44 protein-coding genes and 4 tRNA genes (2 of these 48 only partly in view) are annotated in these 57,671 nt (G+C 64.0%); 27 read left to right on the forward strand and 21 right to left on the reverse strand.

The genetic code is table 11. The annotated features are described in order from the left end of the window. Window positions 1–25: the 5' end (the start) of a glycoside hydrolase family 13 protein gene (locus tag ACL02S_RS11435; RefSeq protein ID WP_412802479.1), read on the reverse strand. Its footprint begins 1,577 nt before the window's first position; the window shows 25 of its 1,602 coding nt (coding positions 1–25); its start codon is at window positions 23–25; the stop codon falls past the left edge of the window. Window positions 26–168: 143 nt separating this feature from the next. After that, window positions 169–573 carry a globin gene (locus tag ACL02S_RS11440; protein WP_412802339.1) on the reverse strand — a complete coding sequence of 135 codons (405 nt, stop codon included), beginning with the start codon at window positions 571–573 and terminating at the stop codon, window positions 169–171. Between the two features lie 245 nt (window positions 574–818). Here ACL02S_RS11440 and ACL02S_RS11445 point away from each other — a divergent pair, with 245 nt between their 5' ends. Next, a complete protein-coding gene (locus ACL02S_RS11445) occupies window positions 819–1,523 on the forward strand; it encodes an HNH endonuclease (protein ID WP_412802480.1) in 705 nt (234 codons plus the stop codon). Window positions 1,524–1,527: 4 nt separating this feature from the next. Here ACL02S_RS11445 and ACL02S_RS11450 read toward each other — a convergent pair whose 3' ends face one another. After that, window positions 1,528–2,094: a helix-turn-helix domain-containing protein gene (locus ACL02S_RS11450; protein WP_412802340.1), complete on the reverse strand. Its 567-nt coding sequence runs from the start codon at window positions 2,092–2,094 to the stop codon at window positions 1,528–1,530. Between the two features lie 80 nt (window positions 2,095–2,174). Between ACL02S_RS11450 and ACL02S_RS11455 the strand changes: the two genes are divergently transcribed. Then, window positions 2,175–2,870, forward strand: coding sequence for an AzlC family ABC transporter permease (locus ACL02S_RS11455; protein WP_412802341.1), 696 nt, complete (start codon window positions 2,175–2,177; stop codon window positions 2,868–2,870). Then, window positions 2,870–3,175 carry an AzlD domain-containing protein gene (locus ACL02S_RS11460; RefSeq protein ID WP_412802342.1) on the forward strand — a complete coding sequence of 102 codons (306 nt, stop codon included), beginning with the start codon at window positions 2,870–2,872 and terminating at the stop codon, window positions 3,173–3,175. Before ACL02S_RS11455 ends, ACL02S_RS11460 begins: the two co-directional genes overlap by 1 nt. 54 nt (window positions 3,176–3,229) lie before the next feature. Here ACL02S_RS11460 and ACL02S_RS11465 read toward each other — a convergent pair whose 3' ends face one another. The 8 genes from ACL02S_RS11465 to ACL02S_RS11500 form a co-directional block, all read right to left on the reverse strand. Continuing rightward, window positions 3,230–3,898, reverse strand: coding sequence for a DUF8185 domain-containing protein (locus ACL02S_RS11465; protein ID WP_412802343.1), 669 nt, complete (start codon window positions 3,896–3,898; stop codon window positions 3,230–3,232). A 60-nt stretch (window positions 3,899–3,958) separates the two neighbouring features. Next, window positions 3,959–4,423 carry an acyl-CoA thioesterase gene (locus ACL02S_RS11470; RefSeq protein ID WP_412802344.1) on the reverse strand — a complete coding sequence of 155 codons (465 nt, stop codon included), beginning with the start codon at window positions 4,421–4,423 and terminating at the stop codon, window positions 3,959–3,961. Continuing rightward, window positions 4,420–9,348 carry an NAD-glutamate dehydrogenase gene (locus ACL02S_RS11475; protein WP_412802345.1) on the reverse strand — a complete coding sequence of 1,643 codons (4,929 nt, stop codon included), beginning with the start codon at window positions 9,346–9,348 and terminating at the stop codon, window positions 4,420–4,422. The genes ACL02S_RS11470 and ACL02S_RS11475 overlap by 4 nt, the downstream gene beginning before the upstream one ends. Window positions 9,349–9,721: 373 nt before the next feature. Then, the gene (locus ACL02S_RS11480; protein ID WP_412802346.1) at window positions 9,722–9,853 is read right to left on the reverse strand and encodes a hypothetical protein; all 132 of its coding nucleotides are present in this window, start codon (window positions 9,851–9,853) and stop codon (window positions 9,722–9,724) included. Window positions 9,854–9,888: 35 nt separating this feature from the next. Then, complete coding sequence (gene ettA, locus ACL02S_RS11485; protein ID WP_412802347.1) at window positions 9,889–11,565, reverse strand: energy-dependent translational throttle protein EttA; 1,677 nt, start codon at window positions 11,563–11,565, stop codon at window positions 9,889–9,891. A gap of 81 nt (window positions 11,566–11,646) precedes the next feature. Continuing rightward, on the reverse strand, window positions 11,647–12,144 hold the full coding sequence (locus ACL02S_RS11490; RefSeq protein ID WP_412802348.1) for a single-stranded DNA-binding protein: 498 nt from the start codon (window positions 12,142–12,144) through the stop codon (window positions 11,647–11,649). Between the two features lie 161 nt (window positions 12,145–12,305). Beyond that, window positions 12,306–13,265, reverse strand: coding sequence for a threonine/serine dehydratase (locus ACL02S_RS11495; protein WP_412802349.1), 960 nt, complete (start codon window positions 13,263–13,265; stop codon window positions 12,306–12,308). Continuing rightward, window positions 13,262–15,289, reverse strand: coding sequence for a bifunctional copper resistance protein CopD/cytochrome c oxidase assembly protein (locus ACL02S_RS11500; RefSeq protein ID WP_412802350.1), 2,028 nt, complete (start codon window positions 15,287–15,289; stop codon window positions 13,262–13,264). Before ACL02S_RS11500 ends, ACL02S_RS11495 begins: the two co-directional genes overlap by 4 nt. A 137-nt stretch (window positions 15,290–15,426) precedes the next feature. Between ACL02S_RS11500 and ACL02S_RS11505 the strand changes: the two genes are divergently transcribed. After that, window positions 15,427–15,503, forward strand: a tRNA-Arg gene (locus ACL02S_RS11505). A gap of 219 nt (window positions 15,504–15,722) precedes the next feature. Further along, on the forward strand, window positions 15,723–16,541 hold the full coding sequence (locus ACL02S_RS11510) for a class II glutamine amidotransferase (RefSeq protein WP_412802351.1): 819 nt from the start codon (window positions 15,723–15,725) through the stop codon (window positions 16,539–16,541). A 46-nt stretch (window positions 16,542–16,587) separates the two neighbouring features. Here ACL02S_RS11510 and ectB read toward each other — a convergent pair whose 3' ends face one another. The 3 genes from ectB to ACL02S_RS11525 all read right to left on the reverse strand — a co-directional run bounded on the left by ectB (window position 16,588) and on the right by ACL02S_RS11525 (window position 19,726). Beyond that, the gene (gene ectB, locus ACL02S_RS11515) at window positions 16,588–17,844 is read right to left on the reverse strand and encodes a diaminobutyrate--2-oxoglutarate transaminase (protein ID WP_412802352.1); all 1,257 of its coding nucleotides are present in this window, start codon (window positions 17,842–17,844) and stop codon (window positions 16,588–16,590) included. A gap of 641 nt (window positions 17,845–18,485) precedes the next feature. Further along, the gene (locus tag ACL02S_RS11520; protein WP_412802353.1) at window positions 18,486–19,163 is read right to left on the reverse strand and encodes a DUF4389 domain-containing protein; all 678 of its coding nucleotides are present in this window, start codon (window positions 19,161–19,163) and stop codon (window positions 18,486–18,488) included. A gap of 242 nt (window positions 19,164–19,405) precedes the next feature. Next, the gene (locus ACL02S_RS11525; protein WP_412802354.1) at window positions 19,406–19,726 is read right to left on the reverse strand and encodes a hypothetical protein; all 321 of its coding nucleotides are present in this window, start codon (window positions 19,724–19,726) and stop codon (window positions 19,406–19,408) included. Window positions 19,727–20,114: 388 nt separating this feature from the next. Here ACL02S_RS11525 and ACL02S_RS11530 point away from each other — a divergent pair, with 388 nt between their 5' ends. Continuing rightward, the gene (locus ACL02S_RS11530; protein WP_412802355.1) at window positions 20,115–20,648 is read left to right on the forward strand and encodes a DUF4254 domain-containing protein; all 534 of its coding nucleotides are present in this window, start codon (window positions 20,115–20,117) and stop codon (window positions 20,646–20,648) included. A 405-nt stretch (window positions 20,649–21,053) separates the two neighbouring features. On the opposite strand, the gene ACL02S_RS11535 is transcribed toward ACL02S_RS11530, so the two are convergent. Continuing rightward, window positions 21,054–22,394, reverse strand: a complete 1,341-nt coding sequence (locus tag ACL02S_RS11535; protein ID WP_412802356.1) for an MFS transporter — start codon at window positions 22,392–22,394, stop codon at window positions 21,054–21,056. Between the two features lie 150 nt (window positions 22,395–22,544). On the opposite strand from ACL02S_RS11535, the gene ACL02S_RS11540 reads away from it, so the two are divergent. The 6 genes from ACL02S_RS11540 (at window position 22,545) to ACL02S_RS11565 (ending at window position 27,467) form a co-directional block, all read left to right on the forward strand. Continuing rightward, window positions 22,545–23,117, forward strand: coding sequence for a PadR family transcriptional regulator (locus ACL02S_RS11540; protein WP_412802357.1), 573 nt, complete (start codon window positions 22,545–22,547; stop codon window positions 23,115–23,117). 21 nt (window positions 23,118–23,138) lie between these two features. Further along, the gene (locus ACL02S_RS11545; protein ID WP_412802358.1) at window positions 23,139–25,169 is read left to right on the forward strand and encodes an FAD-dependent oxidoreductase; all 2,031 of its coding nucleotides are present in this window, start codon (window positions 23,139–23,141) and stop codon (window positions 25,167–25,169) included. Between the two features lie 93 nt (window positions 25,170–25,262). After that, entirely contained in the window at window positions 25,263–26,066 is an 804-nt protein-coding gene (gene cmrA / locus ACL02S_RS11550) for a mycolate reductase (protein ID WP_412802359.1), read from the forward strand. Window positions 26,067–26,165: 99 nt separating this feature from the next. Continuing rightward, window positions 26,166–26,810, forward strand: coding sequence for an oligoribonuclease (orn, locus tag ACL02S_RS11555; RefSeq protein WP_412802360.1), 645 nt, complete (start codon window positions 26,166–26,168; stop codon window positions 26,808–26,810). Window positions 26,811–26,865: 55 nt separating this feature from the next. After that, a tRNA-His gene (locus ACL02S_RS11560) sits at window positions 26,866–26,941 on the forward strand. 283 nt (window positions 26,942–27,224) lie between these two features. Beyond that, window positions 27,225–27,467, forward strand: coding sequence for a hypothetical protein (locus ACL02S_RS11565; RefSeq protein WP_412802361.1), 243 nt, complete (start codon window positions 27,225–27,227; stop codon window positions 27,465–27,467). Between the two features lie 73 nt (window positions 27,468–27,540). On the opposite strand, the gene ACL02S_RS11570 is transcribed toward ACL02S_RS11565, so the two are convergent. Beyond that, window positions 27,541–28,773, reverse strand: a complete 1,233-nt coding sequence (locus tag ACL02S_RS11570; RefSeq protein ID WP_412802362.1) for a L,D-transpeptidase — start codon at window positions 28,771–28,773, stop codon at window positions 27,541–27,543. Window positions 28,774–29,077: 304 nt separating this feature from the next. Here ACL02S_RS11570 and ACL02S_RS11575 point away from each other — a divergent pair. The 6 genes from ACL02S_RS11575 to ACL02S_RS11600 all read left to right on the forward strand — a co-directional run bounded on the left by ACL02S_RS11575 (window position 29,078) and on the right by ACL02S_RS11600 (window position 33,574). Next, a tRNA-Lys gene (locus ACL02S_RS11575) sits at window positions 29,078–29,153 on the forward strand. A 342-nt stretch (window positions 29,154–29,495) separates the two neighbouring features. Continuing rightward, the gene (locus tag ACL02S_RS11580; protein WP_412802363.1) at window positions 29,496–30,056 is read left to right on the forward strand and encodes a DUF3558 domain-containing protein; all 561 of its coding nucleotides are present in this window, start codon (window positions 29,496–29,498) and stop codon (window positions 30,054–30,056) included. Between the two features lie 24 nt (window positions 30,057–30,080). Next, complete coding sequence (locus tag ACL02S_RS11585) at window positions 30,081–30,476, forward strand: hypothetical protein (RefSeq protein ID WP_412802364.1); 396 nt, start codon at window positions 30,081–30,083, stop codon at window positions 30,474–30,476. Window positions 30,477–31,166: 690 nt separating this feature from the next. Next, a complete protein-coding gene (locus tag ACL02S_RS11590) occupies window positions 31,167–31,457 on the forward strand; it encodes a hypothetical protein (RefSeq protein ID WP_412802365.1) in 291 nt (96 codons plus the stop codon). Between the two features lie 1,014 nt (window positions 31,458–32,471). Further along, window positions 32,472–33,146: a transglycosylase SLT domain-containing protein gene (locus ACL02S_RS11595; RefSeq protein WP_412802366.1), complete on the forward strand. Its 675-nt coding sequence runs from the start codon at window positions 32,472–32,474 to the stop codon at window positions 33,144–33,146. Between the two features lie 113 nt (window positions 33,147–33,259). Next, window positions 33,260–33,574 (forward strand): hypothetical protein, encoded by a 315-nt coding sequence (locus tag ACL02S_RS11600; RefSeq protein WP_412802367.1) that lies wholly within the window; start codon window positions 33,260–33,262, stop codon window positions 33,572–33,574. Between the two features lie 25 nt (window positions 33,575–33,599). Here ACL02S_RS11600 and ACL02S_RS11605 read toward each other — a convergent pair whose 3' ends face one another. After that, on the reverse strand, window positions 33,600–34,046 hold the full coding sequence (locus ACL02S_RS11605; RefSeq protein ID WP_412802368.1) for a MarR family winged helix-turn-helix transcriptional regulator: 447 nt from the start codon (window positions 34,044–34,046) through the stop codon (window positions 33,600–33,602). Between the two features lie 173 nt (window positions 34,047–34,219). Between ACL02S_RS11605 and ACL02S_RS11610 the strand changes: the two genes are divergently transcribed. Continuing rightward, the gene (locus ACL02S_RS11610) at window positions 34,220–34,522 is read left to right on the forward strand and encodes an excalibur calcium-binding domain-containing protein (protein WP_412802369.1); all 303 of its coding nucleotides are present in this window, start codon (window positions 34,220–34,222) and stop codon (window positions 34,520–34,522) included. Between the two features lie 62 nt (window positions 34,523–34,584). Here ACL02S_RS11610 and ACL02S_RS11615 read toward each other — a convergent pair whose 3' ends face one another. Next, window positions 34,585–34,806: a DUF3618 domain-containing protein gene (locus ACL02S_RS11615; RefSeq protein ID WP_412802370.1), complete on the reverse strand. Its 222-nt coding sequence runs from the start codon at window positions 34,804–34,806 to the stop codon at window positions 34,585–34,587. Window positions 34,807–34,970: 164 nt separating this feature from the next. Here ACL02S_RS11615 and bcp point away from each other — a divergent pair, with 164 nt between their 5' ends. Further along, entirely contained in the window at window positions 34,971–35,444 is a 474-nt protein-coding gene (bcp, locus tag ACL02S_RS11620) for a thioredoxin-dependent thiol peroxidase (protein ID WP_412802371.1), read from the forward strand. A 69-nt stretch (window positions 35,445–35,513) separates the two neighbouring features. Here the strand turns inward: bcp and ACL02S_RS11625 are convergent, their stop codons facing one another. Further along, window positions 35,514–36,776 (reverse strand): hypothetical protein, encoded by a 1,263-nt coding sequence (locus ACL02S_RS11625; RefSeq protein ID WP_412802372.1) that lies wholly within the window; start codon window positions 36,774–36,776, stop codon window positions 35,514–35,516. A 288-nt stretch (window positions 36,777–37,064) separates the two neighbouring features. On the opposite strand from ACL02S_RS11625, the gene ACL02S_RS11630 reads away from it, so the two are divergent. Then, on the forward strand, window positions 37,065–37,685 hold the full coding sequence (locus ACL02S_RS11630) for a TetR/AcrR family transcriptional regulator (protein ID WP_412802481.1): 621 nt from the start codon (window positions 37,065–37,067) through the stop codon (window positions 37,683–37,685). A gap of 37 nt (window positions 37,686–37,722) precedes the next feature. On the opposite strand, the gene acpS is transcribed toward ACL02S_RS11630, so the two are convergent. Next, window positions 37,723–38,160: a holo-ACP synthase AcpS gene (gene acpS, locus ACL02S_RS11635; protein ID WP_412802373.1), complete on the reverse strand. Its 438-nt coding sequence runs from the start codon at window positions 38,158–38,160 to the stop codon at window positions 37,723–37,725. Between the two features lie 76 nt (window positions 38,161–38,236). Then, window positions 38,237–47,557, reverse strand: coding sequence for a fatty acid synthase subunit beta domain-containing protein (locus ACL02S_RS11640; RefSeq protein WP_412802374.1), 9,321 nt, complete (start codon window positions 47,555–47,557; stop codon window positions 38,237–38,239). Between the two features lie 386 nt (window positions 47,558–47,943). Between ACL02S_RS11640 and ACL02S_RS11645 the strand changes: the two genes are divergently transcribed. From ACL02S_RS11645 to pglX, 6 genes are all read left to right on the forward strand, one after another. Beyond that, a tRNA-Leu gene (locus tag ACL02S_RS11645) sits at window positions 47,944–48,025 on the forward strand. Between the two features lie 231 nt (window positions 48,026–48,256). Then, the gene (locus tag ACL02S_RS11650) at window positions 48,257–48,940 is read left to right on the forward strand and encodes a hypothetical protein (RefSeq protein WP_412802375.1); all 684 of its coding nucleotides are present in this window, start codon (window positions 48,257–48,259) and stop codon (window positions 48,938–48,940) included. A gap of 418 nt (window positions 48,941–49,358) precedes the next feature. Further along, window positions 49,359–50,333, forward strand: a complete 975-nt coding sequence (locus ACL02S_RS11655; protein ID WP_412802376.1) for an AAA family ATPase — start codon at window positions 49,359–49,361, stop codon at window positions 50,331–50,333. A 376-nt stretch (window positions 50,334–50,709) separates the two neighbouring features. Then, entirely contained in the window at window positions 50,710–52,863 is a 2,154-nt protein-coding gene (locus tag ACL02S_RS11660) for a S8 family peptidase (protein WP_412802377.1), read from the forward strand. Window positions 52,864–53,016: 153 nt separating this feature from the next. Further along, on the forward strand, window positions 53,017–57,237 hold the full coding sequence (gene pglW, locus ACL02S_RS11665; protein ID WP_412802378.1) for a BREX system serine/threonine kinase PglW: 4,221 nt from the start codon (window positions 53,017–53,019) through the stop codon (window positions 57,235–57,237). Then, window positions 57,238–57,671 carry the 5' end (the start) of a BREX-2 system adenine-specific DNA-methyltransferase PglX gene (gene pglX, locus ACL02S_RS11670; protein WP_412802379.1) on the forward strand. Its footprint extends 3,142 nt past the window's final position, so the window shows 434 of its 3,576 coding nt (coding positions 1–434); it begins with the start codon at window positions 57,238–57,240; its stop codon lies beyond the right edge, outside the window.

Genomic DNA, 57,671 nt, shown 5'->3' on the forward strand with positions numbered 1-57,671 from the left:
GAGCCACCTCCGGTGCGTCAGTCACATCAGCCACATCCACCTCCGTCGTGGTGCCGAAAATCAACGAGGTGGGCCGCTGGGCACACGACTTCTCCCAGCGAGTCCGCCATCAACGCACTTCGCCCGGCATCCGCACCGAGCAGGCGAACCCCACCTGTGAACACACTGTCAGAAAGGAGCGTTCATCAACGAGTTCGCCGCCATCTCCAGGTAATCGAGCAACGCCTTGCGGCGCTCGTCGTCGAGGACCTCCGGCGCTATCTCGGCGACCGCGATGCGCATGCACCGCAACCACGCATCGCGCTCGACGGGGCCGATGGTGAACGGCATATGCCGCATACGCAGGCGCGGATGGCCCCGTTCGGCGGAGTAGGTACGCGGACCACCCCAGTACTGCTCGAGGAACATCCGCAAGCGGCGCTCGGCTGGGCCGAGATCTTCCTCTGGATAGAGCGGACGCAACACCTCGTCGGCCGCCACCTCGCGATAGAACGTCGCGACGATCCGATGGAACGTCTCCGCCCCACCGACCGCCTCGTAGAACGACGTAGCTGTCTGCTCACCCGAAGTCATAGACCTTCTCGGCCCCTCTCGATTCGCCGAATGCGCCACTGTCCATTGTGCCCGCGCCATCGCCCCGCTATCCCTCGGCTGCCGCTCAGCGTCCGAAATATCGCAGCTGGATGGTTTTTCAGCCACAGTTAACCGGACATTGTTGAAAATCACCGTGCAATGCTCGACATTCCATGGTCAACTGGGTGACAGTCTCTGCTCCGCAGATACCACATGATCCTGCCAATCATGAAATCGAGGTCGAGATGAAGCAGCGACACACCGCCCGATCACACGAGGCGCGTGCGCATCGACAACTCCAGCCCGCCGATGTCCACAATCGTGGGTCGGGGGCTACTCCGCTGCATCTCTTGTCCGAACATCATCCTGGCGGGCATCGTGGTCGTCACGAACACGGTCCCTGCCCCACGGCACCACCCACCGCGGGCACGCATTTGCTCAAGACCAGGGTGCTGCTGCTGAACGCCACCTATGAGCCGCTCACCGCGCTCTCAGCGCGCCGCGCGATCGTCCTGCTCGTCTGCGATAAGGCCGATACCGTTCATCAGAACACCGAGGGACCCGTCGTGCACTCCGCCGAGACCTCGGTCGCCATTCCTTCGGTGATCCGCCTGCGCAACTACGTCCATGTGCCGTACCGAGCCAGGGTGCCGATGACCCGCGCCGCCCTCATGCACCGGGACCGCTATCGCTGCGGATACTGCGGCGGTAAGGCCGAGACCATCGATCACGTCATCCCGCGCAGCCGGGGCGGGGAGCATTCCTGGGAAAACTGCGTCGCCAGCTGCGCACCGTGCAACCATCGCAAGGCCGATAAGCTACTCAGCGAGCTGGGTTGGACGCTGCGTTCCCCGCTGGTATCGCCGAAGGGCCCGCACTGGCGCCTGTTGTCGGCCACCACGGAACTCGACCCGACATGGTTGCAATACCTCGGCGAAGGCGCGGCCTGATCGTTCAGGTGTACTCGATCACCAGCATGGCCCAGGTCGGTGTGGTCAAGGCCTCGAACACGTGTGGCCGATCGCCCGGGTAAGCGATGTAATCACCGGGGTGCAGCTCGACGGGTGCGCCGACCGGACCTACCAGCGCTCGCCCCTCAGCGAGCAGCACATGTTCGACAACCCCGCTGATGTGCGGGTCCGATCTGCGCGCATGCCCAGGTTCGGCGGTGATCCGGAACAAATCGCGGCGAGAATTTCCCGGACCAGCGGCCAGCAGCGTGGCCCGGTACTCCGATTGCTCGGCAGCCACCACCGGGCCCTCGCCCGCCCGGATCACGTGCACATTCGGGCGCGGTGGGTCCAACAGCCGGGAGAACGGCAGCTCCAGCGCTACGCACAGCGCCCACAGCGTTTCCAAGCTCGGATTGCCTGACCCTGATTCCAGTTGCGACAACGTGGACTTCGCGATACCCGCGCGATTGGCAACTTCGCTCAAAGACAGTCCGGCGCGCGTACGCTCTCTGCGCAGCGCGGCGGCGATCACTTCCTGGGGTGTTGTCGTCGCGTCCCGCTCCGTCATTGCCACTCCTGTCGCATCGAAGGCCGCCCAACAGGAAACCATATTGACGAATCACCCCAACTCTGTTCACTATAAGAAACATGAGTTCGATATGGCGAACACTCGATCGGAGTGTGCTGTCGGGCATCGTGGCCGTCTGCCTCGCCGTGTCGGTGATCGGGATCTCCTACGGTGCGACCGCGGTGGGTGCGGGTTTCCCTTTCTGGCTGCCGATCCTCCTCGGATGTGTAGTGCTCGCCGGAAGCTCGGAGTTCTTGTTTCTCGGCATTGTCGCCGCGGGCGGCAGCCCGATCGCGGCGGTGCTGGCGGGTCTGCTGGTCAATGCCAGACATCTGCCGTACGGGCTTTCGGTACCAGAAGTGGTCGGGAGCGGCTGGTGGCGACCGCTCGGGGTGCATCTGATGAACGATGAGTCGGTCGCGCTGGCCATCGCCCAGCCCGACGCACGGCGTATGCGGGCAGCCTATTGGGTTACCGGGCTGGGGGTGCTGCTCGCTTGGCCGAGCGGCGCGGCGATCGGAGCATTGCTCGGGGCGGTGGTCACCGACACCGCGGCGCTCGGACTGGACGCGGTGTTTCCCGCGGTGCTGCTCGCGCTGGTGCTGCCTGCCCTGCGTGATCGAAAAACTCGCACTGCCGCAGGCGCAGGCACCGCCATCGCAGTGGCCTGCGCACCATTCCTCCCCATTGGAATGCCAGTTCTGCTCGCTCTCTCCGGGGTTCTCTTGGTAGCACGCGAGCACCCCGGTCCTTCCCGCCCGAAAGGAGCACAATAATGCTGGCCGGAGCGTTGGCGCTCGCCGCGGGAACCTATGCCTTCCGGTGGGCTGGACCCGCGCTGCGCAACCGGATTCGCCCTCCGGACCGCATAACGCGATTACTGGATATCAGCGCTACCGTGCTGCTCACCGCACTGGTCGCGGTGACAACCCTGCCGTTGGGCACCGAAAGTCTCGGATTCGCGGTACCCGCAGGTGTTCTCGTCGGCGGAGTACTCGCCTGGAAGCAATTCCCCATTCTGGTGGTGATTCTCGCTGCCGCCGCGACCACAGCGCTGGTCCGGGTGGTCGGTTTCTCCTGATCAGGGTGAACCCGTTCGCGGCAACGAACCCGGCGCCTCCTCGGCGCGACGGGCTCACTGTGGTAGCAGCGGGATCGCACCGGTGCGGCGACGAGCGACCGAACCATAGCGGGCATCCAACCGCACCCATGTTCGCGTGGCGCGGACCCGAACGATTTCGGTGGGTGCGATATGACGCGGATCTGTCTTCTGCCCGGAATGCGGGATGAAATCCATGGCCGTGAGCGCGAAGACCACCCGTAGCGGTACCGGTACCTGGATGTCCGTGCCGGTCACGGTCAGCACGGGTTGATCGAGCAGTGCGGCAGGCGGGCCGTGACTGCTGCCGTGTTCCTTCGCCAGCCGCACACCTCGCTCGGCGAGCTCGACCAAAGTACGCGCAGGCACATTGTCGACATGCGCGAAGCCGTCCACAGGAGGTAAGGCTCCCCGCCAAGCGGAATCCATCGAATACCCGAGGTCGATCGGGCTGCCACCGGTCAACCCGGCCGACACCAGATCGGCGCCGACGGTCACATCATCGATACTGAGCTCGCCGGCTACGGTGCGTACCGCCAGCGCTTCGAAACCGGTCGCCACCCAGCCGGAAACCAAATGCTCCCCCCGGCGACGCAGACGCACCACCGCTGCTGGATCCAGTCGAACGGCCCTGGCCAGAAAAGTCGCGAGATTCTCCCGCTCGGCCGGATCCGGCACGCGCAGCACTCTTTGCTCGCCAGACACTACTGCTCTCCTAGCACAGTCGACTCCGCCGGCAACACTCCCCCGATCCCCGAAGACCGCTCACTCCATCCACTCGGATAAGTATGCCCGCTCGTCGTCGGTGAGCCGCCGCGCCCGCTGGCCCATCATGTCGAACGCAGCCATCCGCGTGGACGCGGTCACCGCGGGCGGTGAGCCGAGCTCGGCACCCGCCCCATGCACCTCGAAACCGATGGTGAAGTCGATCGCACGCAGCTGCTCGACCCACATGGCTATATCCAGTGGCGTGTCCTCATGCCGTAATTGGCTGGTGTAGTGAACGCGGAGTTCGGTGAGCGCGCAGCCCATACGCAGCACCGCGGTCGGACGATTGTCCTCGAACAACCACAGGTTCCGCGCCTCCTCCAGCAATGCCACCATCCGGGCGTGATTGACATGCTGGAACGCGTCTATATCCGACCACCTGATACTCACCTTGGTGTGGAAACGCTTGGGCAGCGCGGAACTACCCCGCCTCTTCCCCTGATCATCCGCCGAGCGCGTCATCGTGGTACCTCCGATTGAGCCCCCACTCCGCTGACCATGCTTCGCACTTGCCGAGCCGCCACAGACAGCGTAGCGAGATCGTGGGTCCCGGACTCGAACAATTCCGATAACGCCGCCCTGGCGCGGCCGAGACGGGACTGATTCTTCGACTCCCAGTATGCGATCTTCTCATCCGCCGTCTCCTCGGGATCACCGCCGGAGAGCACATCGAGAGTCAACGAACGCAGCGACCCGTACATGTCATCGCGCAGCGCCAGCCGCGCCAGCGAGTGCCAGCGGTCGCCTCGTTCGAGGTGGCTGACTACCTGCAACAGCCAATCGATCTTGAGGTGATCATTGAGTGCGTAATACAACAAGCCGACCTCGTCCCCGTCCCGGTCGGTGATATCGGCGATATCCACGACGTCGAGCAGCGGAAACAACGTGAGCAAGCCGAAGACCTCGGTGGCCAGATCGGTCGGCGCGCCTCGCGCGATAAGTTCTGCGGACTGGTCGGTGAGGGTGGACACATGGTGCCCACGCAGCCACCCCGGCACCTTAGGGGCGAGTTCGCGCACACCGTCGCGGTATCGGTTGATCTCCGCGCCGACTGCGATCGGCTGCGGCCGATTGCTCAACAACCATCGGGACGCCCGGTCCAGCGTCCGTTTGGTCTCCAGCTCGAGCAAGTCCCGCACCGAGGTAGGCGCGTCGGATGCCCGGATTCGTCTCCATATCCCCGGCAGGTCGAAAATCGCACTGGCCGCCGCGAAAGCGCGCACGGCATCGGTGGTGGTGGCGCCGATCTCTTCGCGCAATCGGTGCGCGTAGGTAATGCCCGCGTGGTCCACCATCTCGTTGATGATCATGGTGGTGACGATCTCCCTGCGCAGCCGGTGCCGCTTGATCGCAGCACCGAAGCGGTTACGCAGCGGTTCCGGGAAGTAGTCGGGTAGCCGAGCGGCGAAATACTGACTGTCGGGCAGATCGGAGTCGAGCAGATCGGCCTTGAGCGACAGTTTCACATGCGCCATCAGATTGGCCAGTTCCGGCGAGGCCAGTCCTGACCCCTCCTCCAGCCTGCGCGCCATGTCCTGGTCGGAGGGCAATGCCTCCAGCTCACGGTCCAGACCGCGACGCTGCTCCAGATCGTCGATGAGCCGCATCTGCACATTGAGCATGTACGGTGCCTCGGTACGTGAGATACCCATGAGAAGGTTCTGCGCCACATTGTCCTGCAGAACCATCCGCGCGACCTCATCGGTCATCGAGGCCAGCAACGGATTACGCTCGGCAACCGCGAGCTCACCACTGGAAACCACCGCATCCAGCAAAATCTTGATATTCACCTCATGGTCGGAACAATCCACCCCCGCCGAATTATCCAACGCATCGGTATTCATCCGACCACCACGACGACAGAACTCGATCCGCCCCAACGGCGTCACCCCCAGATTCCCCCCTTCACCGATCACCCCGACCCGCAACTGATCGGCATCCACCCGCACCACATCATTGGACTTGTCCCCCACCTCCGCATTGCTCTCGGTACTCGCCTTGACATACGTACCGATACCACCGTTCCACAACAAATCCACCGGGGCGAGCAGAATCGCACGCACCAATTCCGGCGGCGACAAAGAATCGACCTCGTTTGCCAGCCCCAGCGCCACCCTGACCTGCGGGCTGATCGGCACCGCCTTCACAGTGCGGTCGTAGACACCACCTCCCGCACTCAACAACGAACGATCATAATCAGCCCACGACGAACGCGATAAACCGAACAACCGCTGCCGCTCCCGAAACGACCGCCCCGCATCAGGATCCGGATCCAAAAAAATATGCCGATGATCGAACGCCGCCACCAACCGAATATGCTCCGACAACAACATCCCATTACCGAAAACATCACCACTCATATCCCCGACACCCACCACCGTAAAATCCTGTGTCTGCGTATCCACATCCCGCTCCCGAAAATGACGCCGCACACTCTCCCACGCCCCCCGCGCCGTAATCCCCATCACCTTATGGTCATACCCCGCCGAACCACCCGACGCGAACGCATCCCCCAACCAGAACCCATACCCCGCCGCCACCTCATTAGCCACATCCGAAAACGTCGCCGTCCCCTTATCCGCCGCCACCACCAAATACGGATCATCACCATCCCGCCGTACCACCCGGTCAGGTGGCAACACCACCCCGCTCACCCGATCCACATTATCCGTCACATCCAACAACCCCGACACAAACGTCCGATAACACGCCACCCCCTCCACCCCCAATGCCTGCCGATCCACCACCACATCCCCCGTCATCACCGGCGGCCGCTTCACCACAAAACCACCCTTCGCCCCCACCGGCACAATCACCGCGTTCTTCACCGCCTGCGCCTTCACCAATCCCAAAATCTCCGTCCGAAAATCCTCCAACCGATCCGACCACCGCAACCCACCACGCGCCACCGCACCAAAACGTAAATGCACACCCTCCACCCGCGGCGAATACACAAAAATCTCGAACAACGGACGTGGCCGCGGTAATTCCACCACCCCCCGCGGATCCAACTTCACCGAAACATGCCCACGCCCCACCCCCGCACCATCCACCACATAATAATTAGTACGCAACGTCGCCTCGACCAAGCCCAGAATCGCACGCAGAATACGATCCACATCCAAACTGACGACCTCATCTATTCGCTCGCGCAGCTCGAGCTCCACCTCGGCTGCGCGCTCAGGGCGGCAAGCGTCGGGATCGAAACGCGCCGCGAACAGGTCGAGGAACAATCGTGCGATATCCGGATAGGTGAGCAGTACCCGGCAGATATTGGCCTGGCTGTACGGGAAACCGGCCTGCTGCAGATATTTCGCATAAGTCCGCAGAATCACGACCGCTCGCCACGGCAGCATAGCGCGCAACACCAGTTCGTTGAGCCCGTCTGCTTCGGCACGGCCGTACCACATCGCCTCGAACGCTTCCATGAATCGCTCACGCAGACCACCTGGCCGGGTCTCCGGCATCGCGGCATGTGGGGAAGGCTCGAGCAGCTCCGCATCCAGATCCTGGTCCAATGAATTACGGAGCAGTTCAGGACGAACCAGCAGACCGAAGTCGTAGATCCACCGCTCGGCACCGCCTGCTGTTATTCCCGGGTCGATCCGGTAAGGGCGCTCATCCACCACCTCGACACCAAGGCTCTGCAGGACCGGGAGAACCTGACTCAGCGAGATACCGCCGCCGCCGATGTAAAGGGTGAATCGCCACGACCCCGGCTCCGAATCCACCTTGCGGTAGAGGTACTGGTCTATACCGCCATCGCATAGCCGCTGCAACCGCACGATGTCCGCGAGTGCGCGAGCGGCGGAGAAATCCTGCTTGTAGCCTTCCGGAAAGGCATGCGAGTACCGGTGGACCACGGCTGGGTCGAGCACAGCCGATACGTTGGCCTCGTCGTTCAGGTAGTCATCCCAGGTGCGGCTCGCCGCGGCGAGCAGATTCTGCAAGCGCAGCCGGTTGGGCTCGGAAGTCACCGCCGACGGTATGCTACGCACAGTGCCAGCCTCCACCTCCGGCATATGCACCGTGAAATACACCCGGGCCAAGTCGCTTTCGCCCACTCGCGCGGAGTAGTCGATGGCGACACCCCCCAATTCACGAACCAGGATATCCTGCATCTCCAGCCGCACCCGGGTGGTGTATCGGTCCCTGGGCAGATAGACCAGACACGCGATATAGCGACCGTAAGTGTCCGACCGCAAGAACAGGCGCACTTGGCGGCGCAAGCTCACATTGAGCACAGCGGCAGCGGTACGGCGCAGCGTCTCGGCATCGGAGGAGAACAGCTCGGTGCGCGGAAAGGACTGGATGACCTCCAGCATCGCCTGGCCGGAGAACGAACCCAGATCGAACCCGCCCTCCTCGATCGCCGTCCGCACCCGACGTTCGATCACCGGGATATCCAGTACGTTCTCGTGTACCGCCGTGACAGTGAAGGCGCCGACGAACAGATGCTCGCCGATGATCGTTCCGGTCTCGTCGAAGTCGGTGATCTCGACGAAGTAGGGATACACCGAGCGATGCACAGTGGCGGGAACCAGGCCCTGGGTCAGGGTGAGCAGTGGCCGGTCGCCGCCATGGACCGGGACCTGGAAATCGGTACCGACATCGGAGCGCAGCACACCGAGGCAGGTATCGGGCAGTACCGTGGGCTGCTGCTCGCCTCGCTCCGCACTCAACCGGTACCGGGCGTAACCGAGAAGGGTGAAGTTTCCGCGTGCCAGCCAGCGCAACAGGTTGGCGGTGTCGATCAGATCTATCGCGGAGAACCGTGCTACCCCGGATTGCGCGGCCGCTTCCAGGTCGCCCGCCACCGCGCGCTGCACCGCCCGGATGGCCTCGGTGTCATCGGCCACTTGACGTACGTCGGCCACCACATCCGGCATAGCCACCTCGACCTGGGCCAACAGCGCAGGGCTGGTCGAGGGATGTAGCTGCACATGCATCCAGGACTCACGCAACCCGGCCGCACCGGTGCCATCCACCTCGTGCGCGGCGACATGCGTCAGCCGCCCCTGCGTGTCCCGTTCGACCTCGAAGATCGGGTGGATGATCTCGCTGACACTGACACCGAGCCTGCTGAGTAACGCACTGGCCGATTCGACCAGCAGTGGCATATCGTCGGTGACGATCTGTACCGCGGCACCGATCCCGGCCCCGTCGTCCGGATGGTATACCCGCACCAGCGCGCGGCCGGGGAGGCGGGTGACCGCCAATTCCATGTGTAAGCGGAAGATCTGAGTGATGCCGGTGATCGCACAGTCCACATCGCCCGCGTCGACGTGGCGGAAATATGCTTCCTCGAGCATCGCGAGTTCGCCGCGCAGGGACTGCGGCACACTCGCGGCCCACGCCGCACTGGACAATTCGGACGAGACGGTCATTTTCGCCAACTCCCTAGGATATCGGTTCCGCAACAAAGCGACGCTGGTTCGACAGTAACCCCGTGCCGAAGACACGTGGGCCAATTCCCTTCCGATACCAGAGTTTTCACCATGCCCCTGGCGTTCACCGCCCGAGTTCGGAGAGCGAACAGATGGTTTCGACGCAGTACCGGATCGGACCTACGGAATGTCAGGTGAGCGTTGAGAGCCGTATCCACCGCGACAGCGATACCGCACCGGGACCTCTGGGCAGCTCGGTCACTGCGCATACGGTCATAGCGCTACTGCACCGACGACCACAGTCATGGACAGCTCGATCTGCGCCTGCGCACTCACAACTCCACCCTAGCGAGCTACGGGCTGGTAGGTGTCACTACCGTTCCGGATTGTCGACAACAGTTCGCGGCGCGGCGACCCGACCGGTGCCGATGAGAATTCCCGATATCACCCGTGCGGCGGACAGCGCCACCGCGCGGCGGGCGCTCCGGCGGGTGGGTGCGGGCACCGGTAGGTACCCCGCCCGCCCGCCGGAGCGGGAAATCAGTCGCGGGTCAGCTTGCGGTGCGTGACCCGGTGCGGGCGGGCCGCCTCCGGACCGAGACGCTCGACCTTATTGGCCTCGTACGCCTCGAAATTGCCTTCGAACCAGAACCATTTGGCCTCATTGTCGGAGTCACCCTCCCACGCGAGGATGTGGGTGCAGGTGCGATCGAGGAACCAGCGATCGTGCGAGATGACAACAGCGCAGCCGGGGAACTTCTCCAGAGCATTCTCCAGCGAGCCGAGGGTCTCCACGTCGAGATCGTTGGTCGGCTCGTCGAGCAGGATCAGGTTACCGCCCTGTTTGAGAGTCATTGCCAGGTTCAGGCGGTTGCGCTCACCGCCGGAGAGCACGCCCGCGGGTTTCTGCTGATCCGGCCCCTTGAAACCGAACGCGCTCACATAGGCACGTGAGGGCATTTCCTGCTGGCCGACCTCGATGTAATCCAAACCATCGGAGACCACCTGCCATACGGTCTTCTTCGGGTCGATACCCGCGCGGTTCTGGTCGACATAGCTCAAGCTGACCGTCTCACCGATCTTCACCTCACCGCTATCGGGCTGCTCGAGTCCGACGATGGTCTTGAACAGCGTGGTCTTGCCGACCCCGTTGGGCCCGATAACGCCGACAATGCCATTGCGCGGCAAGGTGAACGACAGGTCCTTGATCAGCTGGCGGTCGCCGAAGCCTTTGTCCAGGTGCTCGACTTCCACCACCACATTGCCCAGACGCGGGCCCGCGGGAATCTGGATTTCCTCGAAATCCAGCTTCCGCATCTTCTCGGCCTCGGCCGCCATCTCCTCGTACCGGCCGAGCCTGGCCTTGTTCTTGGCCTGCCTGGCCTTGGCACCGGAACGCACCCAGGCCAGTTCTTCCTTGAGCCGCTTCTGCAGCTTCTGGTCCTTCTTGCCCTGCACCTCGAGGCGCTCGGCCTTCTTCTCCAGGTACGTGGAGTAGTTGCCCTCGTAGGGGTAGGCGCGACCACGATCCAGCTCGAGAATCCACTGCGCGACGTTGTCCAGGAAGTACCGGTCGTGTGTGACCGCGAGCACCGCACCCTGGTACTGCGCCAGATGCTGTTCGAGCCAGTTCACGCTCTCCGCATCAAGATGGTTGGTCGGCTCGTCGAGCAGGAGCAGGTCGGGCTTGCTCAGCAGCAGCTTGCACAGCGCGACCCGACGGCGCTCACCCCCGGAGAGCTTGGTGACCGGCTCGTCCGGCGGTGGGCACCGCAGCGCGTCCATCGCCTGCTCGAGCTGGGAATCGAGATCCCAGGCATCGGCATGGTCCAAGTCCTCCTGCAGCTTGCCCATCTCCTCCATGAGCTCATCGGAGTAATCGGTCGCCATCAGCTCGGCGATCTCGTTGAAGCGGTCGAGCTTTACTTTGATCTCCCCGAGACCCTCTTCGACATTGCCTCGGACGGTCTTTTCCTCATTGAGCGGGGGCTCCTGCTGCAGGATGCCGACCGTGGCATCGGCGGCCAGGAACGCGTCACCGTTGTTCGGCTGGTCCAATCCGGCCATGATTCTCAGCACGCTGGATTTACCCGCGCCGTTCGGGCCGACGACACCGATCTTGGCGCCGGGAAGGAAGTTCAAGGTGACATCGTCGAGCACGACTTTGTCACCGTGCGCCTTGCGAACCTTCTTCATCTGATAAATGAACTCAGCCATAAGTGTGCAGCCTATCGGTGTGGGAAAAGGAGAGACGAAGCAGCGCTACCACTGCCGCCTGGAAGAAAACCGGTCGTACGCTCAGGTGCCGACCGGCTCCGGTGCGCTACCACTGCCCGATATCGAACCGGTGGCCATGCCCGCCGCGCCGGTCGGGTCCTCGCCAGGTACTCCACCTGCGGCGCTCGCCCCCACCGCGGTATTCCGTGGCGCCGCGGCAGACCAGCGCCGCACCTGCGCGGCGCAGCGAGACAAGTCAGGACCGACCGTGATAGCGCGCATCTCCAGATCCCGGCGCTCCACGCCATCCTTGCTCCGGTACTCGTGCGAGCGCAACCGGCCATAGGCGATGACCGGGTCGCCACGGTGCAATGACGCATCGACACCCGCCACCAACCTGCGCCAGCAACTGATCGTGAGATACAGGGTGCCGTTGTCCACCCACTGTCCCGACGTGTGATCCAGTCTTCGGGAATTACTCGCCAACCGGAACGTGACCACCTGCTCGCCATTGGCCAGGTCCCGCTTGACCGGATGTGTAGCAATCGTTCCTATTACGGTCGCGTTCGCCTCGTACATGATGACGCCCCTTCACGATCGGATTCAGGCCTGCCCGCAATTCGTTCCCCGCAGGAAGGACCTCTCCAGAGTGCGCTGAATCGGGCCGGATCCAGGGGCACGATCCAGCAATGTGCACAACTTTCCATTATGTGAATACCAAACTTTTCGATTCCTTCGGATCAGGACAGCGATACCTCGGTATTGGCACCACACAGCACGACGACGGGACGCTCCTCCGGCGCCGGGACATACACACCACTATGGATCGCCGCCAGTGCCACGGCACCGGCAGGCTCGACCAGGATGCGGAACTCACGCCACAGATACTCCCGCGCCGCACCGATCGCGTCGTCACTCACCAGTAACGACCGCACATCGTAGCGACGAGCGAGACCGAAAGCGATATCGCTGATTCTGCTCGGACCCAGCGAATACATGGCGTGGGTCTGACCGGCGACATCCACCGGGCGGTCTGCCTCCAGTGCCGCCAGGAGCAGGGCGGCGCCTTCTGGCTCGATACCGATCACCTGCTGACGGCGCCCGACCGCGGCCGCGATCCCGGCGATCAAACCGCCGCCCCCTACCGCGGCCAGCACGGGTGGTCGACCACGCACCTGCTCTTCGAGTTCCAGGCCGATCACGCCGGCTCCGGTGATCACAGCGGGGAGATCATGGGCATTCAGCAACATCGCGCCACGCGCGGCGGCGTGATCGCTCGCATGCCTCAGCGCTTCCGCGTAGGTGGTTCCGTGCCAGAGCACTTCGGCGCCGTGCGCCCACATCGCGGCGACCTTGGTGTGCGGCGCTGTCTCTGGCACCACTACGGTGCATGTTTTACCGAGGCGCGCGGCGGCGAGCGCGGTGGCGATACCCGTGTTCCCGCCGGAGGCGATCACGACCTCGTCGACTCCGTTCCCCCACTCCAGCAGCGCGTTCAAGCTGCCACGCACGGTGAACGTCCCACCGTGCTGGAGATATTCGAGCTTCATCGTCACCGGCACCGGACCGGACGGACTGGAAACGGAGGTATGGAAGACCGGTGTCTTGCGGATCTGCCCGGCTGTCCGCCTGCGCGCACCGCGCACGTCCGAGCGCTCCACCGGCGTATGCCGGGGGACCGTAGTGACGCGTTCACTCACTTACGCAGTTCTCCATCCCGCTTGGCCAGTTCGGCGAACATCGCGTTGTGCGCGGCGAGGGCGGCGTCGTGGTCACGATCGGCGGCTCGATCGGTGCGCTTCGCCAGCCGCTCGTCGCTGCGCGACCACTGGACCAGCAACGCCACCATCACCACGACCAGGGGAATCTCACCACTTGCCCAGGCCAGACTGCTGCCGTTGCGTTGATCGCCGAGCAGATCGCTGTTCCAATCCAAGCCGAGGCCGCGATAGAACCAGCCGCCGAGCACTGTGGTCATGCTCATCAGCGTGATACCGAAGAACGCGTGGAACGGTAGCGAGCCGAAAACCATGGCCAGCTTGGTCAGCGGCTCCACCTGCCGCGGTTTGGGGTCGATGCCGATCACCACCCAGTAGAACAGGTATCCGCTGAGCAGGAAATGCATATTCATGAACAGATGGGCCGCATGCGAATCGGCGTAGGTGTCGAAAATACCGCCCAGGTACAACGCGTAGAAACCGGCGACAAAGATCACCGAGGCCACGATGGGGTTGGTCAGGAAGCGCGATACCGGGTTGTGCACCGCGGCAAGCAGCCACTCCCTCGGCCCTGGTACGTCACGGCCTGCGGGCGGCAGCGCGCGCAATGCCAATGTCACCGCCCCTCCCAGTGCGAGCAGGATCGGCACCAGCATCGACAGCGCCATATGCGCTCCCATGTGCACGCTAAACATCGCGGGCGAGTACCGGCCGACCCCGGACGATGTCGTGAACAGCAGCACCGCGCAGCCGGACAACCAAGCGATCGTCCGTCCCACCGGCCACGCGTCTCCCCGCGCCCGCAACCTGCGCACCCCGAGCAGATACAGCACCGCGAGCACGATCGCCACCGTGCCGAAAAGCAGATCGAACCGCCAGTCGAACAACAACCGCGCGAATGTCGGAGGCCCCGCCAGGTTGTAGCCGAGTTCCACCTCGGTGACCGTCGGGATCGATAACGGCGGTGGCGGTGGCGTGCGCCCGAGCCCGACCGCGAGCCCAGCGGTCGCGGCGAAGAGCATCACCTCGACACCCGCGAACCGAACCAGCGCCGACCGATTCTTCGGATCCGCCATAAGCGCGGGCAATGCGGCACGGCGCTGGAAATAGCCGCACACACCCAGCACCATGAGCGCGGCGACTTTAGCCAGCACTACCCTGCCGTAGGTACTGGTGAACAGCTCGCCTGGCGGCACACGGACCCAGGAATTGATCACACCGCTGACCGCGATCACAACGAACGCGATCACCGCGATCCGGGAGAAACGGCGAACCGCCACATCGGTGTACGCACCACCACGTATCGCGTGTGCCAGCACGGCGAACAGACCACCGACCCAGACCGCGAAAGCGACCAAGTGCAGGATCAGGCTGTTGGTCGCGACATCATGCGACCCGCCGGAGGAGGAATGGCCGGTCAATGCCAGCGGCATCATCGTGAGAATCGAGGCCCACAACAGCACCGGTGTCCAGCCCCAGCGCAATGCCAGCCTGCATCCCACCGCGACGATCAGGGCGAAGAGCACGGTGATACGCCAAGCGCCTGCCTGCTCGATCTGATCTATCGCCCGCCACAGACCGGGACGCAATGTGTCTCCCACCGGCTGACCAGTGGTATCCGATACGGTCAACGGCACGAGCAACGCCGCGCAACACGCCCAGACCAGCGCGAAATTCGACGCACGGCGCAGTGCGCGGTATCCACCGATATCGAGCAGACCATTCCGTTGCGGCGGCACCAGAAACGAAGCGAACAGCAGCGAACCGACAGTCAGCGCCGCCGACAGATCGGCCAGCGCCCGCACCGCGGGCAGGCCGTAGGTGGTCGGCATGCCTGGGTCCGGAATACCGAGGAGAGTCAATGCCTCCGCCGCTGAGAACCCGACCACCAGCGCCGCGACTACGGCCGCGATCGCGCCTGCCACCACGGTGATCGCCGCGAACGACGCCCTGGGCCGAGCGGCCTCTGCTTCGGGGGCGACGGACGGGACCTGGGCTAACGACATACGACTGAGCGTAGTTCGGGAAGTATTCCGTAGCCCGGTCGGGTTTAGGCCGATAGTCTGAGTGCCCGGTATCCGGACAGCCGTTATACTTTCCCAGCTGGACAGCATGGCCGATATCGGTCATGGTGGAACCCGCTGCCTCCGTAGCTCAGTTGGATAGAGCAAGGGCCTTCTAATCCCTAGGTCGCAGGTTCGATTCCTGCCGGGGGCGCCACACACTGGTGACCAGTTCCGAACTGGTCACCAGTGGGGTTACCCCTCGAGGACAAAGCTCACACCCGATCACACGCCACATTCGATACAAGCTTCCTATCGCCGGTCCAGTACAGCAGCAGCCCCGGTCTGCTCCTTCGAGGCGAAGTACAGCGCAACAGTCATCGAGTTCGGACCGAACCGGTGATCGTTCTGCTTCAATCGATGTATGTGCAGGTGGATGGCCTACTCCGGGGAACCCATCCTGGCCGGTGATCTTTTGTTCCGGCCACGACATTCGCTGATCGACCAGAGCTTGCACTCGACCCTGGGCGAGACGACCACGAACGGTGACGGCTTCGGGATCGGCTGGTACGGCGAAGGCCCTCGGCCCGCGCTGTTCAAAAACATCGAACCCGCGTGGAACGACCGAAACCTACGGGAAATCGCGAGCCAGGTACGAACACCGCTGTTCTTCGCGCATGTACGCGCCTCGACCGGGACCGAGGTGCAGCGCAGCAATTGCCACCCGTTCCGGCACGACCGGTGGTTGTGGATGCACAACGGCGGGCTTCGTAGTTTCCGGACCGTCAAGCGAGATCTGATGACAGCGATCGACCCGGTCCTGTTCGCCGATATCGAGGGTTCGACGGACTCGGAATTACTGTTCTTCCTGGCGCTGACGTTCGGCCTCGACGACGACCCGCTCGGCGCGGTCGCCCGCGCGGTCGGCCTGGTCGAAGCGATCAGCCGCGCACATGACATTCCCGCCCCGGTACAGATGACTGTCGCCACGACTGACGGCGAGTGCATGTGGTTCTTCCGTTATTCCAGTCAGCGGCAGACCCGATCGCTGTTCTATTCCACCGACAGTTCGGCGCTGTGCGCACTACATCCGGATATCGAGGATGCCGATCACCTGAACGAAGAAATCCGATTCGTGGTCTCCGAGCCACTCGGCGATCTTCCGGGGGACTGGACCGAAGTGCCCGAATCATCAGGTGGTGTCGTCTGCCCCGGTAGAAGCGAAATCCTCCCCTTCGAGCCGGTCTTACCTTGAGCTGGTCAGGGGAGTTCCACGGCCGGAGAGGCGCTGTGTGCGTACTTCAGCCGCACACCGCCTCGATCGCGCCGGCGAGCAGCTCGACACCACGATCGATCTCCGCGTCGGTGGCGATCAGTGGTGGCATCAGCTTGACCACCTCGTCGACCGAACCAGAGGTCTCGACGAGCAAACCACGGTCGAACGCGGCGCGGCCGACCTTCTCCGCATGCGATCTATCGGCGAAGGCGACGCCATGCATCAGACCGCGCCCGCGGGTGGTGATGCCGGGGAACGCCGCGGCCAGTTCGCTCAGCGCTCGGCCGAGCCGCTCCCCCTTCGCCAGTGTGGCGCGCTCCAGCGCGGGATCGGACCAATAGTGCTCCAGCGCGACACGCGCGGTGACGAAAGCTGGATTATTACCTCGGAAAGTCCCGTTGTGCTCGCCAGGCGACCACTGATCCAGCTCGGGCTTGAACAGCACCAACGCCATCGGCAGACCGTAGCCACCGATTGATTTGGACAGTGTGACGATATCCGGGACGATGCCGGCGATCTCGAAGGAGAAAAACGGTCCGGTCCGGCCACAGCCCATCTGCACGTCGTCGACTATCAACAGGATGCCGCGCGCGGAGCACAGCTCGGCCAGCCCGCGCAGCCATTCCGCACGTGCGACGTTGACGCCCCCTTCACCCTGCACCGTCTCCACAATCACCGCGGCTGGCCGGTCTACTCCGGAGGACGGATCGTCGAGCACGCGGCGCATCCAGAGCAGGTCGTCGGCAACACCGAGATATCCGTCGTAGGGCATCGGCATGGCGTGCCCGAGCGGTACTCCCGCGCCTGCCCGTTTAGCCGTGTTCCCGGTAACCGAGAGAGCACCGAGCGACATGCCGTGGAAGGCATTGGTAAAGCTCAGCACGGTCTGCCGCCCGGTGACTTTTCGGGCGAGTTTCAATGCGGCCTCGACGGCATTCGTGCCGGTCGGCCCAGGAAACTGAACCTTGTAGTCCAGTCCGCGCGGGTCGAGGACGATATCGCGCAGGGATTCCAACAGACCCCGCTTGGCCACGGTGGACATATCGAGCCCGTGAGTGATGCCATCCCTGATGATGTAGTCCAGCAACGCCCGTTTGAGCACAGGGTTGTTGTGACCGTAGTTGAGCGAACCCGCCCCCGCGAAAAAATCCAGATACTCTCTGCCGTTCTCGTCTCGCAACCACGCTCCGCTCGCGGTATCGAAGACGGCAGGCCAGCAGCGACAATACCCACGCACATTCGATTCGAGTGCCTCGAAAACAGTCATCTCAGCGACGGTCATCGGCCATCCTTACTCGTGGTGCACAGGCTCCGAACATCTGAAGCGATAGTGTTTCTAACACCGGGAGCCGCATGCTGTCGCGTTTTTCCCAAAACTGCGCGGAATCCCCATCAGCCCAGGCCTGCGAAGCCGGCGCCGCATACGCGGCATACCGAACAACTCGGCCATCGGGAAACGATTCCGCGACACCGCCCGCTATCCAGCTCCGCTAGGCGCTGGATAGCGGAGCCCATGGCGCTATCAGTACGCCGCCTGCCGTGACACGCTCGTCCCTGTACTGAATTGCTCATGATGCCGATCGACTGCCGTATCGCGAAGATCCGCGGCATCCGCGTGCGCCATCGCTGCGACAAAGATCTTATAGCGCAGCGGTGTTCATGATTTCCGGGATCCGCACCCAACGGAGATATCGATTACTCTTTCGCCAGTGCGGTTTTGCGGGATCGCGCGCACCGAGGTCCAGCCGATGTTCATGCCGCCCCCGGCGGACTCGACACGGACGCGGCGGCGGGAAGATCGCCCGCGTCCGGGATATCACTGCCGCCCTGATCGAGTGGCAGCATCGAAAGACTTTGTGAACAAACGCTTGTGGTGACCCAGCGCACCCCGGCCCGATGCGCCACGCGGGACGGCGCCTGCCGTCAGTCTGCTTCGCGGGCTCCCTGGTCGAGCCGGAAGGGCGGATATTCGTCCCGCATCAGCCCCGCGTACGCCTGCACCCGGATGAACCAGCGGTTGATGCCCATCACGAAATCGTAGATACCGCGCGGATAGCGCGCCGTGAACAACAACACGAGCACCGCGATGATCAGCAGGATGCTGCCCAGCGGGATCGAGGCACCAGCCAAGTCCTCACTATCGCTCATTCCTATCGAGACACCCCCGCCCGTCATCGCGGCCACTATCGCATAGTGCGGGATGGCCAGCAGCCACCACTTCACCAAGACCAGACCGCGGTGCAATGTCTCCGGGCGGTCGATCTCCAGATCGGCCGGGTAGTCCGCGTCCGACCGGAGACTGAACGGCGGATATTTGTCGGTACCGAGCACGAACAGGGAGTAGAAGACAACCCGCCAGCTCCAGCGCATCACGCCGACATTGAACTCGAACACCGCTCGCGGGTACTTACCGGTGATCAAGATCGCGAAGAACGCGATGACCGTGAGAACCAGATAGGCGATGTGCAAGAAGAACAGCACAATGTAGTGCGGAATAGCCAATAGCCACTTGATCAACCACATCCATCGAGACAGCGCGGGGTCGAGATCACCACGTACACGAATCGGGGTGGCTGACACGACAGGCTTTTCCGGTTCCATGAGCGACGCTCCTTCCGGTTGCTCACACCTCACCGCAACCAGCACGGTATGCCCTGATTGTCGCGTATCAGGCTGCCCAGGAACGGCACTATCCGATACCGACACGCCAACAGATCGGGTACGCAGGCTACTGCGCACCCGAATATCGAAACCCGCACCGGAACCTTCGATTCGGGTACAGCACCGGGAGACCCGAAGTCGTTCGGACCCGCCCGTTCCGGGCAGCTACCCGGTCCGGACGATCAGGTCGGTCCGCTCGACTGTGCCGAATAGAGACTGACCTCGCCGTCTTCACTGAGGAATGCATTGACCAGCATGGTTCTGGTCGCCAACAGCTCGTCCGCATCCGGCACGATGGTGGTGATCGAGATCTGCGGTATGACCGCCCAGTTGACCACATACCGCTCCGGTGGACCGTCGTCATCGGACAGCCGGGCAAGACGGAAGACCGAGACAGCCTTGCGGACGATGAGAGTGCGTACGACATCCGCGATTCGCTCGGGGTCTTCCAACGCGAACAGGAAGCCGAATGTCAGCTCAGGCGATGACACATAGGCAGGCACGAATACCGAGGTTAATCGATCGGATGGGCACACGCAGCACCAGTCCCGATATGGTTGCCACTCATGTGCCAAGCCATTAATGAGTGCGTATCGGAACGCGGTAACGGGTGACCGATCTGTAACGGAACATAACAATTTCCCGGCAGCTTTACTATCTGCACACCGCGCTATTGCGCCGATTCGGATACCGCGCTTTCCTGAAAGTGTCTCAATTTCTCGGACCCGTCTTCTCGTGCATCAGCGAGAATTTCCCGGCGCCGCCGACGCAACGGTGGGCTATGGGATAGCATTCGGGTGCGGGACTACGCTGGGCCGTGGGGCGCTCCTCCCCTCCGATCCCCTCGACCTCGGCGTAGCCAAAATTCTGATTGTGTCGCAGAGGTATGCCATGCCAACCGAATACGCGCAAAGCAGCTTGACGGCTGAAGAGCTGCCACCACCGGCCGCACTGCTTCACGCATTTCGCGAACCGGATACTGCCGAACAGCAGCGCCACCGCGTACTGCACGCCGCGCGCAGGCTCGTCGAATGCCATGAACAGCGAGGTCGGGCGCTCGAACGGCTACACGCCCCCGGAGCCTGCAGCACGCATGTCGCGGCGTACAGTCAATTGCTGGAGGACATCGATGGCAGGCGCGCCGAATGGGTCGGATACATCGACTCGTGGGTGACCACCAACGTAGAGCATCGAGCGGGGGCCTCGGTGCATACCGAGACGCTCGGTGCGGTCATCGATCGGATAGCGGCGAAGTGGGTTGCCGCCCAACGATCTTTGACCGACAACAAAAAAGAGCAGCCCCATCCGGCACAGGGGGACGGGGAAGCTCACCTGCATTGGACCAGGCTCGCCGAACTGATCGACGGCTATCAGGATCTGATCACCGACGTCATCGAACACCGGCGGCGGCTGCCAGTGTGGTAATCGCCCCGACGCGCCCGCCCCCTGGCGCCATGGCGACCTCTTGGTTCAACTCGATCGCACCGGCGATCCACGCGCCGATCTCCTGGTCGGCTCGGTGGTATCGCCGGTGCGGTTGTCGGCGACACCACCGGTGTGCCCAGCGCTGGAAGATGTCAATTATTAAATTATTCTCTCGACGCTTTCGAATTACTCGAACATTCCCACCCCTGATTTATTCATATTTTTCCGATACCCTCCGGAGGGTTTACGTCATATCCCGGAAAGTCCGGGTGATGCCTTACTCTCCCGGCTCGGCGCCATGGAGGTCATCGACCGCACCATTCGCGTCCACAGGTGCGCGCCCGAATGGGAACCCTCTGCCCCTGCCAGCCCCCGCACGAACTCGGTATCGGCGTTTCGCATCGATCACGCTGCGCCGGATTTCCCAGAAGCCCGGTCGGCGACCGGGTCCGGCGACCGGACCGGAAGCAGCACCACGAGTCCGGCCGCGAGCACCACGAGCAGGCCGGCGATGCCCGCGCGATCCGCCTCGAACAACCAGACGAACAAACCGAAGAGGCTAGGGGCCAGGAAGGACACCGCGCGTCCCGTAGTCGTATACAAGCCGAAGAGCTGTCCTTCACTCCCCACTGGGGCAAGCCGGACCAGGAATGAGCGCGCCGCCGCTTGCGCTGGGCCGACGAAAACAGTGAGCAACAGACCGAAGATCCAGAACAGCAGCGGGCCGGAGACGATGAGCAGGACGAGCCCGCATACCAACATCGCGACAAGGGATACCACGATGACGGCCTTCGGCCCGACGCGGTCATCGAAACGGCCTGCGACGATCGCCCCCAGCGCGGCGACCACATTGGCGGCTATACCGAACAGCAGCACATCCGAATCGGCGATTCCGTAGACCCGGACCGCCAGCACCGCCCCGAAGGTGAACACCCCGGCGAGGCCATCGCGGAACACGGCACTGGCCAGCAGAAACCCGACCGTGCGCCGATCCGCGCGCCATAGGTCGCGCAGATCGCGCCAGAGCACCCGGTATGAGCCGAAGAACCCGGCGGCAGCAGCACGGGGACCGGCAGCGGCTCGCGGCAATTCCGGCACCGCGAACAGGATCGGCAATGCGAAGGCGGCAAACCACACCGCCGCCAGTACGGCGACCAGCCGGATGTTGAGCCCGTTGTCGGTCGGCACCTGGAGCAGTCCGCGGGTGTCCCCCTCCCCGGATATGAAACCGAAGTAACAGATCAGCAGCAGGATGATGCCACCGAAATAGCCCATCGACCAACCGAATCCGGATACTCGGCCGACATTCCCCGGTGTGGACACCTGCCGCAGCATCGCGTTGTAGGGCACATTGGCCAATTCGAAACAGGCCGACCCGAATGCCAGGAGCACCAGGCCGAGCCACAGGTCGTGATAGTCGTCGTGCACGAAGAACATCAGCGTCATCGCCACAACCGTCAGTGCGGTCAGCACCCCGAGGGAGAGTTTGCGCTTCGCCACCGCATCGAAACGCTGTCCACTGATCGGAGCGGTCAATGCCACGAACAAGCCCGCGATACCGAGCGCCCAGGCCAGCCAGGCGCTGGCCGAGATCCCGCCGGGTAGATCATCACCGACCTTATCGGTGAGATAGACCGAAAAAACGAAGGTGAGGATAACGGCGTTGAATGCCGCGGACCCCCAGTCCCATAACCCCCACGCGATTACTTGCCCGCGCCTCGCAGCAGGCGCGTCTGCCTCCGTCATGCCGCGCAGCATAGCCGCCACAACCTGCTCGAGTGCGGTACTCCGGCAGTCCGCAGTACCGCCCTTGGTACTCGGCTCGGAACAACATAGGCGCCAGAAATGCTATGCAACTAGTTGCATAGGGTGGTCTGCGACGGTTACGCTCACCACATGGCACTCGAGCACGCGCTGCTGGTATCGCTGACCGAGCGCGCAGGCTCGGGCTACGAGCTCGCGCGCCGCTTCGACAAATCCATCGGCTATTTCTGGAGCGCGACCCATCAACAGATCTACCGCGTCCTCAAACGGATGGAGAAGTCCGGCTGGGTACACAGCACGGCAGTGACCCAAACCGGCAAGCCGGACAAGAAGGTGTACTCGGTGAGCCCAGCAGGCCGCACCGAGCTGGCTCGCTGGATCGCCGCACCGAGTGATCCCGAAACACCACGTAACGAACTCGCGGTGAAGATCCGCGCCGCCGCCTACGGCGATATCACCGCTTTGCGCGCCGAAGTGGCCCGCCACCGCGACCAGCACGCCCATCGACTCGAGCTGTACTCGCATATCCAACACCATGATTTCCCCGTCCCGGAACAGCTCACCGGGACGACCCTGCACCAGTACCTCGTCCTCCGCGCGGGAATTCGCGCGGAGTCCGGGTTCATCGAATGGTGCGATGAAGTTCTGCAAGCCCTACATCCGCACGCACCGCACCCGCGGGTATCGGCTTCGCATGCGGATTGACGGAGAAAGGCGACCGCATTCATGAGTTCCTTCCCCCACCTGCTAGAGCCGCTCGATCTCGGCTTCACCACACTGCGCAACCGCGTGGTGATGGGGTCGATGCACACCGGCTTGGAGGACCGCGCCTGGGACACCAACAAACTGGCCGCCTACTTTGCCGAACGCGCGCGCGGCGGGGCCGGTCTGATCATCACCGGCGGATACGCGCCCAACCGCACCGGCTGGCTGCTGCCGTTCGGCGCGAAACTGACCAACAAGACCGAGGCATACCGGCACCGGGCGATCACAAAGGCGGTGCACGAGCAGGGTGGGAAGATCGCCATCCAGATCCTGCACGCAGGCCGCTACTCCTATATGCCAGGCAGTGTTTCGGCCTCATCGCTCAAGGCCCCGATCAATCCGTTCCGGCCACGCGCCCTCTCGGCCAAGGGTGTCGAGCGCACCATCGACGATTACGCCCGCTGCGCGAAGCTGGCCGAGTTCGCAGGCTACGACGGCTGCGAGATCATGGGCGGTGAAGGATATTTCATCAACCAGTTCCTCGCGCCGCGCACCAACAAGCGCACCGACAAGTGGGGCGGATCGGCAGAGAATCGGCGCCGAATCGCGGTGGAGATCGTGCGCCGCACCCGCGCCGCGGTCGGCCCGGACTTCATCATCGTGTTCCGGCTGTCCATGGCCGAACTGGTGGAGCAGGGGCAGAGTTTCGACGAGATCGTCACACTGGCAAAGGAACTCGAAGCAGCCGGGGTGAATATCCTCAATACCGATATCGGCTGGCACGAGGCGCGGGTGCCGACCATCGTCACCTCGGTACCTCGTGCGGCCTTCGTCGAGTTCACCGCGAAGATCACCGCGCAGGTGAACATTCCGGTCTGCGCGTCCAACCGGATCAATATGCCCGAGGTGGCCGAGGAGATCCTCACCCGTGGCGACGCCCAGCTCGTTTCACTGGCCCGTCCGCTACTCGCCGACCCGGAATGGGTGAACAAGGCCGCGCAGGATCGCGTCGACGAGATCAACACCTGCATCGCCTGCAACCAAGCCTGCTTGGATCACGCCTTCGAACGCAAGATCGTTTCCTGCCTGCTCAACCCGCGCGCAGGCCACGAAACGGAACTGAAACTGCTGCCGACCCGACGCACCAAACGCATCGCGGTGGTCGGTGCGGGACCGGCTGGACTCTCGGCGGCAGTGAATCTCGCCGAACGCGGCCATCGGGTCGAGCTGTTCGAATCCGATGACAAGATCGGCGGCCAGTTCGATATCGCCCGCCGTATTCCCGGCAAGGAAGAATTCGACGAATCGATCCGTTATTACACCAGGAAGCTCGAACTCACCGGTGTCACCGTGCACCTGAACAAGCGAGCGAATGCGGACGAACTCATCGCGGGACGCTACGACGAGGTCGTGCTCGCCACCGGTGTGCAGCCGCGGATCCCCGATATCCCCGGTATCGACCACCCCATGGTGCTGTCATATGCCGAGCTGGTTCGCGAGGAGAAGCCGGTCGGTAAGCGGGTCGCCGTGATCGGCGCGGGTGGTATCGGCTACGACGTGAGCGAATTCCTCACCGTCGAAGGACATCCCACGCTCAAACTGGATGAATGGAAAGAGGAGTGGGGCATCACCACCGAGGACGAACAAGCCCAAGGACAGCTCACTACTCCCCGACCTGCTCCGGCTACCCGGGAAGTCGTTCTGCTGCAACGTAAGAACACTCCGTTCGGCAAAGATCTCGGCAAGACCACCGGCTGGGTGCACCGCGCCGCACTGAAGACCAAGGGCGTCGAGCAGATCGGCGGCGTGAACTACGAACGCATCGATGACAACGGCCTGCACATCAGCTTCGGTGAGAAGCGCGAACGGCCCCAGCTGATCCCGGTCGACAATGTGGTGATCTGCGCGGGCCAGGAATCCGTCCGCGACTTGGTCGCCCCGCTACAGGCCGCGGGCGTCAACCTGCACCTCATCGGCGGTGCCGAGCTCGCCGCCGAGCTCGACGCCAAACGAGCCATCGATCAGGGCACCAGACTGGCCGCCAGGCTCTGACCGTCCCAGCGGCCGAGCAGGAACCTCGGCCGCTGTCCCCCGGAGTGGCAGGCACAACCGCGATGGTGCGCCGTATCGCCTAGGCTGCACCAGGTGAGCCTGCCCTCCCCTACTTCGAATAACCGTGCGGTCGTCACCGGAGCCTCTTCCGGCATCGGTACCGCACTCGCCGCCGAGCTCGCCGCCCGTGGCTACTCGCTGATCCTCACCGCCCGCCGCGGCGAACTGCTGACCGAGCTCGCGCAGCGACTGACCTTGGCACACGGCATCACCGCGGAAGTGCGACCCGTCGATCTGGCCGACCGTACTCAACGCGCCCAGCTGGCCGAGGAGCTGGCCGCCCGCGATATCGCCGTGCTGTGCAATAACGCGGGGATCGCAACCTTCGGCTCGGTCGCCGACCTCGATCCGGACTACGAGCGCGCGCAGGTGGAACTGAATACCGTCGCGGTGCATGATCTCACGTTGGCTGTACTTCCCGGCATGATCGCCCGCGGCGGCGGAGGCATTCTGGTCAGTGGTTCGGCGGCGGGCAATATGCCGATCCCGAACAATGCCACTTACGCCGCGAGCAAGGCGTTCGCCAATACCTTCTGCGAGTCGCTGCGCGGCGAGCTGAAGGGCTCCGGGGTGCATGTCACCCTGCTGGCCCCCGGCCCGGTCCGCACCGAGACCCCGGACCCGGCGAATGCCTCCATCGTCGACCGGTTGGTACCCGACTTCATGTGGGTTTCCTCGGAATACACCGCCAAGGTCTCCATCGACGCGCTCGTACACAACAAAATGCGCGTAGTTCCCGGGCTGATCAGCAAGGGCATGAGCGTAGCGGGACAATACGGTCCGCGGGGGTTCACCGCACCCATCGCGGGCGCGTTCTACAAGAAGCTCGGTAGCTGAACAACCCGCCGCGGACCGCACTGCGCCGGCCGACGCACCGAAACGAGCGAATCGGGCATAGTACAGGTGCGGCGAGTCGCCCCGGCTAATGTTGCTCGAGTGAGCGACAAGTACATGGTGTGGATAGATTGTGAGATGACCGGCCTACGCCTCGACAGCGACAAGCTGATCGAGGTGGCCGCACTGGTGACCGATAGCGATCTCAATATCCTCGGCGAGGGCGTGGACATCGTCATCCACGCCGATGACGAGGCGCTCGCCGCGATGCCAGATGTGGTCGCCGAGATGCACGCGCGGTCGGGCCTGACCGACGAGGTCCGCCGTTCCACTGTCACTCTGGCCGAGGCCGAGCAGCGAGTGCTCGACTATATCCGCCAATACGTTCCCGCCCCACGCACCGTGCCGCTGGCCGGTAATTCGATCGCCACCGATCGCGGGTTCATCGCCAGGGATATGCCGCTACTGGATGCCCATCTGCACTACCGGATGGTCGATGTGAGCTCGATCAAAGAACTGTGCCGTCGCTGGTACCCACGCATCTACTTCGGTCAGCCGGAGAAAGGCCTGAGCCATCGGGCTCTGGCCGATATCAAGGAGTCCCTCCGTGAACTGGAGTACTACCGGCGCACCGCGTTCGTCGCCCAGCCCGGTCCATCCACAACCGATATCGCGGCGGTCGCCGCGGAGGTCAGCACAGAACAGAACGAAACGTCCCAGGTCAACGGCTCGCCGGATACCGATTAGGGAGTTCGGGGGGTAACGCGCTAGTATCTAGCGCGCCGGTTGTTCACCGGCAATGGTGAGCGTAGTTCAGTTGGTAGAGCACCAGGTTGTGATCCTGGCTGTCGCGGGTTCGAGTCCCGTCGCTCACCCCAGAGTGGCCCAGGTGCCGGAGAAACTCCGGCACCTGGGCCACAGCTCTGTTCGGGTCACCAGCGCTCTTCAAGCTACGAACTCCATTCAGCTCGCGCCCGCTTCTCACCGAGCCCCGGCCCGCAGCCGGTACGGCGTATCAGACCGTCGGGATGTCCGCTACCGACTGTGTTGTAGCCGAATATCTTCCAGAATTTGATACAGCACCCGAAGACACCCGTAGACTGCTCGCGGGGGCGGTGTCGCTGGAGCACCCTCCCTGTTCGACCAGAAAGACACCTCGTGATGCGTTCTGCGGTTATCGCAGCCTTCGTCGGCGCCACTGTCCTGACCGGGTCCACCGGGACCGCGGCCGCGGGCCTCGACCTCCCATCGACACCCGAATCCGGCTCGGCATCGAGTGGCTCGGTGAGCGGGCTGGCCATCACCGGATCCGCCGAGAGCGGCAAACTGCTGTGCGCAGCCACCGGCAGCGCATTCGCCCTCCTCGGCGACGCCTACCTGAACTGCGACATACTGAATCCCTGAGACCACCGTCCAGGAGAACGCCGGACGGGCCACCAGATCCCTGGTGGCCCGTCCGGCGTTCTCCTGTTGTGGCTCAGCGGTTGTCGTCGGCGTTACCCGCCTTCCAGACCTGCCACGGAATGTTCCAGTCACCCAAGCCGTCCACACCGGACAGGGTGCCGCCCACGGTATTCTTCACGATCGCGATATCGCCGCGCTTGGCGTTCTGATACACCCACAGCGCGTCCGCCGGACTGAGATTCAGACAACCATGACTGGTATTGCTATAGCCCTGCTGGCCGACCGACCACGGTGCCGAGTGGAAGAAGATACCGCTGTAGGACATTCTCGTCGCGAAGTCCACCGGAGTCCGGTAACCGTCCGCTGAGTCGACCGCCACGCCGTAGGTCGAGGAGTCCATGATGATCTTCTCGTGCCGTTCCGCCACGATGTAGATGCCATTGTCGGTTGGCGTGCTGTCCTTGCCCATCGACGTCGGCATGGTCCGGATCACCTGACCGTTCCGCTCGACGGTCACCTGCTTGGTGTTGTCGTCCGCGGTGAAGACCATCGCGTCACCGATGGTGAAGAACGAATGAATATCGTCTTGGCCGTACAGTCCGTCACCGAGATCTCGCCCATAGACGTTCACATCGACAGTGACCGTGGTCCCAGGTGCCCAGAAATGCTCCGGCCGCCAACGCACCTCACGGTTGTTCAACCAATAGAACGCACCCTCCACCGGTGGTTCGGTAGTGATCTTGATCGCATCCTGTGCGGCCTTTCGATCGGGGATGTTCTCGTCGAACTGGATGGCCACCGGCTGACCGATGCCGACCACCTGCCCTTCGCCAGGGATCAGATAGGGCTTGGTCTGGTTGTCCGGCGAACTGGTGGTGAAACTCAGCGTCGCGGAATTCGCGCCACCGAGCCCGATCGCATCGGCTTGTAACCGATAGGTCTTGCCATAACCGAGCACTTCGGTGGTCTCCCACGACCGCCCATCGGCAGCCAGCTCGCCGCTCACCTCCTTGCCCTGCGGATTGAGCAAAGTCACATCTGTGAACTTGCCGTCCTCCACCGCGAAAGTCATCGGCATGATCGGAGAGACCCCCACCTCGCCGTCCTTGATCGGAGACGACAGCTTGGGCTTGATCAATTCCGTAATAGGGTTGCGGTCGATAGGCACCTCGGCCGCGTCCTCGTCGTCGAGCGACGAACACCCCGTCAATGCCAACGCGGCGACGACCACGACGATTACCGGCCCTGCGATATTTCGTAGCGACCATCCTGTGGCCGACGTACGCCGACCCTGACCAATGCTCATCTCAACCCCGTTTCAAGTCTCGGTGCCCTGAACACACCGATGGCCCCGGATACCAACCGCCACGCCGCCCACCCCTTCCGTGCCACGCGCGGTCGGGACCATGATCGGACATTCTGCCAGTCGGACACCTCCAGACCAATGTGAACACCACGCCCGTCACTGCAGCGTTACAACCGATAGATCAATTCCACACGCCCCCGCGTTACCGCCGCAGTAAGGTGTTACATCAACCCTGCTCAGGGCGCGATTTCCCTTCTTCGGCCCCGGCCTGTTAAGGTTTGTCCCGCACCGGAACGCGGTGCGGGCGCCATTAGCTCAATTGGCAGAGCAGCTGACTCTTAATCAGCGGGTTCGGGGTTCGAGTCCCTGATGGCGCACCACAGAAAGCCTCTGCGAGCAGCTCATATGCTGAACTCGGAGAGGCTTTTTCATGGCAGCTGTAGCTTCAGCTGTCGCTGACAAGCGCTATGTGATCGCGTGCCGCGTCATCCTCTTCCTGACGGTGATAGTCGCCTCACATCACTATCGCCGACATCTTCCCCGGCGCTCCGTTCTCGTAGTTCACGATCGTCCGGTGCGTCACATCCGGCCGTTCGGCCGACTCGGTCTGCGACAGCTCCACACCAGCGGGCAAAGCATGTGCTCCCGCGACCGCCTCGCGTGGCAGCGGCCCACCCCCTGACTAGAGGTAGGCTCCCGTCTGAATCGAGGGAAGGGCGGGGATGAAGCGCGTCGCAGCGATCGCCGCGGCCGGGCTGGCAGTAACAGGCCTCACCGCGTGCAACGACACCACCACCGGGACGGCACAGCCGACCACACGGAACATCGACGAGATCATCGTCTACAACGTCTGCCGCGACCCCGGCATCAGCGACCGAGTACTCATCGACGCCGGGCTGGACCCGACCACCAAGCACGTGCTGACCGACCCACCCACCGGAGTCTCCAGCTTCCGCGTATGCGTATGGGAACCGATGGACAACCGGTACGGACCGACCAACTACAGGGTCGGCGTGTGGTCCACCTCCCACACCCTCGAGGAGGAGCGGAACAAGGAAAGCGTGACCATCCTCCGCGATGGGACTGTCAACGGCCGACGCGCACTCTATTTCCTGGAAAGCAGCGACTCGGCAGGCGACGCGTGCTGGTTGTCGTTCGAGGCCGAGCAGGGCATGTTCATAGTCGATACGCGCCAGCTCAGCGACTACGGCCCCGACATCAACGACCCGTGCGAGATCGTCACCGGCTACGCCGCGGCCCTGGAACCACACCTACCGCAGTAACCAACAGAGCAAAGGGGGGAGCCAATGGCACCGAACATCGAGGACCAACACGCCTACTGGACGAACCTCGGCCGACAAGCCATGGCCGGAGAGTTCCGCATGGAACACGAACTCGGCGAAACACTCCGCGCCGCCGCCGCGAAGTATGCCGAACGACTGTCGAACTGCCTGGACGACGCCAGCCGCCTCGGACAGCTGTCGGGCTGGGGCAGCCTGCCATCCGCCGTCGCACTCCGAACCAAATTCGAGCAGAAAGCCGTCGGCGGCGGCATCGACCCCACCGACAACGTGATGAGCCGATTGCGAGAACATATCGAAATCGCCTGGCTACAGCACGACACATTCGCCGCCGCCATCAGCAAGCTCGAACTGATCGACGAGGAGCGCGCCACAGCCCTCCGCACCACCACCGATATCTGACTACACACCACACGGCATCCGCCAACCGGCACAGGCTCTCATCCGATACGCGCACGTACCGTCCCGTGACAACCGGTGAGACGTGCCCGAGCAGCGCCTGTACCGTGACCTCGCCGTACAGGCGAGTAGGCCGGTCACCCGCCCGGCAACCACAAACCCCGAGCGCCATCCCTTCGGCTACGCGCTGAGCCGGGATGTGATGAGACCAACGCCGCTGACACCTCACCCGGCACCGATCCATTCGATATCCCGTCGAATGCACTACACATGGCGTAATGGCGTGACCATCGAGATCTCCAGTAGGAAGGGGAGTTCGAGTTGTGGCGGACGCAGCGGCCCGAGGCCGAGAAGAACTTATCGCCGGTGAAGAGCCACTCTGGGGCAATACGAACAAAACGGACGATGGTTTCCGTCATCGCGAAGCTCATGACCGGTTTTGCGGTTTGCGTAAATGATAGATAAGGATATGCTGTTGTGATGCCGTTCCAGCTGGAGTAATTCGCGGCCACACTTGACCACCGTCCCATCACATGGACTCGTAGGGCTGGTGGCTCGGAATTATTCTGACGGTAATTATGTCCGATTTCGGAGTTACCGCCGGCTGGATCATCTGCGCACCCCGCACAGTCACCCGCGTACCCCCTCGTAGCGAGGGGTGAGTTTCGGCGGGACAGGAAAGGATAATCGGCAATGATGGACCCAGACCAACAGAACCGTAGCTGGAAGATCGGCAGCGTACAGCTGGATATGGTTCCCGGATCAGCGGGACAGTCCGCGATGTTTCGACTGCTGGATATGGATTCGGCATTGGTGATCGAACTGCGTGGCTGCCAGCCACGCAGGCTGAATGCTCAGATGCTGACCTGGCTTACCGAACACAAGCCCCAGGTGCGGTCGGCCGAGGAAGTACTCGGTGTCGCCGGACAGCTCCAGGACGAGGGTTGCACATGCCATGATGCGCTGTGCGCGGCACGACTCTGATCGGTTACCGACAGAGCTCGGTGAGTTTCCTCTCACCATAATCCATAGCGGTTCATCTTCCACTCGGCTCATTCAAGCCACCGACGCGATAGCGCACACTTCGACCGCTTGATATCACCGTCCGCGACGGACGTGTTTCGTGCTCGACCTCATCGAGCATGTCCCCCCACTCACGACCAATATTCGATCCGCTCGCACCGCTGCCAGAAAGGCAGCGGTGCGAGCTTCAGCTGCTCGAGCACCACAATCACAGCCATATCTCGACCGGCCGCTTATCCGGCCCGGCGACCCTCCGCTATCACAGTCCCGATAAGCCCGTCACGCAGCGCACCCGTAGTTCATAACGGGTGCGCTGCGGTGATTCAGGACACTGAAAATCTCGTGACCTCAGCGTGTCCTACGCTTTTTCTCAGACGAACCACAGGTCACAATTCGGACATCTATACCCAGAGTCGGCTCCGGATATTCAGTTCTGCAATAAAAAAATTTGTGATCCACAACACGTTTAGTACGCCAGCAAACTCCCTGCTTAAGGCAACATTCAGCCTTCGTATGCCAGCCGCTTCAAGATCGCCAGAACCTTCTGTTCTATATCCGTTCATTTTGCGTTAACCTAGCGTGACCATTCTGCAATCAGGTCACAGAACGACCTGAAGTTTGGTCGAACCGAACAGTCACAGACATCAGTTCGGTAACAGCCAGACGGATAGCAGCAGCCAACCACGCGGTCGGCGGAGCCGGCGGTCCGGCAACGGATCCGCAATCTCGATCTCTCCGCCTATCTCTTCGCATCCATGATGCGGAGTCCGCGCGACACCGCAGCCGAGGCCCATACCGGGCGAGCCGGCATTACCCGCGAAGCGGTCGCGCTCCGGGGACAGGGACGTCCCCACAGCAGAACCACACAACAGCAGATGGCCGTTTCGGCGAACGACCACGAGCGTGCGCCGCAGAATCCGTGCTGCCCGAACGCGGCCGGATCGAGTAAGTCCCCGATCAAGGAACCGATTCGCAATGTCTGACAGCCGCTTTCCCGCCCACCGTCGCCCCGCCCACCGGCGCCCTTCGCGGCGCCCTTCGCTTCGTGGCACCGTCGCAGTCGCCGCCGCAGCAGCGGGCATCGTGGCCGTCACCACATCCTCCGCAGTGTCCATGGCCGATGGCAGTGCCCCGTCTCGTATCACCATGATGGCCGAACAGCAGCCTTCCACCACTACTTCGGCGGCAGCCACCACCGAAGCACCGACCACCGAGGCGCCTGCCCCTGCCATCGCAGCACCCATCGCTGAGGTCATGACGCCCGTCGCCGAGGCTGTGGCACCCCTCGCCCCACCGGTAGCGGAAATAGTCGCCGCGCCGATTTCCTACGGGAACAATCTGGACGGATGGATCCGCGAGGCGCTCGACATCATGCGGGCGAACAACATCCCTGGCTCCTATGAAGCCATCCACCGCAACATCATGCGTGAGTCCACCGGAAATCCGCAGGCCATCAACCTGTGGGACTCCAATGCCGCCGCAGGTACCCCGTCCAAGGGCCTGCTCCAGGTGATCGAACCGACCTTCAACGCCTATCACGTCCCCGGAACTTCCTGGGATATCTTCGATCCGGTCGCCAATATCGCCGCCGCCTGCAACTACGCGGCGTCTCGCTACGGCTCGATGGACAACGTCTACGGCGCGTACTGAGCAAGTACCGCCGACCGGCCTCCCCGTATCGCCGACGGGGAGGCCGTGGCGCGCTCCGGCCCGTTCACCTCGAGGTCGGTTAAGGTCTATGCACCCGACCCCGTGGACATGCCATGACCGACTACGCACATAGCGCCGCAGCCGCCGAGAGCCGCGCCCAGAAAGCCCGCCGACTGGCGAGCTACCTCTGGCACCGCGACATCACCGGAACCGAGGTGCTCGCGATGCCCGCGCCCATGCGACGCAAGGCGGCCAAGGCCGCAGGAACCAATCCACCGAGCACCGACGAAACCTGGGTGATGGTGGCGACATTGCTGGACGAGAAAGACAGCTGGGCCGAACGGCACCCCGCGCATCCGGCAGCGCACCGCGCGCACACCGACGAAAAGCTGCTCTGGGTGAAACCCCCGATCACGCCGTGGTCCTGATCCACCGCGCTCCCGCCGATCGAGCTCAGAGCCCGGCCGCCTGCTCTACTTCGGTAACTACCTTGTCCGCGAGCGCGCGCAGCGACCGAGCCTCCGTCTCGGACATCGGCTCGATGAACACACGGCGAACCAAGTCCACATGATTCGGTGCGGCGCGCTCCAACGCGGTACGTCCGCTCGCGGTGAGCTGAACAATGATGCCTCTCGCATCCTCGGTCGCGGGCCTACGCTCGACCAACCCGCGGGCATCCATCCTGGCCAGATGTTTGGACAACCGGCTCTTCTCCCAGCACACCTCGCCAGCCAACTCTTTGGCACGCAGACATCCGCCCGGCGCCGCGGCCAATGCCACCATCAGCTCGTAATCCGCCAGCGACAGCCCGTCCTCGGCCAGTCCCGCAGAAATCGCACCGTCCAAACGCTGGCGCAATCGTACGTATGCTTGCCAGGTCTCCTGCTCGTCATCACGCAACCACCGGACCATAGGAATAGAGTTTAGCCGTCTTTAGTTGACATGGAAACTTAATTCTTAAGAGATTGCACTGGTTCCGGCCCTATCGGTTGACAAGACAGCGAGCCGTCACAACAGTGGATGCGGCGTCCGGCCGGGCGCCCAACCGCCGCAGCAAACATACAGAGGGATATATGAACGTTCGCCGGCTCACCGTCAGCGCGGTCGCCGTGGGGCTGACCTTCTTGGCCGCACCCGCCGCCCTGGCCGCCCCTCCGCCCGGTACCGGTTCCGCTGGAACCGGCTCCTCAGCCATCGACACCGGCTCGGCCATGACCGGATCGGCCAGTCTGGCGCAATCCGGTTCGGCCCGTGGCGCTTTCGCCAATTGTGACGAGGCTCGCGCCGCTGGAAGGGCACCACTGTTTCGTGGAGAACCAGGCTTCGGACCGCATTTGGATCCCGATGGCGATGGCTTCGCCTGCCCGACGGTCTGAACCGACCACGGGAAACAGTGACCCCCGGTAGGCATCGCCTACCGGGGGTCACTGTTTCGCGCTCAGCGGAAGAGCTTGAACAGCACCAGCCCGACGCACAGGGCCGCGCCGCCGATCAGGCTGTATTTCACCTTGGGGTCGTTCAACTTCGCGACCACGATCTGCTTGGTGTCGTCCGCGATCCGATGTGGATCCGTGCGTACCGCGAGCTCGTCGAGTGTGCTCGCCAGCCGAGTGCGAGCAGCCTCGATATCCCGCTCGATCCGCTCGGTATCCCTTGCCACGTTCCAGCCTCCTGTTGTCGATTGCCGCGCCTGGGCCCACTGATCACGTATGCTAAGCCGTTTTCGGAGCGCCAGGGTGCGCGAATGAGTCTATCCACCCCACCCTGAGGTATACAGCCCGCGCGGCCGTCTCCCGATCCGCGCAGTCGGTTACCGTGCTGAAGATGACCACCAACCATCGACTCGCCCCCGGCGATATCGCTCCGGAGTTCACCCTGCCCGATGCCGACGGAAAAAGTATCTCGCTCGCCGACTATCGCGGCCGTAAGGTGATCGTGTATTTCTACCCCGCCGCGAGCACCCCCGGATGCACCAAACAAGCCTGCGATTTCCGCGACAATCTGGCCGACCTCGGCGAGGCAGGCATCGATGTTCTCGGTATCTCGCCGGACAAACCGACGAAGCTGGCCGCGTTCCGTGACGCCGAGAAACTGACCTTCCCGCTGTTATCCGATCCGGATCGAACCGTACTCACAGCATGGGGTGCCTACGGCGAGAAAACCATGTACGGCAAGACAGTCGTCGGCGTTATCCGTTCTACCTTTCTGGTAGACGAACAGGGACGGATCGAGGTGGCGCAGTACAACGTCAGAGCCACCGGCCACGTCGCCAAGCTGCGTCGCGATCTCGCGGTGTAGGACGCACAGCGAAAAGCCCGGCGACACAGAAGTGCTGGGCGCTGCGCGGCACCACCCCCGCGACAGCGCTCAGATCTGCAGCATCTGCTGAACAGCCCACTGCGCCATCAACCGGAGGTGCTCGTCCCACCAGTCCGCGGCCTCCGGGGTGAAAGCTGCGGGCGGTGGGGCTTCACCAGGGAAGAGCAGCGCGCCATTGGGTGGGCCCAGCTTGGGGTTGGAAGGTATCCCGGTCCCCGGTACCCGCGGCGCCGGGGCATCCGCCGTCTCCTCGTCCGCGGTTCCCGCCGGCACCAGCCGCAGCGGCCCTCTGCCCGGGAAAGCGCCTGAACGTTCCCCGGAACGCTGCGCTCCGGTCGAGGCATACCCCATGACCGGACCGAGCGAACCCGTGACCGGACCGAGCGGGCCAGGGACCTGACCGTCCGCCGCGCTGCGCCGGCCAGGGCCGGAACCGCCGGAAACGGCACCCGCCTCGACCGCCTCGACACTATCGGCCCCGGCTTCGACCGCGACCACACTCGGCGCCGGACGCGAGGGGGTTTTCAGCAGATAGGTTCCGCCTGCGACCACCCCGCCTGCCAGCACACCTGCCGCTGTGAACAACGCCACCCCACCACGCACCCGATGCGGCTCGGCGACCGGTTCAGCATAGGTCTCCGTTTCCATACGCGCGTTCGCCGCGGCGCCTGCCGCGGCCGCGAAGGCGGACAGCCTGCACGGAAACACCGGCGCTCCGAACCCCTCGACCGCGGCCTGTACATCGGGCTCCCCGGCCTCCGAACCGATCACCGTCACCGCGTCCGGCCGCGTCTCGGCCGCATCCAGTTGATCCCACGCCGCGGTCACCGTCGCGCCGAGAGACTGCCACGTCGCGCCCGCGGCCTGCCCCACCGCCGCGAGCACCCGGCGGCGGCCGCGGTCGACCAAGGTGAATGCCTGGTATCCCCGAACCACCTCACAGATCAGCAGATTGTCGAAGGTATCGAGCCAGGTCATCATGCCCGCCGCGCTCAGATGAGCCGACTTCGCCGAGACCATCGAAGCGGTGTGCCACGGACCCGCCGCCAGCCGGGTCACGATGGCGCGTCGCTGCGCGGCATCCCGGTACGCGACCGCAACACCACCGATCTCCCGATCCGAACCGAGTTGAGCGGCCAGCGCGTCCAGCGCGGTCTCCACTGCCACCGCCGCATCCGCCGGACTGTCCCCGGCAGGTTCCATCCACCGGTACCGCACCCGCTCGGCCAGCTTCTCGCCGTCGGCGAGCGCGACCGCGTGCACGGTACCGCGTTCGGTGGAAACGCCGAGAGTCACCAAAGATTCAGCCACCACTGATCACGCCTTCCCTCTGCGCATCGACCGGCTCACCGGCTCATCGAAAGCCGCATATTTCCCCTGAGCGGAATACATGTCGAGATAAACGCATGCTCGATATGTGTTCTATACCACAGCCCATGTGGATAGGTGGGAAATCGAGGCCGCTGGGCTCGAAAAGCCGATGCGGTTAACGCGCACGTATCCCAGCGGTAGCCTAGGTGGGTGGAAGTAAGCGCAGAGGCCAGGTCGAAACGTCGTCCGGACCCTGCGTTGGAGCTGCAGGACGACCCGCAAGAACTCATGCCGCGCCGCAGGCCGACGCAGGAACGCAGCAAACGCAAGTTCGACGCCTTACTGCAAGCATCGAGGGAACTGCTCGTCGAGGTGGGGTTCGAATCGTTCACCTGCGAAGAGGTGGCAGCAAGGGCTGAGGTGCCGATCGGCACGCTGTACCAGTTCTTCGCCAATAAGTACGTCATCGTCTGTGAGCTGAATCGCCAAGATCTGGTTGCCGTTTCCCAGGAGCTGGCCGACTTCCACGGCGAGATCCCCTCCCTGGACTGGCTACGGCATATGAATCAGTTCGTCGATCACCTGGCCAATCTCTGGATGACCGACCCATCCCGGCGTGAGGTCTGGCTCGCCATGCAGTCCACTCCCTCCACCAGGACAACCGGCGTGATCCACGAGAAACAGTTCGCCGAAGTGGTATCGCAGATGCTGCGGCCGCTCACTCCGCGCACCCCGCGGCCACGACGCACCATGATGGCCGAAGTGCTGGTGCATGTGGTCTATTCGATGCTGAACTTCTCGGTGCAGAACGGGCAGAGCAACGCCGAAGCGGTCGCCGAGCTCAAACGATTGATGGTGGCCTATCTGCTGGTCGCGGAGAAAGAGTCGCGTTCCGGCAACCAGGGATAATGCGCGGTGGTCCGGGTTACCGGAACCACCGCGCACCTCAGCCCGAGCTATCCCGGCCTTCGATGAGATCGGCCAGCTCACCAGGGTCTTCGAGCACCACCATCGCGGCCGCGGTATCGCCATCGTGGGTCAGCGACAGGTGCACCCGCACCCGGGGCAGGAATTCGGCGGCGAGACCGTGCAATTTGATACTCGGCCTGCCCCATGCGTCGTTGACCACCTCGATCAGTGGATAGGGGTTGTCCCCGATCTGCGGACTACGGGCGAACCGTGACGACGCCCATGCTTTGAGCACTGCTTCCTTCGCCGCCCACCGCGCAGCGTAACTGCGCGCCGGGTCGGTCCCTTTGCTCTGGCAGTAGCGACGCTCACCTGGGGTGAAACTCTCTCGGAGCATGGTGGTTCCGACGCGATCGAGCTGTTCGGCGAACTCGGAGACCGTCACCAAGTCCAAGCCGATACCGAGAATGGTCATAGGCGGGCAGCCTACGACGTACTCGCCGCACCGGGGCGCGAACCCGGCGTGGCGAGTCGCCTCACCGCGTTTACGGTCACTCGCATCCGAGTCCGCTCACCCGATAGGTACCGTCCCCGGCCAGGCGTGCTTCCGGCGACAGCAACATATCGGCCTCCAGCTGCCGAATCCGTTCGGCCGGTGTGCCTTCCCCACCGAGCCTGCGATCCGCGGGCCGCTCGTACAGCGGTGCGCCGCCACACATCGCTTCGGCGATCCGCTGCCTGCCCGACAGCTGCCGCTCTTGCGCCCGGCGCTGGTACTGCTCACGCCGCCCCGGTTCGATGGCCTGGATGAACGCCTCCGCGTGCACCACAGCGAGCAAGCCGGACACATGCCCGAAGCCGAGCGAGGTCACCAATCCCGCCTTGAGCGGCAACCGGTCACCGAAGCGCAGCGGCTCACGCACCCACACCAGGTGCGGGTACTCACGCAGCTTGTCGTCCACGCAATCCAGACTCCGATTCGGAGGAACCACACCGCTGTCGAGCACCTGGCACAACCCGATCAACTGGAAAGCCGCCGCACCGCCCTTGGCATGGCCGGTCAGACTCTTCTGCGAGACAACGAACAGTGGGGCGCCATCGGACCGCCCTATCGCGGTAGCCAACCGCTCGTGCAGCTCCGATTCATTCGGATCATTGGCCGCGGTCGAGGTGTCGTGCTTGGAGATCACCGCGATATCGTCGGGCCGCACCCCGAGCTTACGCAGCTCGGTGGCCAACCTCGCCTCGGACCCGCCCCGGCCCGCGCCGAGAGCACCGAGGCCTGGCGCCGGGATCGAGGTGTGCACACCATCGGCGAACGACTGGGCGTAGGCCAGGACACCGAGCACCGGCAAGCCCAGCTCTACCGCGATATCGCCACGGGCGAGCAATACGGTGCCACCGCCCTGTGATTCCACGAACCCACCGCGGCGCCGGTCATTGGCCCTGGAGAAGTACCGGTCGCTGATGCCTTTGGCACTCATGGCCGCCGAGTCCGCGGTGGCGGACATATCGCCGAAGCCGACGATGCCTTCGATACCGAGATCGTCGTAACCGCCCGCGACCACCAGCTCGGCCTTGCCGAGCCGGATCTTGTCGACACCCTCCTCCACCGACACCGCCGCGGTCGCGCAGGCCGCTACCGGATGCACCATCGCGCCATAGCTGCCGATATAGGACTGCACCACATGCGCCAGCGCCACATTCGGCAGTGCTTCTTGCAGAATGTCGTTCGGCCGCGGTTCGCCGAGCAGATTGTCGACATAGAGCGAACGCATCGAGGACATACCACCCATACCTGTGCCCTGAGTATTGGCAACCAGGGAAGGATGCACCCAGCTCATCAGTTCGGCGGGGCTGAGTCCGGAGCTGATGAACGCGTCCACCGTGCACACGATGTTCCACAACGCGACCCGGTCCACCGAGGCAGCCATATCGGCCGAGATCCCCCAGGTCGTCGGGTCCCAGCCGGTCGGGATCTGACCACCGACGGTGCGGGAGAGCTTGGCCCGGCGCGGTACGCGGATCTCGGTGCCCGCCTTGCGCGTTACGGTCCAATCACCGGAGTCGGCGACCGGCGTGATCACCGTGTGTTCCGGAGCGGCGGCGTGGAAGGCACGGGCCTCGGCCTCGCCGCCAACGGTGAACGACAGATCCCGGTCGAGGAAGACCGAGGTCATCAGGGGGGAAGAGTTGTCGATCATGGCGCCGTCGTCGGCATAGCGGCGCACACCACAGCGGGCGACCACGGCGTCGTGGTAGCGCTCGGCCAGTTCGTGTTCGGGCACATAATCGCCGGATTCGACGTCGTACCAGCCCGGTTTCGGATCGTTCTCCCAGGTGACCATGCCGGTGGTCCAGGCGAGTTCCAGCACACCCGCCGCCGACAGCTCGTCGGATACCTCCATCTCGAAGCGAGTACGCGCCGAACCGTACGGCCCGAGTTCACCCGCGCCGACGATGACCACCATATCGGTGAGATCCGCGGTCACCTCGCCCCATTCGGGCACCGGCCGCGCCGAGGTCATGGCGGGTGGTGCGGGCAGCGCCGCGATCGTCTTCTCCGGATCCGCCGCGCTCTCCGGCTCTGCCGCCGCGGCGGCCTGCTCGGCCAACGCGGGCAGATCCAGTTTCGCCCCGGCGAGCCCGCCGGTCAGGTCGATCTGCTGTGGTCCGGCCGCAGTCATGTACCGAGCCCGGTCCGTACACCATTTGAGCAGTTCATCGGCCATCTCGGTGGTGGACCACGTGTGCACACCCGCCTGCTCGACCGCCGCGACCATCGGATCGTTGTGACCCATAAGGCCGGTGCCACGCACCCAGCCGATCAGCGCGTGGACCAGGGTGACCCGGCTCGGCCACGACTTCTCCGCCCGCCACTTGGCGACCACCGCGTCCAACGCCGCCTTCGACTCGCCATAGGCACCGTCCCCGCCGAACATGCCGCGGTTGGGCGAGCCTGGCAGCACCACATGCAGTTTCGCGTCCACATCGTGATCTGCGCCCAGTGCGGACAGACCGCCGATCAGCCGTTCGACCGACCAGAGCAGCACCCGCATCTCCAGCTCCGCGCGAGCGCCAGCGTCCGCGAGATCACCGGCCACTCGCGGTGCCGCGAACGGCAACAACAGTGTCGGGGTCATCGCGTTCTTCACCACGACCTTCGCGCCGCCCAGCTGGTCGACCTGTTCGGTGCCGACCCAGTCGATCAGCGCGTCGACATCCTGGTAAGAGGCCATGTTCGCGGGCACGATCCACAAGGCCGCGCCATGCATGGCATGGTCCCGGTACAGCGTCCGGTAGAAACCGAGCCGATCGTCGTTCAACGACGAGGTGGTGACCACCACTGTGGCGCCGCCGCGCAGCAGCTTACCCGCCACCGCCGCGGCGATCGATCCTTTACTCGCACCGGTGATCACCGCGACTTCGGCGGACCACTCCCCTGACTCGGCCACACTCAGCGCCGCTTCGGCAATACGTTGGTAGTGCCCGGCGAGCATCGAGCGTGCCTCGTGCATCGCCCGCTGCCGCCACCAGTTCGCTTGTGCGGCAACAGCCTCACCCGCACCGAGGAATCCATCGACCGGCTCCTCCGTGCGGTCGGTGTCATCGGCGAGCCAGAGCCGGGCCAGATCCTCACGGGCCGTAGCCCACCGGTCGTCCAGCAGCACCGCCTTGCGCGCGTCGAATGCCGGCGCGACCAAACGAGGCCAGTCCGAACCCAATTCGGCCGAAACCAGATCGACCAGTGCGTCGTCGGTCGCTTCCGGCGCGGAAACCTGCTCGGCCAGACCGAGTTGCTCCAGTACGACCCGCGCGGTGGTGGCCAGCACACCATCGGGGCCGGTGATCTGATCGGTGAATTCACCGAGGGCAGCCGCGTCGACGGTAGCCCCTGCCCCACCGGCGGCCGTAGGCAGCGCCACGGTGATACCGCGGCGCGCCGCGACGGCCTGCACAGCGGCATCGATGGCCGTATCGACCGAGGCGGCATCACTCAGCGCACCGGGGACCAGCCCGCCGAGTTCGCCACCGCGCACACTCGCGCCTTCCCTGGTGCCGAGCGAGACCTCGGCGGTGACGTGGCTGACCCACCCGTCACCGAGTTCCCAGACTTTACGCACCCGCTCAGCGATGGCGGCCGGGCGCTTACCGCTCGGGCCGAACGCTTTGCGCAGATGATCACCGATGGCGTCGGTGAGTACCGAACCGAACGGGCGATAGGTGCGGGCCAATCGCTCCACTGTCACCGACAGCGCCCCCATATCGGCATCGGCCGCACCGTCGATCGCGCCGAGGGAGAGTTCGGCACCGAGGTCGACGAGCAGCTGATTACGCCGGGAAGATACGCCGTCGCACAGCCCTTCGATGGTGTCCACCGGACCGATCTGGTCCAGCCGCAGCTTGGTCCACAGCGCGATCAGCACGCGGGTGGCATCAGCAGCGGTGAACGCGATGTCGTCCGGACGTGGGCCCGCCGAACTCGGCGCGGGCGCCGCGCTCACCACGGGGGCGGCAACCGTGGGTGCGGCGGACTCTGCCGCTGCCTGCTCTTCGAGCGGCTCTTCGACGGGAGCCGGATCGGTATCGGTCGAGAACACGATCGCCGCCTCGCGTTCGATGTTGAGCACCTCGACCGTTGCGCCGCTGAAATCGGGCAGCTTCAACGTCTGACTTGCCAGATTGGCCACCGTCGGCGTCGCGCTGAGACCGATCTCGACGAATCGCTCGACTCCGAGGCCGCCGTGCGCGGTATCGGTGAACAGCAGATCCTGGGTCTCGATCCACCGCACCGGACTGGCGAACTGCCAAGCGAGCAACTCGATCAACACCACGCGGCACAGCTCGGCCTCCCTGGCCGCCCAGCTGTCGAAATCGGCCAGCACCATGGCCAGCGGCTCGGAGGGCACCAGATCCGCGATCTCCTGGATGAACGCCCGATCCAGCGAGAACGGCTTGGGCACCAGGTTCGGGATATAACGGCCGACCAGGATCTCCGGATGCAGGTCAGCGGGCAACAACTGCTCGAGCTTATGCCGGAACTCCGGCACTCCCGCGCGCAGCACGGTGGAGTGGAACGGCACATCGATTCCGGGAACCATGATGAATGCCCGCTTGCCACCGAATTCCATCCGGCGCCGGTCGATCTCCTCCTCCAGCGCCGCCAAACCGGCCACGGTGCCCGCGATGGCGTACTGCGCGCCACGCAGGTTCAGATTGACCACCTCGAGGAATTCCCCCACCCGCTCCGCGACCTCGGCGACGAAACCGATCACCTGATCATCGGGCAGCCCGATCTGCGAAGGACGGATAGCAGCCATCCGATAGTCACTGCGACCCTGCGCATCTCGCGGCACCAGCTCGTGCATCGCCGAACCGCGCTGGAACACCACCTCCAGCACCGCCTCCAGCGGCAGCACCCCGGCGACGGCCGCGAGCGCGTTGTACTCGCCGACCGAGTGGCCCGCGAGCATCGCACCCTCGACGAATGCCCCGGATTCGCGCAGCTCCGCCACCTGGGCGACGCCAAGGGTCGCCATGGCGACCTGGGTGAACTGGGTCAGATGCAATACACCGTCCGGATGCCGATGCTCGACACCACGCGCCTTCAGATAGGTCGGGTTGTCGCGCACCACGGCGAGGATGGAGAAACCGAGCGCCGCACGGGTGTGCTTATCGGCACGCTCCCAAATCGCTTTGGCGGCCTTCGAACGGGCGCGGGCGTCCAACCCCATCCCCTTGCGCTGGATACCTTGGCCGGGGAACGCGTAGACCGTCTTCGGCGCCACAGTGCGACCGGTCGCGGTCATCACCAGCTCACCGTCGCTACGGCAGGAGACCTCGAGGATCTCACTGCCCGCGTCGATCGCGATACGTTCGACCCGCACATCGATCGGCGAGCCGGGGCGGACCATACCGAGGAACCTGGTGGTCCACGCGGTCAGTGTCCGTGCGGGAGCCGAGCCCGCCGAATCGACCGCCGATACGACATGCTGCGCGGCAGCCGACAGCCACATACCGTGCACGATCGGGCTGCCGAGTCCGGCAAGCTTCGCGGCGGAATCACTGGTGTGGATCGGATTGTGGTCGCCGGAGACCGCGGCGAAGGCATGCATGGTCCGCGGCGCCGTGATACCGACATCACGCTGCCGCCTGCGCGGGGTATCGGTGGCCGTATCGGACACCATGCCCGCCGCGCGTGGCGGATCGGTGAGTTCGCCCGTGCCGTTGCGTCCTCGGATCGCGAACCGCTCGGTGAGCTCGGCGAGCACCGGCATGGACATCCCGGTCTCCGGCTTGTCCAGCATGGCGGTGATCCGCACCCGCACCTCGACAACCCGGCCGAGGTCGGTATCGAGACTCTGCCCCGCCTCCGCGCGTACCGCCAGCACGCTTGTATCGGCGGGCAGATCCGCGAGCAGCCGGATCTGATGATCGAGATGCACCAAATCGAGCATGCCCTCGATAACGCTGCCGCCCGCCGCGGTGCGCGCGGCGCCGAGCACCGCGAACACGGCGGGCCAGCAGGCGCCGACCAGCACATCGGGCACGATCCGGCCGAGAGTGCTCAGCGTGGCGGGCAACCCGGAACCGGTGACACCGGCGTGATCGGCGATGAGATCCGGTGTCCAAGCCAGGTTCACGTGTGCGACCGTGCCCTTGACCTCGGGCAACGCCTGCCCGGCCGCGACGGCGAGCAGTGCGGCCATCGCCGCGTCGGCATCGGCTTCGGTGATCACCGGGGCGCCGCCGGTGCAGACGGACGTAGGTACGGTGATCCGGATCCGCACCACATTGCTCGCCACCAACGGAACCGTCAGTTCCAGGTAGGAGTGCTCCGGTTCGGGTCCGGTGGTCTCGACGAGGGTCGCCCCGCTCGGGGGATGCACCGCGGCCTGCCCCTCCACAACCCACTCCGCCAGATCACCGAGCCGGTGTACCGGATTGATGGTGGTGCGCCCGGCCCACTGGACATCCGGCGCGGCCAGCACGGCGTCGATCGGACCGGTGGCGATACCCGCGATGCGCCGAGCGTCCGCCGGAGCCGGTACCGCGCCCGCACGCAGCAGCGAGTCCGCGGTGTCCTGCTCGAAGCGGTCGAGCAACTCACCGACCGGTTCATCGACCCTGGTGATCCCAGCGACCGAAACCGTACCGGGGATAACGCACACCTGATCGGCCGAATAACGCGGATCATGTGCCTGCCACAGTGAATCCGAACGCCACCAACGCCGCACATCACCGTCGACGACCGGCACGAAATTCACCGGCTTGCCCGGGGTCTTGCACAGCGAGACGAAGAACGAGACATCGGCCGGATGCAGCAGCACCTGCCGCATGGCCGGATAGCGATCCTGCAGACCGCACAGCGCGGCGACCGGGTTCTCGAAGTCCGCATCGTCGGCGAACAGCGTGGGAATCTCACCACGGTCGGCCGGATGCAGCCGAGATTCGGTGCGGCGCACCATCTCCGCGAAACGATCACGCCAAGTGATGTCGAGCCACACCGAGCGGGCGGCATCGACGATGGCATCGCCGAGATCGCTGCCGCAATCGAAATCCTTGCGCCGATCCAGGCCGACCGCCAGTTCGACGTAACGCTCCAGCCAGTCCTGGTAGGTCATCGCCGCCAGATCACCGAAGTACGGTTTAGCGGTCGCGTTCAGCGCCGCGATGATCTCGCCCCGGCGCGCGGCAACCGCGTCGGCGTCTCCGGCGACCTCGTCGAGCAGCCGGCCGGTGCGGGAAGCGGCGTTATCGATCTCGTGGATATCGGCGCCCAATTGGCTACGGCCCGAAGCCATCCCGCCGGAGGCAGTGCCCGCGCCAACCCATTCGGGCGTGCCCGGGGTGTCCACAAGCAGTTGCTTGACCTCCGGCGCGGTCGTGGCCTCCAGAGTCGCCATGGCCGCAGTGCCGACCAGCACACCATCCAGCGGCATCATCGGATAGCCGTGCTGCACCGCCCATTCCCCGGTGAGGTACAGCGTCGCGCGGTCGGGAGTCCCGATACCGCCACCCGCGCACACCACCACGTTCGGGCGGTTGCGCAGCTCGGCGTAGGTGGCAAGCAGCAGATCGTCCAGGTCTTCCCAAGAATGATGACCACCGGCCCTGCCGCCTTCGATATGCATGATCACCGGGTAGTCCGGAACCTCGTCGGCGATCCGCATTACGGCGCGGATCTGAGCGACGGTGCCCGGTTTGAACGCGACGTGCGCGATACCGACCTCGGTGAGTTCCTCGATCAGCGCCACGGCTTCCGCCAACTCCGGGATACCCGCCGTCACCACGACACCATCGAACGGCGCGCCCGCCGTACGGGCCCGCTGCACCAAGCGCTTACCGCCCAGCTGCAACTTCCACAGATAGGGATCGAGGAACAGCGAATTGAACTGCACCGCCCGCCCCGGATGCAGCAGCTGTTTCAGCTCGTCCACCCGGTCGGTGAAAATCTGCTCGGTCACCTGACCGCCGCCTGCCAGCTCCGCCCAGTGCCCCGCATTGGCCGCGGCGGCAACGATCTGCGCGTCAACCGTAGTCGGGGTCATCCCCGCGAGCAGAATCGGCGACCGACCGGTCAGCTTCGTGAAAGCGGTCTCGACCACGACACGTCCGGTAGGCAGCCGGACCGGCCGCGGCGCGAACGCCGACCACGCAATCGCCTGCTCCGGCGCCGCACCCGGCGTGAGCAGGCTGCGCTGCCCAGCCCGGGTCGAAGCAGCGACCATACCGATCCCGGTGCCTTTCAACGCACCCGCGGTGACACGCGACAACAGATCACCCGGCCCGAGATCGAGCACCCACTGCGCACCGGCCGCGACCACCCCCTCTACGGTGTCGACCCAGTCGACCGGATCCACCAGAATCCGCTGCGCCATACTGCCGGCCAGCTCGGCATCAAGGCCACACTGAGCAGCCCAGCCGGACACCAGATCGACGGTATCGGCCAACGCGGGGTGATGGAACGCCACATCGACAGCCACATCCTCGAACACCGGAGCGAATATCGAGCCACCCCGGATCTTCGCGTCCCGTTCCCGCGACTGTTCGTCCTGGATCTGCGCACACCGCTGCCGCACCCGCTCCAATCGCGCAGTCGGACCCGACAACACCACCCGCCTGCGGCCATTGCGAATCGAGACCACCACGGTCGCAGCCGGATCCACACCAGCGCACACCTCGGCCACCACAGCGCGCAGCCGCGCTGGATCGACATTCGACACCGCGACCATCGGCGAGCGCTCCCCCACCGACATCAGCCCACACCGCCGCGCCACCATACTCGCTGCCGCGCCGACCAATTGGGCAATCGCCAGCAGCTCCGCATCACGCGCGCCACCAGCCTCGATCGCCGCCGTCGCCAGCACACCCTGCGAATGCCCGATGATCGCGACCGGGGCATGCTCGCCCACATCCAGACCTTGCAGTCGCAATGCCCTGGCAGCCGCCACCTGAGCCAACATCACACCAGGCATGGACACCGCAGCCGAACGCAACACCTGCTCGGACGGCGCCGCCGAAACCTCACCCGCCTCAGCATCGGCGAGCTCGTTCTCCAGCAGCCAGCCGATCGGATCGAAACCGGAAGGACGCACCACCAGCAATTGCTCAGCGACCGGCTCCAGCGACGCCGCCGCCGCATTGACCAGTGCGGTCAATTCCGGTTCCAGCGCGCTATCGCGGCAGATCTCCTCCAGCTCGCTCAACCACTGCGCACCCTGCCCACCGAAGGCGAGCGCATACGGCACGCCGCCGAGCAGACGATCCAACAGCGGCGACCGCGCCTCGTCCGACGCGGCTTTCCGCGCGGACGCAACCACCTTCGAGCCGTGCCCGGCTCCAACCCTGGTGCTTTCGTTGATCGTCAAGACTCTTCGACTTCCTTCTCCGTGCGACATGCCTTGGCGACACGCCGGTCCCTACCAATACGCGGGTGATCGCGGATGATCGGCCTGATACGGGCGAGGATGACACAAAATCATGAGGAAATCCTCACGTTTGCCCCCCAACGAAGCTGCTACCGGCGAGTATTCAGGTACGACCGAACCAAAACGGTGCGAAACATGACTCTTCCTCATGTTCGAACCCGCTGGTCCATCCGGTTACCAACACGTACGAAACATGAGCTCCCCTCATGTTGGCAGTTTCCAAATTGTTATAAGCCCAGGTGAGGTTACTGGTGGGTACGCCACGCCTACCCAATGCTTCGCTATGACCGAAACGCCCGGTAGAGTTTGGACGGTCGTACCATCGAGCGCGAGTGGCGAAATTGGCAGACGCGCCAGATTTAGGTTCTGGTGTCCACGGACGTAGGGGTTCAAGTCCCCTCTCGCGCACAGCTCAGCGGCAGGTCCGCGGGGTATCGATTCCACTCGGTACCGAACCGCTCCGAGGCCGGCAGTCACCGGTATGTCCGCCCCACCCGGTCACACGGCCCGATGTACAACGCATCGAGAGGTTCGTCAGCCCGCACCAGTACCAGGTGGGGCGAATAGTGCGATATCACCCAAAACGTTGCCGGCGCTGTCGGTGAGCACCAGGCCCCCGCTTAGCCCAGCTTCAAAGACTTGACTTCCCCTGCCGAGAACGGTGAACTCGGCCTGTCCCTGGCGAATTCGATCATCGCATCACCGGGGACAGGCCAGATTCCTACTCGACTACAAGCGCAAGGAACGAGCGTGCCGGTCTCCGACCCCCAGCAAGTGACAGTCGACAGCGTGATCTTCGGAAACATCCGGATCACCAGGACAGACAGCAGTGTCTCGACACGACTGGAGTCCGATGAATCGACCGTGGTCACCATCGAGAGAATCGGCCCTCGGACACGGAAGAACGTGCCCATCGGAACCCGGGACCCAAAGTTCCTCACCGCGCGTGTGAACGACCTCGAGATCACCGTGATCCCCGGCAGTGGAAGGATTCTGAAGAGAAGCTACCGCATACTGGTGGAAATCGAGGACAGAATCATCAGTTTCCGACCCGACAGCATCGACACCTGCACGTTCGTCAATGGGAAACCACACGAAATCGAGAAGCAGTACGGCGATTTCACCGCCCGACCCGATGGATCTGTCGGAGTTCTCTGGGCAACGCCGGAGATGATCCCGATCGTGAACACGATGTCCGTCCCACCTGAGCCGACTGTGGAAGACACGCTCATCGGCTATGCGCTCGCTGGGGCATTCGGTACCGGAGCACTATCCCTGACCACGATCGTCATGGGTATGGTCGCGGCTGTCTTTCCTGGCTGAGCCGAGATGAGTGTGACTCTTCCGAGGCGAGCCGTCTTCCAGCCCGGTTGACAACCAGGAGGAAACCCGAACTGCACAGCCTTGATGCCAGTACCGCGCCCGGGAACCTTTACCCTGCTGTGGTCGACACGCCGACCGCCGCGGTGTGTCGACTAAAGGTCCGGTCACTCTGATGGAGTGGCGGAGCAAGCGCGCCACCGATGAGGACCTAAGAGGAATCATCAACAGGGCAAACGTTGCGTGATGCGGCACCAACAGAAGTGACCGCCCGTAATTACGCTGGTTGTTCCGCCGCAATCGCCGTTATAAGAACCTGTCCACAGGCCGCAAGTCTGCTGTGTGATGATACCGCACCGGCAGCGTTGGACCCGAGCCGAGATGGGTACGCGATGAGTACGGACGTGGGAGGATTAGACCCATGGCGGCATCTGGGGAACACATCAAAGCTCTGGTGCGCAGCCATGCTGCCGGTGATGATGATGCCTTCTATGCCGTCGCACTGCAGGTTGCGGCCAAGGCTGCACGTCAGGGGCACAGCAATCTCGCTGGCGATCTGAAGCGCCTGATCGATTCAGCGCGCCACCAACCGGTCGCGAGGAAGGTCACATCGATTGCCCAACCTCGCGGTGATCTGGCCGAGTTGGTGTCTGCGAGCTTTCCGGATGTCAGCTCGAGAGATCTCATCAGCCCTCCGGCAGTAAGAGACTCGATTTCCGAATTCCTTCATGAACAACGGCAACGGCAGGCTCTGCTCGAGCATGGATTCACGCCGTCGAACCGGCTGCTATTGGAAGGCCCACCCGGTACCGGCAAGACCATGACCGCAGCGGTAATCGCTCATGAGCTGTCGCTACCGCTGCTGACAGTGCGGTTGGACAGCTTGCTCAGCAAGTACATGGGCGAGACGGCGAGCAAGCTCCGGACGGTATTCGACGCGGCTGCAACCCAGCGCGCAGTTTATCTGTTCGATGAGTTCGACGCGCTAGGCGCTCAGCGGACTGGCAACGACGTCGGTGAGGCCCGCCGAATCCTCAACTCGTTCCTTATATTTCTGGAACAAGCCGACACGGAAAGCATTGTGATCGCAGCGACCAACCATCGGGCTATCCTCGATCACGCTTTGTTCCGACGATTCGATCTAGCGATCAGTTACCGCCTTCCTGATCCGGAACAAGCCGCCGAAGTGATGAGAGTTCGCCTCGGCCAGTTAGGCAAAGATATCGACTGGCCAACGGTACTATCAAAACTTCAGGAACCGGAACTGAGTCACGCCGAGTTGGTGAAGGCGGCGGAAACAGCGGCCAAGCAGGCGATCTTGAGGGGGGAACGAAACGTGTCGACAGCTGAATTGATCAAGGCGTTGCGGGATCGCCGGGCGCGTGCCGGTGCCTGATCAACCCGCCCGTTTCCCACACCTGACAGTCACCGACCGCACCGAAGACCATAGCCTGTCTCGAACAGGCGGCCCGCGGACAAAAATCAGGGATGTCGACCGGGCATCTCATGGTCAGAAGCTTCTCGGTGATCTCAGAGGTTCGCTGCATGACGCTGATATGGACCGTGACGCCGCCACTTCCGAATCATGCCCGGAAGAGCTACTAGCAACTGGCGCTGTCATCGTGCTCGATGCCGCCGACTCGGCATTCCCGCTTCAGCTGCATCGACTCGAGCATTGGTCACCACACAGGAAAGTGCCCAAACAGCCCCAATGGTTGCTACTCGCAGTGCATCCCAGTACTGAGGAACGCCCCGAAAGCGCCATTGTGTGGGTGAGCGATACCTACCGCGAGAAGTTCCTCAAACTCTTCGAAGACTTCCTGACCAAGGACAACCCACACGGAAAACCGACCAACCGGTCCCTGGTCGCCAACATCGGGACAATTAAACGAGCAGTGCTGCACGATCTCTGGCAATCCGAGATAGGGCCCCCATTGCGGGGTGTGCACTGGTGGGAGATTTGGCTCGACCGTACGCCCACGGGAGCTGAGGCGCTGGATACCTTCACCCGAGCTCACGGATTGCGTACAGTCATGCGGCGCCTCGAACTGAACGATCGCATGATCGTATGGGTTGAGGCATGCTGGGACCAGTTACAAGCGTTGCCGTTCACCGGAGTCCCCGTCGCCGAGATACGGAAGCCGGAATTCGTCGACACAATCGAGGATCTCACCAGAGAGGAGCATGAGGAGTACACCTCTGACCTGCTCAAACTGATCCAGGCCGCCGACAGGCTGGCGCCAGCGGTGTGCCATCTGGACACAGGTGTGCGGCGATCGCACATCCTGCTGTCGGATTCACTGGCGCCCGCGGACACGCATTCCGTTGTCGACCTCGGTGACATCGTGAAAGAACCGCACGGCACGCAAATGGCAGGTTTGGCTCTGTTCGGTCCCCTCGACGACCTACTGACCAGCACAGAGCCCGTGCTCCTCACCCACAGGCTCGAATCGGTGAAGATACTTCCAGATCCGCCGGTGTCCAATGATCCATTGGCTTACGGATTGATCACCGCCCAAGCCACGGCATCTGTCGAAACCGCAGCTCCAGAGAGGTCCCGGGTATTCTGCATGCCAATCACAGCGCCTCCGGAAACGGGAGGAGGAGAGCCGACCTTGTGGTCGGCCGCTATCGATGCTTTGAGCGTTGGAACCGATATCGGGCAATCGCCGGAAGGGATCGGGCTGCTCGGCGCACCCGATCCGGCAGCCGCACGACTGTTCTTGATCTCGGCAGGCAACACTCCTGTGCACGAACATATCCCAGGAAGCAACTACCTGGATCTCTGCGATAACTCGCCTATCGAAACACCAGCACAGGCATGGAACGCACTCACTGTCGGCGCGCACACCAGACTGACCTCGACCCCCACCGACCCCAGCTTCGAAAACTGGACCTGCCTGGCCGGGGATGGCGAACTCTCCCCACACAGCCGCACCTCCCTGCACTTCGGCGCCACATGGCCGATCAAGCCCGACATCTGCATGGAGGGCGGTAACCTCCTCACCAACGGAACCGACGTTCACGACCACCCCATCGTGTGCGTCCGTACCACCTCCGGCCGCGACGACTTCACTGTGACCAAAGCCAATGCCACCAGCGCCGCGACCGCACAGGCCGCGCGACTGGCGGCCAGGGCCATGGCCGGCTATCCCGGCTACTGGCCCGAAAGCATTCGAGGGTTACTCGTGCACTCGGCAGAGTGGACCCCGTCGATGCGTCAAGAGGTCTACGGCAGCCGTACCAAACGGGCCCGCCAACAGCTCCTGCGGCGCTACGGATGGGGCGTGCCTACTGAACAAGCCGTGCTCACCTCGGCAGCAAACGCCGTAACACTGGTCACACAGGACGAATTCGTCCCCTTCAGCGGACCGAAACGGGTCTCACGCAATTTCCGGCTGCACGACCTGCCCATGCCGACAGCCGAGCTCTACGCACTCGCTGAAGCCGAAGTGCAGCTGCGCATCACACTGTCGTACTTCATCGAACCCACAGCCTCCCGGCGCGGCTGGAACAGCCGCTACGCCTATGGCTCGCACGGGCTGCGGTTTATCTTGCGCAGTCCTCTCGAAACTGATGTGCAGCATTTCATCGCGAGGGTCAATCAAGAGGCGCAGGACGAGGAAACCGGCAGCCGACCACCGAGTGGCTCACACCACTGGCTGCTCGGCGAAAAACAGCGCACACACGGTTCGCTGCATCAAGACATCTGGGAAGGGTCTGCGGCCGACCTCGCCAAGTGCGACCGCATCGCGGTCTATCCTGTCGGGGGCTGGTGGAAAAACAATAGCCGCAGCGAGAGAGTCGACCAGCCTGTCCGCTACAGCCTCATCATCTCGATCCGCATAGGCGCTGAGGTCGACATCTACACACCGATCGCGGCCGAGATCGCAGTTCCCACAGCGCTGGGAATCACTCTCCCCTGAGCCGGACGATTGCCGATCCGAAACGCGCCGCCACCGCGGCCGGCTCGGCAAGATAGTCTTTCGACGGACACACAGGATCGAGTTCGACAGAACGCCGGTTCATACATGACGGCGGGAGCGAAGGGGTGACGCCGAATGCAGGGCGGCCGGTGGGTGGAAGAAAGTCCCTCGCGGTTCCCGCATGAGCGCGAAGGTTTGCAGATCGTCAGGGATCTGCTCCCGGACGCACCGCCCTATCGGGCGTGGTCGAATTTCGAGTTCCGGGATCAGGATGGACGCTGGCATGAGGTCGACCTGCTGGTGCTGACCCGCGGTGGAATGTACTTGCTCGAGCTCAAACATTTCTACGGCACGATCAGCGGAGACGACAAGCGCTGGAAACGCAGTCACGGCAAGAATGTGTCCTCGCCGCTACTGCTCGCTCGCCGCAAAGCCCAGTACCTCGCAAGCCAGCTGAAAAACGAACTGCACAAAGTGTCCAAGGGCAAGGCGCCATCGCAGACCGTACCCCACATCCAGGAATTGGTATTCCTGCATCACGAGCACACCCGCTGCGAGCTACCGCTCGCCTCACGCATCAACCTGTATGGTCTCGACAACCACGATCAGACGTCCGGTTTGCCCGGAATATCGAGCATCCTGCTCGCCCCACCCCAGAGTCAGCCGATCTCCGAGAAGCAGTCCGACCTGCTCGCCGGCCTCATCCACTCTTTCGGCATCCGCGCGCAACGCTCTCGCGAAGTCGGCAACTGGGTCATCACCGACGACACCCTCGGCGAGGGCGACGGCTGGCAGGACTGGCCCGCAACCCATTACGTCGACGATACCCGCAAGGCCCGGATCCGGTTCTATCCACCGGTCCCCGGCGCCACCGATGCGGAGATACACAAAGGCAAACGCGCTGTCACGCACGGTTTCCGGCTGCTGAACCGGTTACGTCACGATGGCCTGCAAGTGCCGGTCGAACTGTGCGAGGATGCCGAGCTCGGGGTCGGCTGGATCTTCGATGATCCGAAAGACTATGCGCGCCTGGACCTCTGGCTGCTCGACAAACAGGCTGGTCTGAGCCTGGACCGGCAGTTAGAGCTGCTGAACCGGATCGCCACCGTCGTGCAGTACGCCCACCGGCACCGCGTCGTGCATCGCGGGCTGAATCCGCAAGCAGTATCAGTGAAGGAACGCGGCGACGTGCTGCTCCCACTGATCTCCGACTGGAACACCGCCGGCGTACTGCCCACCGGGACGCTGGACACCGGTCTGCGTGGTCTGCCAGCCAGCCCGTTGTCCGGCCTGGCCGGCGACCGTCTCGGAATCGCCAAGCTGTACGCCTGCCCGGAGGGCCGTACGAGCTCCGACCCGGCACGCGTGGATGTCTTCGGCCTCGGAATTCTGGCGTTTTACCTGGTCACCGGTGGCGCTGCCCCGGCCGCCGAACGCGGCGAACTGATGACGCGGCTGCGGCGCGACAGCGGCTTGGACGTATCTGCGGAGCTGCCCCAGGTGCCGTCACCATTGCGCAAACTCATCCTGGAAACCACCCGCCCGAGCCCGAGTAAACGGCTGGGCACCGTCGCAGAATTCTTGAAGCAGCTGGATGCAGTGCGCGCCGAACTGGTCGGGGTGCCGGGGCGAACCGATCCGCTGGAAGCCGGTCCTGGCGACACCCTCGGCCGGTTCGTCTACAAGCAGCGGCTGGGGTCCGGGTCGACGGCAGTCGGCCTGCTCGTCACCGACGAAGAGGCGGCGAGCGCTCAGCGAGTGCTGAAGGTCGCCAAGGACGACGCCGCAGCAGTGCGCCTGCTCGAAGAGGCCCAGCTGCTGGTCAAGCTCGATCACGACCGCATCGTGCGGTTCATCCAGCATGCCGAGGTGGGTGGCCGCACAACGCTCGTGCTGAGCTTCGCCGGCGCGACCACCTTGGCCGAGGAACTATCGGTCAAGGGACGACTGTCGATCAACCTACTGGAACGGTGGGGAACCGACCTCTTATCGGCCGTGCATGAACTCGAGCAGGCCGGTCTCGCGCACCGCGATATCAAACCGGCAAATCTGGGTGTGTCCAACCACAAGTCGGAATCCCACCTGACTCTATTCGACTTCTCCATGGCCGGAGTAGACGCCCGCGACGTCGAGGCGGGCACCCCGCCCTATCTGGATCCGTTTCTCGGTACACCCGGCCGTAGACAGTACGACAGCGCCGCGGAGCGCTATGGTGCAGCGGTCGTGCTGTACGAGATGGCGACCGGGACTCTGCCTCAATACGGTCCGGATCCGGATGCGAATCCGGCTGCGGTCGAGCACGACGTCACGATCGACCCGGCACGATTCGAACCGGCCGTGGCAACGGACCTGAGTGAATTCTTCACAGCGGCCCTATCCCGGGAGACCTCCCGCCGTCCGGACACCGCCGAGGAGATGCTGCGGGCGTGGCGCCAGGTGTTCAATGCGCTGGACACTGCTCCGACGGTCGTGGAACCCGATCGTCAGGTCGGCGAGACAACACCGCTAGCCGATTCTGGTTTGAGTGTGCGCGCAGTATCCGCGCTGGCGACCCTGCAGGTATCGACCATCGGGGAGCTACTCGCTCTGGACTCCACCAAGCTGAACCGGCTGTTGTCCAAGGAAACCGCCACCACTCGCAAGGAGATCACCACTCGTTACAAACAGTGGAAACAACGGCTGGGCGCCCGGAAATCATCGGCCCGCACCGAACTCCCCGGCCTGTCGGAAGCGGTCGATCTGCTGTTGATCTCGGTCGGCACCGGCAAACGCACACGACGCAAGGCGAAGGCGGCGAACTCCGATGCCGACAACAAGTCGACCCGGCGGCAGGCCGCCGATCTGATCCTCGGCAGGTCCAGGCGCCTGGATGCCTTCGCCAGTGCGGCGGAGCTCGGCGATGCGCTGGGGATGACGCCAGCCCGCGGCGACCAGCTACTGAAGGAGCTGCAGGAGGATTGGGGCGCCGTTCCCGCGGCTGCGGACCTACTCGACAATGTGGCAGCCGTAGTGACCCGGGTAATCGATGATTTCGGCGGGGTAGCCGCCGTCGACATGCTCAGCGCTGAGGTGCGGGCGCTGCTCCCCGAGGCGGTGGGCACCGACGAGTACGTGGCCGGTCGGGCCGCCGAGGGCTTGGTGCGGGTCGCCTTCGACCGGCTCAGCGAACACGAACGACTGGACGACGCCCGCAAGCTCGTGCGCCGCCGGCACAATGGCCGCCTCGCCCTGGTCGCGGGGGACGAAAAACTGCTGGCCGCAGCCGAACGCGCAGGACGGTGCGCCGACGATCTGGTACGCGGCGTTCCGGCAGGGGTCATCGCGCCTGCGGTCGCGGCCAGGGAGGTGCGCGAGGCATACCTGCAGGGATACCGCAGTGCCGCGCCGGGTGTGCTCGTATCACCGCCCCCGGACGAGCGGCTGATCCGCTTGGCGGCCGCTGCCTCCCGCCAAGCCGTCGTCTCCGGTCGCGGCGAATTGCACGGCAAGTACATCGCACCGGCGGCGATGATCCGTATCGCCCTGGCCGGACTGTCGCAATCGGAATCCCTCAGCACAACCGAGTTGCGCCAACGCGTGGCCGCACGGTTCCCGGTACTGGACAAACTGCCGATGCGCCCGGCCCTTGATGTCGTCGTCGCCAATGCCGAACTCGGTCTGGTCTATGACGAGTCCGCCAAGGTGTACCGGTTCCGAGATGTCGAGCCACCCGGGACCACCGGGTTGCCCACCCGGAAGTCCACCACCGGCGCGGTCCTGCCTGCTCCGGACGCCGAACCCGTGTGGACCGGATATGCGGACAGCACTCGCGCCACGATCCTGCGCCGCTCGATCGACAGTTACGGTTTCCTCGCCATCGGCGTCCCTGTCGGCCGCGCTGACGATCACACCCGCGCCGCCGAGCAGCTGGCCGGCCGTTACGGCGGCGACATCCTGGACGTCGCCGGCGCGATGGTGACCGAGATCCGGGAGTTCACCGACGGCCGGGTACCCTGGCCCGACGTGTTGACCGCCGACGCCGCCGATGCGGCCCCCCGTGACGCCAGGGGGCTGCGCACGGTCGTGGACCGCATCACCCCAGCAGTCCTGGACCGCATCGATGCAGCGATCTTCGCCGAACCCGGGTCCGCGCGGCCGCTGATCCTCACCGAACTGGGACCGCTGGCCCGCTATGGATTCCTGCCGCGTGTGGCCCGCTGGAGCGATCTGACCGCACCGCGCCGTCGCCCGATCTGGGTGATCCTGCCGGAACTGCACCAAATTCGCGGCGCCCAGGTGGACGGTCTGCCGATCCAGCTCGGTTCTCTCACTGGACAGTTCGTCGAGTACCGGCTCGGTGCCGACGCCGCCGACCCGGAAAGGGTGATGAGGTAGATGACCGGCATCGTCGGCCTGGTTCCCGCGCTGCGCAAACTGGTGCTCACGGTGGAGGGCGATCTGCGTACGCGGGTCGACGGGGCGGAGGTGGTGGCGCGGCAGGCCGGTGCGTACGCAACGTGGCGCGGCGAGTACGACGAGGCCTTCGTGGCCCGTCGCACGGCCGCGTCCTGGGAAGCATGGCGCGACGAGCGGGTGTCCCAGTCGGCCGTGGCCTGGGTACTGCTGACCGTCTTCGCCCGGTATGTGGAAGACAACGCGCTGGTCACGCCGCGCTGGATCGCGGGTGCGACCCCTGACGAACGCCGCAACGCCATCGACGCACGGCAGACGTACTTCGCCGAGCAGACCACCCCCGAGTTCATACCGTCGGACCGGGAATGGCTCGAGCAGATCGTCACCCATTTCGCCCGTTACGACGCCACCCGCGC

This window comes from Nocardia spongicola, assembly GCF_047200775.1.
Classification (GTDB): Bacteria; Actinomycetota; Actinomycetes; order Mycobacteriales; family Mycobacteriaceae; genus Nocardia.

Bases quoted from the DNA above. Each gene is read 5' to 3' on its own strand.
- ACL02S_RS11630 (WP_412802481.1), top strand. From the start codon at position 37,065: ATGCCGCGCCGCAGGCCGACGCAGGAACGCAGCAAACGCAAGTTCGAC.
- ACL02S_RS11445 (WP_412802480.1), top strand. From the start codon at position 819: ATGAAGCAGCGACACACCGCCCGATCACACGAGGCGCGTGCGCATCGA.
- ACL02S_RS11585 (WP_412802364.1), top strand. From the start codon at position 30,081: ATGGCACCGAACATCGAGGACCAACACGCCTACTGGACGAACCTCGGC.
- ACL02S_RS11540 (WP_412802357.1), top strand. From the start codon at position 22,545: ATGGCACTCGAGCACGCGCTGCTGGTATCGCTGACCGAGCGCGCAGGC.
- ACL02S_RS11490 (WP_412802348.1), bottom strand. From the start codon at position 12,144: ATGTACGAGGCGAACGCGACCGTAATAGGAACGATTGCTACACATCCG.
- ACL02S_RS11500 (WP_412802350.1), bottom strand. From the start codon at position 15,289: ATGTCGTTAGCCCAGGTCCCGTCCGTCGCCCCCGAAGCAGAGGCCGCT.
- ACL02S_RS11570 (WP_412802362.1), bottom strand. From the start codon at position 28,773: ATGAGCATTGGTCAGGGTCGGCGTACGTCGGCCACAGGATGGTCGCTA.
- ACL02S_RS11455 (WP_412802341.1), top strand. From the start codon at position 2,175: ATGAGTTCGATATGGCGAACACTCGATCGGAGTGTGCTGTCGGGCATC.
- ACL02S_RS11590 (WP_412802365.1), top strand. From the start codon at position 31,167: ATGATGGACCCAGACCAACAGAACCGTAGCTGGAAGATCGGCAGCGTA.
- ACL02S_RS11520 (WP_412802353.1), bottom strand. From the start codon at position 19,163: ATGGAACCGGAAAAGCCTGTCGTGTCAGCCACCCCGATTCGTGTACGT.
- ACL02S_RS11545 (WP_412802358.1), top strand. From the start codon at position 23,139: ATGAGTTCCTTCCCCCACCTGCTAGAGCCGCTCGATCTCGGCTTCACC.
- ACL02S_RS11460 (WP_412802342.1), top strand. From the start codon at position 2,870: ATGCTGGCCGGAGCGTTGGCGCTCGCCGCGGGAACCTATGCCTTCCGG.
- ACL02S_RS11530 (WP_412802355.1), top strand. From the start codon at position 20,115: ATGCCAACCGAATACGCGCAAAGCAGCTTGACGGCTGAAGAGCTGCCA.
- ACL02S_RS11600 (WP_412802367.1), top strand. From the start codon at position 33,260: ATGACCGACTACGCACATAGCGCCGCAGCCGCCGAGAGCCGCGCCCAG.
- acpS (WP_412802373.1), bottom strand. From the start codon at position 38,160: ATGACCATTCTCGGTATCGGCTTGGACTTGGTGACGGTCTCCGAGTTC.
- ACL02S_RS11510 (WP_412802351.1), top strand. From the start codon at position 15,723: ATGGCCTACTCCGGGGAACCCATCCTGGCCGGTGATCTTTTGTTCCGG.
- bcp (WP_412802371.1), top strand. From the start codon at position 34,971: ATGACCACCAACCATCGACTCGCCCCCGGCGATATCGCTCCGGAGTTC.
- ACL02S_RS11470 (WP_412802344.1), bottom strand. From the start codon at position 4,423: ATGACGCGCTCGGCGGATGATCAGGGGAAGAGGCGGGGTAGTTCCGCG.
- ACL02S_RS11440 (WP_412802339.1), bottom strand. From the start codon at position 573: ATGACTTCGGGTGAGCAGACAGCTACGTCGTTCTACGAGGCGGTCGGT.
- ACL02S_RS11475 (WP_412802345.1), bottom strand. From the start codon at position 9,348: ATGACCGTCTCGTCCGAATTGTCCAGTGCGGCGTGGGCCGCGAGTGTG.
- ACL02S_RS11580 (WP_412802363.1), top strand. From the start codon at position 29,496: ATGAAGCGCGTCGCAGCGATCGCCGCGGCCGGGCTGGCAGTAACAGGC.
- ettA (WP_412802347.1), bottom strand. From the start codon at position 11,565: ATGGCTGAGTTCATTTATCAGATGAAGAAGGTTCGCAAGGCGCACGGT.
- ACL02S_RS11610 (WP_412802369.1), top strand. From the start codon at position 34,220: ATGAACGTTCGCCGGCTCACCGTCAGCGCGGTCGCCGTGGGGCTGACC.
- ACL02S_RS11595 (WP_412802366.1), top strand. From the start codon at position 32,472: ATGTCTGACAGCCGCTTTCCCGCCCACCGTCGCCCCGCCCACCGGCGC.
- ACL02S_RS11535 (WP_412802356.1), bottom strand. From the start codon at position 22,394: ATGACGGAGGCAGACGCGCCTGCTGCGAGGCGCGGGCAAGTAATCGCG.
- ACL02S_RS11450 (WP_412802340.1), bottom strand. From the start codon at position 2,094: ATGACGGAGCGGGACGCGACGACAACACCCCAGGAAGTGATCGCCGCC.
- ACL02S_RS11565 (WP_412802361.1), top strand. From the start codon at position 27,225: ATGCGTTCTGCGGTTATCGCAGCCTTCGTCGGCGCCACTGTCCTGACC.
- ectB (WP_412802352.1), bottom strand. From the start codon at position 17,844: ATGACCGTCGCTGAGATGACTGTTTTCGAGGCACTCGAATCGAATGTG.
- ACL02S_RS11655 (WP_412802376.1), top strand. From the start codon at position 49,359: ATGGCGGCATCTGGGGAACACATCAAAGCTCTGGTGCGCAGCCATGCT.